60 protein-coding genes and 2 tRNA genes (2 of these 62 only partly in view) are annotated in these 54,111 nt (G+C 67.2%); 45 read left to right on the forward strand and 17 right to left on the reverse strand.

The window, feature by feature from the left end; genetic code table 11:
* From gspF to U1703_RS03585, 19 genes are all read left to right on the forward strand, one after another.
* On the forward strand, positions 1-1,109 hold the 3' portion of the coding sequence (gene gspF / locus U1703_RS03495) for a type II secretion system inner membrane protein GspF (RefSeq protein WP_320452786.1). The gene continues 115 nt to the left of window position 1, outside the view; 1,109 of the gene's 1,224 nt are visible here — the last part of the coding sequence; the start codon falls outside the window, past its left edge; its stop codon occupies positions 1,107-1,109.
* Between the two features lie 12 nt (positions 1,110-1,121).
* On the forward strand, positions 1,122-1,577 hold the full coding sequence (gene gspG / locus U1703_RS03500; protein ID WP_320452633.1) for a type II secretion system major pseudopilin GspG: 456 nt from the start codon (positions 1,122-1,124) through the stop codon (positions 1,575-1,577).
* Between the two features lie 185 nt (positions 1,578-1,762).
* Positions 1,763-2,173 carry a GspH/FimT family pseudopilin gene (locus U1703_RS03505; protein ID WP_443025750.1) on the forward strand — a complete coding sequence of 137 codons (411 nt, stop codon included), beginning with the start codon at positions 1,763-1,765 and terminating at the stop codon, positions 2,171-2,173.
* Positions 2,166-2,582, forward strand: coding sequence for a type II secretion system minor pseudopilin GspI (gspI, locus tag U1703_RS03510; protein ID WP_332784590.1), 417 nt, complete (start codon positions 2,166-2,168; stop codon positions 2,580-2,582). Before U1703_RS03505 ends, gspI begins: the two co-directional genes overlap by 8 nt.
* Positions 2,583-2,680: 98 nt before the next feature.
* A complete protein-coding gene (gene gspJ / locus U1703_RS03515; protein ID WP_332784719.1) occupies positions 2,681-3,343 on the forward strand; it encodes a type II secretion system minor pseudopilin GspJ in 663 nt (220 codons plus the stop codon).
* Positions 3,336-4,325, forward strand: a complete 990-nt coding sequence (gene gspK, locus U1703_RS03520; protein WP_332784591.1) for a type II secretion system minor pseudopilin GspK — start codon at positions 3,336-3,338, stop codon at positions 4,323-4,325. The genes gspJ and gspK overlap by 8 nt, the downstream gene beginning before the upstream one ends.
* On the forward strand, positions 4,325-5,407 hold the full coding sequence (gene gspL, locus U1703_RS03525; RefSeq protein WP_332784592.1) for a type II secretion system protein GspL: 1,083 nt from the start codon (positions 4,325-4,327) through the stop codon (positions 5,405-5,407). Before gspK ends, gspL begins: the two co-directional genes overlap by 1 nt.
* Entirely contained in the window at positions 5,404-5,877 is a 474-nt protein-coding gene (gspM, locus tag U1703_RS03530) for a type II secretion system protein GspM (protein ID WP_332784593.1), read from the forward strand. The genes gspL and gspM overlap by 4 nt, the downstream gene beginning before the upstream one ends.
* An 11-nt stretch (positions 5,878-5,888) precedes the next feature.
* Positions 5,889-6,599, forward strand: a complete 711-nt coding sequence (locus tag U1703_RS03535; protein ID WP_332784594.1) for a type II secretion system protein N — start codon at positions 5,889-5,891, stop codon at positions 6,597-6,599.
* Between the two features lie 48 nt (positions 6,600-6,647).
* Positions 6,648-6,724 (forward strand) — tRNA-His (locus U1703_RS03540).
* A gap of 132 nt (positions 6,725-6,856) precedes the next feature.
* Positions 6,857-7,903: a Glu/Leu/Phe/Val dehydrogenase family protein gene (locus U1703_RS03545; protein ID WP_332784595.1), complete on the forward strand. Its 1,047-nt coding sequence runs from the start codon at positions 6,857-6,859 to the stop codon at positions 7,901-7,903.
* 256 nt (positions 7,904-8,159) lie between these two features.
* Entirely contained in the window at positions 8,160-8,615 is a 456-nt protein-coding gene (locus U1703_RS03550; RefSeq protein WP_332784596.1) for an SUF system Fe-S cluster assembly regulator, read from the forward strand.
* Positions 8,615-10,078 carry a Fe-S cluster assembly protein SufB gene (sufB, locus tag U1703_RS03555; RefSeq protein WP_175312550.1) on the forward strand — a complete coding sequence of 488 codons (1,464 nt, stop codon included), beginning with the start codon at positions 8,615-8,617 and terminating at the stop codon, positions 10,076-10,078. Before U1703_RS03550 ends, sufB begins: the two co-directional genes overlap by 1 nt.
* Positions 10,075-10,398 carry a hypothetical protein gene (locus tag U1703_RS03560; protein WP_332784597.1) on the forward strand — a complete coding sequence of 108 codons (324 nt, stop codon included), beginning with the start codon at positions 10,075-10,077 and terminating at the stop codon, positions 10,396-10,398. The genes sufB and U1703_RS03560 overlap by 4 nt, the downstream gene beginning before the upstream one ends.
* Positions 10,398-11,150 (forward strand): Fe-S cluster assembly ATPase SufC, encoded by a 753-nt coding sequence (gene sufC, locus U1703_RS03565; protein WP_332784720.1) that lies wholly within the window; start codon positions 10,398-10,400, stop codon positions 11,148-11,150. The genes U1703_RS03560 and sufC overlap by 1 nt, the downstream gene beginning before the upstream one ends.
* Entirely contained in the window at positions 11,150-12,226 is a 1,077-nt protein-coding gene (locus U1703_RS03570; protein ID WP_332784721.1) for a SufB/SufD family protein, read from the forward strand. The genes sufC and U1703_RS03570 overlap by 1 nt, the downstream gene beginning before the upstream one ends.
* A gap of 46 nt (positions 12,227-12,272) precedes the next feature.
* The gene (locus tag U1703_RS03575; protein ID WP_332784598.1) at positions 12,273-13,478 is read left to right on the forward strand and encodes an aminotransferase class V-fold PLP-dependent enzyme; all 1,206 of its coding nucleotides are present in this window, start codon (positions 12,273-12,275) and stop codon (positions 13,476-13,478) included.
* Positions 13,475-13,948, forward strand: a complete 474-nt coding sequence (locus tag U1703_RS03580; protein WP_320452621.1) for an SUF system Fe-S cluster assembly protein — start codon at positions 13,475-13,477, stop codon at positions 13,946-13,948. Before U1703_RS03575 ends, U1703_RS03580 begins: the two co-directional genes overlap by 4 nt.
* Positions 13,949-13,950: 2 nt before the next feature.
* Complete coding sequence (locus U1703_RS03585) at positions 13,951-14,304, forward strand: HesB/IscA family protein (protein ID WP_320452620.1); 354 nt, start codon at positions 13,951-13,953, stop codon at positions 14,302-14,304.
* Between the two features lie 261 nt (positions 14,305-14,565).
* Here the strand turns inward: U1703_RS03585 and U1703_RS03590 are convergent, their stop codons facing one another.
* Genes U1703_RS03590 through thpR form a run of 3 tightly spaced genes read right to left on the reverse strand, consistent with a single transcriptional unit; the run spans position 14,566 to position 16,412 of the window.
* The gene (locus U1703_RS03590; RefSeq protein ID WP_332784599.1) at positions 14,566-15,228 is read right to left on the reverse strand and encodes an HAD-IA family hydrolase; all 663 of its coding nucleotides are present in this window, start codon (positions 15,226-15,228) and stop codon (positions 14,566-14,568) included.
* Positions 15,229-15,283: 55 nt separating this feature from the next.
* Complete coding sequence (locus U1703_RS03595; protein ID WP_320452618.1) at positions 15,284-15,820, reverse strand: superoxide dismutase family protein; 537 nt, start codon at positions 15,818-15,820, stop codon at positions 15,284-15,286.
* Between the two features lie 40 nt (positions 15,821-15,860).
* Positions 15,861-16,412, reverse strand: a complete 552-nt coding sequence (thpR, locus tag U1703_RS03600; RefSeq protein ID WP_332784600.1) for an RNA 2',3'-cyclic phosphodiesterase — start codon at positions 16,410-16,412, stop codon at positions 15,861-15,863.
* A gap of 123 nt (positions 16,413-16,535) precedes the next feature.
* Between thpR and U1703_RS03605 the strand changes: the two genes are divergently transcribed.
* From U1703_RS03605 to U1703_RS03620, 4 genes are all read left to right on the forward strand, one after another.
* Positions 16,536-17,282 carry a Bax inhibitor-1/YccA family protein gene (locus tag U1703_RS03605; RefSeq protein ID WP_320452616.1) on the forward strand — a complete coding sequence of 249 codons (747 nt, stop codon included), beginning with the start codon at positions 16,536-16,538 and terminating at the stop codon, positions 17,280-17,282.
* An 84-nt stretch (positions 17,283-17,366) separates the two neighbouring features.
* On the forward strand, positions 17,367-18,146 hold the full coding sequence (locus U1703_RS03610; RefSeq protein WP_332784601.1) for a transglutaminase-like domain-containing protein: 780 nt from the start codon (positions 17,367-17,369) through the stop codon (positions 18,144-18,146).
* An 89-nt stretch (positions 18,147-18,235) separates the two neighbouring features.
* The gene (locus U1703_RS03615) at positions 18,236-18,511 is read left to right on the forward strand and encodes a hypothetical protein (RefSeq protein WP_332784602.1); all 276 of its coding nucleotides are present in this window, start codon (positions 18,236-18,238) and stop codon (positions 18,509-18,511) included.
* A 317-nt stretch (positions 18,512-18,828) separates the two neighbouring features.
* Entirely contained in the window at positions 18,829-19,386 is a 558-nt protein-coding gene (locus tag U1703_RS03620; protein WP_320452613.1) for a hypothetical protein, read from the forward strand.
* A gap of 56 nt (positions 19,387-19,442) precedes the next feature.
* On the opposite strand, the gene U1703_RS03625 is transcribed toward U1703_RS03620, so the two are convergent.
* The 3 genes from U1703_RS03625 to U1703_RS03635 form a co-directional block, all read right to left on the reverse strand.
* On the reverse strand, positions 19,443-20,174 hold the full coding sequence (locus tag U1703_RS03625) for an extensin-like domain-containing protein (protein ID WP_332784603.1): 732 nt from the start codon (positions 20,172-20,174) through the stop codon (positions 19,443-19,445).
* Positions 20,174-20,932 (reverse strand): NUDIX hydrolase, encoded by a 759-nt coding sequence (locus U1703_RS03630; protein ID WP_332784604.1) that lies wholly within the window; start codon positions 20,930-20,932, stop codon positions 20,174-20,176. Before U1703_RS03630 ends, U1703_RS03625 begins: the two co-directional genes overlap by 1 nt.
* A 71-nt stretch (positions 20,933-21,003) precedes the next feature.
* A tRNA-Ala gene (locus U1703_RS03635) sits at positions 21,004-21,079 on the reverse strand.
* 250 nt (positions 21,080-21,329) lie between these two features.
* Here U1703_RS03635 and U1703_RS03640 point away from each other — a divergent pair.
* Positions 21,330-22,655 (forward strand): DUF2171 domain-containing protein, encoded by a 1,326-nt coding sequence (locus U1703_RS03640; RefSeq protein WP_332784605.1) that lies wholly within the window; start codon positions 21,330-21,332, stop codon positions 22,653-22,655.
* A gap of 104 nt (positions 22,656-22,759) precedes the next feature.
* Complete coding sequence (locus U1703_RS03645) at positions 22,760-23,743, forward strand: NADP-dependent oxidoreductase (protein ID WP_332784606.1); 984 nt, start codon at positions 22,760-22,762, stop codon at positions 23,741-23,743.
* A gap of 343 nt (positions 23,744-24,086) precedes the next feature.
* Here the strand turns inward: U1703_RS03645 and ypfJ are convergent, their stop codons facing one another.
* Entirely contained in the window at positions 24,087-25,004 is a 918-nt protein-coding gene (ypfJ, locus tag U1703_RS03650; RefSeq protein WP_332784607.1) for a KPN_02809 family neutral zinc metallopeptidase, read from the reverse strand.
* Positions 25,005-25,132: 128 nt separating this feature from the next.
* Here ypfJ and U1703_RS03655 point away from each other — a divergent pair, with 128 nt between their 5' ends.
* Positions 25,133-25,918 (forward strand): 3-hydroxybutyrate dehydrogenase, encoded by a 786-nt coding sequence (locus tag U1703_RS03655; protein ID WP_320452607.1) that lies wholly within the window; start codon positions 25,133-25,135, stop codon positions 25,916-25,918.
* Positions 25,915-26,535: a DUF4893 domain-containing protein gene (locus U1703_RS03660; protein WP_332784608.1), complete on the forward strand. Its 621-nt coding sequence runs from the start codon at positions 25,915-25,917 to the stop codon at positions 26,533-26,535. The genes U1703_RS03655 and U1703_RS03660 overlap by 4 nt, the downstream gene beginning before the upstream one ends.
* Here the strand turns inward: U1703_RS03660 and U1703_RS03665 are convergent.
* From U1703_RS03665 to aceA, 4 genes are all read right to left on the reverse strand, one after another.
* On the reverse strand, positions 26,487-27,161 hold the full coding sequence (locus U1703_RS03665) for a hypothetical protein (protein WP_332784609.1): 675 nt from the start codon (positions 27,159-27,161) through the stop codon (positions 26,487-26,489). The genes U1703_RS03660 and U1703_RS03665 overlap by 49 nt on opposite strands.
* Positions 27,162-27,172: 11 nt before the next feature.
* The gene (locus U1703_RS03670; protein ID WP_332784610.1) at positions 27,173-28,129 is read right to left on the reverse strand and encodes a cation diffusion facilitator family transporter; all 957 of its coding nucleotides are present in this window, start codon (positions 28,127-28,129) and stop codon (positions 27,173-27,175) included.
* A gap of 200 nt (positions 28,130-28,329) precedes the next feature.
* A complete protein-coding gene (locus U1703_RS03675) occupies positions 28,330-28,488 on the reverse strand; it encodes a hypothetical protein (protein WP_320452603.1) in 159 nt (52 codons plus the stop codon).
* Between the two features lie 45 nt (positions 28,489-28,533).
* Complete coding sequence (gene aceA, locus U1703_RS03680; RefSeq protein ID WP_332784611.1) at positions 28,534-29,931, reverse strand: isocitrate lyase; 1,398 nt, start codon at positions 29,929-29,931, stop codon at positions 28,534-28,536.
* 67 nt (positions 29,932-29,998) lie between these two features.
* Here aceA and U1703_RS03685 point away from each other — a divergent pair, with 67 nt between their 5' ends.
* Positions 29,999-31,393 (forward strand): helix-turn-helix domain-containing protein, encoded by a 1,395-nt coding sequence (locus tag U1703_RS03685; RefSeq protein WP_332784612.1) that lies wholly within the window; start codon positions 29,999-30,001, stop codon positions 31,391-31,393.
* 174 nt (positions 31,394-31,567) lie between these two features.
* Positions 31,568-33,556 (forward strand): putative bifunctional diguanylate cyclase/phosphodiesterase, encoded by a 1,989-nt coding sequence (locus U1703_RS03690; RefSeq protein WP_332784613.1) that lies wholly within the window; start codon positions 31,568-31,570, stop codon positions 33,554-33,556.
* Between the two features lie 22 nt (positions 33,557-33,578).
* Here U1703_RS03690 and U1703_RS03695 read toward each other — a convergent pair whose 3' ends face one another.
* From U1703_RS03695 to U1703_RS03705, 3 genes are all read right to left on the reverse strand, one after another.
* A complete protein-coding gene (locus U1703_RS03695) occupies positions 33,579-33,944 on the reverse strand; it encodes a response regulator (RefSeq protein WP_320452599.1) in 366 nt (121 codons plus the stop codon).
* A gap of 67 nt (positions 33,945-34,011) precedes the next feature.
* Positions 34,012-34,968, reverse strand: coding sequence for an aldo/keto reductase (locus U1703_RS03700; protein WP_332784614.1), 957 nt, complete (start codon positions 34,966-34,968; stop codon positions 34,012-34,014).
* A gap of 6 nt (positions 34,969-34,974) precedes the next feature.
* Positions 34,975-35,181, reverse strand: coding sequence for a hypothetical protein (locus U1703_RS03705; RefSeq protein WP_332784615.1), 207 nt, complete (start codon positions 35,179-35,181; stop codon positions 34,975-34,977).
* 93 nt (positions 35,182-35,274) lie between these two features.
* Between U1703_RS03705 and U1703_RS03710 the strand changes: the two genes are divergently transcribed.
* Positions 35,275-35,751, forward strand: coding sequence for a DUF4126 family protein (locus U1703_RS03710; protein WP_332784616.1), 477 nt, complete (start codon positions 35,275-35,277; stop codon positions 35,749-35,751).
* Positions 35,752-35,760: 9 nt separating this feature from the next.
* Here the strand turns inward: U1703_RS03710 and U1703_RS03715 are convergent, their stop codons facing one another.
* Complete coding sequence (locus U1703_RS03715) at positions 35,761-36,537, reverse strand: hypothetical protein (RefSeq protein WP_332784617.1); 777 nt, start codon at positions 36,535-36,537, stop codon at positions 35,761-35,763.
* A gap of 75 nt (positions 36,538-36,612) precedes the next feature.
* Entirely contained in the window at positions 36,613-37,800 is a 1,188-nt protein-coding gene (locus U1703_RS03720) for a Gfo/Idh/MocA family protein (RefSeq protein ID WP_443025751.1), read from the reverse strand.
* Positions 37,801-37,922: 122 nt separating this feature from the next.
* Between U1703_RS03720 and U1703_RS03725 the strand changes: the two genes are divergently transcribed.
* From U1703_RS03725 to U1703_RS03765, 9 genes are all read left to right on the forward strand, one after another.
* Entirely contained in the window at positions 37,923-38,315 is a 393-nt protein-coding gene (locus U1703_RS03725) for a c-type cytochrome (protein WP_332784619.1), read from the forward strand.
* On the forward strand, positions 38,312-39,370 hold the full coding sequence (locus U1703_RS03730) for a sugar phosphate isomerase/epimerase family protein (RefSeq protein WP_332784620.1): 1,059 nt from the start codon (positions 38,312-38,314) through the stop codon (positions 39,368-39,370). The genes U1703_RS03725 and U1703_RS03730 overlap by 4 nt, the downstream gene beginning before the upstream one ends.
* A 69-nt stretch (positions 39,371-39,439) precedes the next feature.
* Positions 39,440-40,744, forward strand: a complete 1,305-nt coding sequence (locus tag U1703_RS03735) for an MFS transporter (protein ID WP_332784621.1) — start codon at positions 39,440-39,442, stop codon at positions 40,742-40,744.
* A complete protein-coding gene (locus U1703_RS03740; protein ID WP_332784622.1) occupies positions 40,741-41,664 on the forward strand; it encodes a hydroxypyruvate isomerase family protein in 924 nt (307 codons plus the stop codon). Before U1703_RS03735 ends, U1703_RS03740 begins: the two co-directional genes overlap by 4 nt.
* 11 nt (positions 41,665-41,675) lie before the next feature.
* The gene (locus U1703_RS03745; protein WP_332784623.1) at positions 41,676-42,506 is read left to right on the forward strand and encodes a 3-keto-disaccharide hydrolase; all 831 of its coding nucleotides are present in this window, start codon (positions 41,676-41,678) and stop codon (positions 42,504-42,506) included.
* A complete protein-coding gene (locus tag U1703_RS03750) occupies positions 42,503-43,078 on the forward strand; it encodes a gluconate 2-dehydrogenase subunit 3 family protein (RefSeq protein WP_332784624.1) in 576 nt (191 codons plus the stop codon). Before U1703_RS03745 ends, U1703_RS03750 begins: the two co-directional genes overlap by 4 nt.
* Positions 43,075-43,908 (forward strand): sugar phosphate isomerase/epimerase family protein, encoded by an 834-nt coding sequence (locus U1703_RS03755; protein ID WP_332784625.1) that lies wholly within the window; start codon positions 43,075-43,077, stop codon positions 43,906-43,908. The genes U1703_RS03750 and U1703_RS03755 overlap by 4 nt, the downstream gene beginning before the upstream one ends.
* A 30-nt stretch (positions 43,909-43,938) precedes the next feature.
* Positions 43,939-45,621 carry a GMC family oxidoreductase gene (locus U1703_RS03760; protein WP_332784626.1) on the forward strand — a complete coding sequence of 561 codons (1,683 nt, stop codon included), beginning with the start codon at positions 43,939-43,941 and terminating at the stop codon, positions 45,619-45,621.
* Between the two features lie 165 nt (positions 45,622-45,786).
* Positions 45,787-46,809, forward strand: coding sequence for a LacI family DNA-binding transcriptional regulator (locus U1703_RS03765; RefSeq protein WP_332784627.1), 1,023 nt, complete (start codon positions 45,787-45,789; stop codon positions 46,807-46,809).
* A gap of 208 nt (positions 46,810-47,017) precedes the next feature.
* On the opposite strand, the gene U1703_RS03770 is transcribed toward U1703_RS03765, so the two are convergent.
* Positions 47,018-48,037, reverse strand: coding sequence for a class 1 fructose-bisphosphatase (locus tag U1703_RS03770; RefSeq protein WP_332784628.1), 1,020 nt, complete (start codon positions 48,035-48,037; stop codon positions 47,018-47,020).
* 209 nt (positions 48,038-48,246) lie between these two features.
* Between U1703_RS03770 and epsC the strand changes: the two genes are divergently transcribed.
* From epsC to U1703_RS03800, 6 genes are all read left to right on the forward strand, one after another.
* Entirely contained in the window at positions 48,247-49,233 is a 987-nt protein-coding gene (gene epsC, locus U1703_RS03775) for a serine O-acetyltransferase EpsC (protein WP_332784629.1), read from the forward strand.
* Positions 49,230-49,970: a gamma-glutamyl-gamma-aminobutyrate hydrolase family protein gene (locus U1703_RS03780; protein WP_332784630.1), complete on the forward strand. Its 741-nt coding sequence runs from the start codon at positions 49,230-49,232 to the stop codon at positions 49,968-49,970. Before epsC ends, U1703_RS03780 begins: the two co-directional genes overlap by 4 nt.
* Before the next feature lie 99 nt (positions 49,971-50,069).
* Entirely contained in the window at positions 50,070-50,915 is an 846-nt protein-coding gene (locus U1703_RS03785) for a fumarylacetoacetate hydrolase family protein (RefSeq protein WP_332784631.1), read from the forward strand.
* A 408-nt stretch (positions 50,916-51,323) separates the two neighbouring features.
* Positions 51,324-52,637 carry an L-fucose:H+ symporter permease gene (fucP, locus tag U1703_RS03790; protein ID WP_443025758.1) on the forward strand — a complete coding sequence of 438 codons (1,314 nt, stop codon included), beginning with the start codon at positions 51,324-51,326 and terminating at the stop codon, positions 52,635-52,637.
* Positions 52,634-53,365: an SDR family oxidoreductase gene (locus tag U1703_RS03795; protein ID WP_332784633.1), complete on the forward strand. Its 732-nt coding sequence runs from the start codon at positions 52,634-52,636 to the stop codon at positions 53,363-53,365. Before fucP ends, U1703_RS03795 begins: the two co-directional genes overlap by 4 nt.
* Positions 53,362-54,111 carry the 5' portion of an amidohydrolase family protein gene (locus U1703_RS03800; RefSeq protein ID WP_332784634.1) on the forward strand. The gene runs 138 nt beyond the window's last position, so 750 of the gene's 888 nt are visible here — the first part of the coding sequence; the start codon lies at positions 53,362-53,364; the stop codon falls past the right edge of the window. The genes U1703_RS03795 and U1703_RS03800 overlap by 4 nt, the downstream gene beginning before the upstream one ends.

The raw sequence follows: 54,111 nt of genomic DNA on the forward strand, positions 1-54,111 counted from the left end.
TCGTCTCGGTCAAGCCGGGCAGCGGCGATACCGCCGAGCGGCGTCCGCTCTTCGGGCTGAAGCTGGGCCGCGCGCGTATGTCGGTCAAGCAGCTGACCCTGTTCACGCGCCAGCTCGCCACGCTCAACCGCGTCTCGCCGCTGGAGGAGAGCCTTCGCACCATCACCCGCCAGACCGAGCAGGAGCGGGTGCGCGCGATCGTCGCGACGGTGCACCAGGGCGTCACCGAAGGCCGCCGCTTGGCTGATGCGATGGCGCGCGAACCCAAGAGCTTTCCGCCGCTCTATCGCGCGATGGTCGCGGCGGGCGAGAGTTCGGGGACGCTGCCGACCATCCTCGACCGGCTGGCCGCGCTTCTGGAGCGACAGGCCGAGATTCGCGGTAAGATGATTACCGCGCTCGCCTATCCGACGATCCTGGCGGTGGTCGCGCTCGGCGTCGTCGCGGCACTGATGATGTTCGTCGTGCCGCAGGTCGTCGAGCAGTTCGATACGGTGGGCCAGGAACTGCCCTTCCTGACGCGGATGGTCATCGGCGTGTCGGACCTGCTGGTCGGCTGGTGGTGGCTGATGGCGGGGATCGTCGTCATCGGCGGCGTCGGTTTCTGGCGCGCGTTGAAGGTGCCTTCGATCCGCCTGTCCTTCGACACCTGGCTGTTGAAGCTGCCGCTGATCGGCCGGTTGCTGCGCGACCTGCATGCCGCGCGGATGGCGCGCACGCTGGGCACCATGGTGGCCAGCCGCCTGCCTTTGCTGGAGGGGCTGACCCTGACGGCGGGGACGATCCACAATCGCCGGTTGCGGGTGGCGTCCGATGCGATCGTCGACGCGATCCGGGGTGGTGGCAGCCTGTCGGCGGCGATGCGGCGTGCGGGCGTGTTCCCGCCGCTGCTGACCTATCTGGCGGCCAGCGGCGAGGCGGCGGGGCGGCTGGACGAGATGCTGGAGCGCGCCGCCGACTATCTGGAGCGCGAATTCGATCGCTTCACCGCCACCGCGCTGTCGCTGCTCGAGCCTGCGATCATCGTCGTGATGGGCGGCGTGGTCGCCACCATCGTGCTATCCATCCTGCTGCCGATCCTGCAGCTCAACACGCTGGCGGGACAATGAGAGGACATGTTGATGCGTAACCCCACCCCCCGGCGTATCCGCCGCAAGCGCGCCGCGAACGGCTTTACACTCGTCGAGCTGATGGTCGTCGTGGTCATCATCGGCCTGCTCGCGACGATCGTGGCGCTGAACGTCCTGCCCTCGGGCGACACCGCGAAGATCCAGAAGGCCAAGGCCGATATCGCGAATATCGAGACCGGGCTGGAGATGTACAAACTCCAGAACCTGACCTTCCCAACGACGTCGCAGGGGTTGCCGGCGCTGGTGTCGATGCCTGCCGGGCTCGCCGATCCGTCGCGCTATCAAAAGGGCGGGTATCTGAAGAAGCTGCCCGAGGACCCGTGGGGCCGTCCGTACCTCTATGCCGCGCCCGGTCAGCATGGCGAGGCGGACGTCTGGACCTACGGCGCCGACGGCAAGGAAGGCGGCGAGGGCACCAACGCCGATATCGGCAACTGGGATAAGTGAGCCGCTGTGCCCGCCTGGATGCCGGGGACGGCGGCGGGCGGGGCCTGCTTGGGGTGTCTGAGGCTTTCCCATACTCCGTTCAGGCTGAGCGAAGTCGAAACCCGCGCGGAAACGTCACCCCGTGCCCTTCGACTTCGCTCAGTGCGAACGGAGCGGGGGAGCGGGGCTTCACCCTAGTCGAACTGATGATCGTCATCACCGTCATCGGCCTGGCCTCGGCCGTGGCGGTCCTGTCGCTTCCCGACCGGCGTGGGCGGGTGACCGACGAGGCGTTGCGCTTCGCCGCCCGCGTCCGCGCCGCGCATGACGTGGCGGTGGTCGAGGCGTCGCCGGTCAGCATCTGGGTCACGCGCGGCGGCTATGGCTTCGACCGGCGGGCGGACGGCACGTGGAGCCCGATGACGGCCAAGCCCCTGCGCGTCGCCCAGTGGGAAGACGGCACCCAGGCGGTGATCCCCGATGCCAGCGGCCGGGTGCGGATCACCTTCGATGTGACGGGGCTGGCCGACCGCCCGGTCGAACTGCGCCTGACGCGGGAGCGCGCGAGCACGACCGTGCGGATCGGCGCGGACGGCACGGTGCGCGTCGATGGGTGAGGGGTATCTCTATCCTCCCCGGCACGGGGAGGATGGCTTCACCCTGATCGAGATCATGGTGGCGCTGGCGGTGTTCAGCCTTGCCGCGATGGCGCTCGTCCGGCTGGAAAGCGCGACAATCCGGGGTGCCTCGATCCTGGACGAAACCGTCGTTGCGCAGATGGTCGCGCGCAATGTCGCCATTGCCGCCGTGACCGACCCGCAGGCGCCTGCGCTCGGCCGGACGACGGGCGCGGAGGTGAATGGCGGGCGCAGCTGGAAATGGACGCGCATCGTCAGCGGCACGGGTGATGTGCGCGTGGTGCGGATCGACGTGGCGGTGGCGAATGCGGGGGGCAGCATTGTTGGCCGGATGACGATGGTGCGGCCTCCGACACCCGCGCCGCCGGTCGGGGTGGTGGCGTCGTGATCTTCACCTTACACCACCCCGGCGAAGGCCGGGGTCCAGTCGCCGAGCAGTCTGGGGCGCGGGGTGGCGTTTGCCCCGATTCTCGTGGTTCATCGAAACTGGGCCCCGGCCTTCGCCGGGGTGGTCCCCATTTCAACGGCTTCACCCTGGTCGAGGTCATGGTGGCGCTGCTCATCTTCGCGATGCTGGCCGCCGCTGGCGTGGCGATCCTGTCGCTCAGCGTCCGTGCCCAGGCAGTGACCGGGCAGAAGCTCGACGCGATGGCGGCGGTCAGCCGGACGACTGCGATCCTGTCCGCCGATCTGGCACAGGCGATCGACCGGCCGACGCGTGACGAGGGCGGTGTCCTCAGCCCGGCGATGGTCGCCGGGCCCGACGCCATGCGGCTGGTGCGTGGCGGCTGGAGCAATCTGGACGATGCGGCCCGCCCGTCGGTGCAGAAGGTCGCCTATCGCCTGAACGGCGACGTGCTGGAGCGGGTGGCCTGGCCGTTGCTCGACGGGGCGCAACCGATGGAGCCTGCCGCGCTGATGGACCATGTGCGCGAACTGCACCTGCGTTATCGGCTCAACGGCGCGTGGCTGGACCAGTGGCAGGGGCAGCCCGGCATCGCCCTGCCACAGGCGGCCGAGGTCACGATCGTGCGTGACGACGGCATGATCTTCCGCCAGCTGTTCCTGGTCGGCACCGGCTATAGCGTCCCGCCCAACCTGCCCCAGCCGAACCCGACGCCCACCCCGACGCCAACCCCCAATGGCTAGGCCCCTTCCGCCAGCGGGCGAGCGTGGGGCCGCGCTGCTGACCGTCCTGATCCTGGTCGCCGTGATCGCGGTGCTGGCCGCGACCGCGCTGGAGAAGCTGCGCCTGTCGACGCGACTGGGCGGCAATGCGGTCGCGATCGAGCAGGCGCGCGGCTTTGCCTATGCGGCCGAGGCGCTGGCGATCATCCGCATCGGCGACCTGCTGGAACGAAGCCAGGGCAAGGTTTCGCTGCTCGGCGGCTGGAGCGACCGCCCCTTCGCGCTGCCGGTGGGCGATGTCGCGGGCGGGGGTAGTGCGGTGGCGCGGGTGACGGACGGCGGCAACTGCTTCAACCTGAACGGCCTGGCGCAGGACATGCCGGGTCAACCGGGCATGTTGGTCGGCAATGCGGTCGAGGTCGCGCATTTCGCCAAGCTGATGCGGCTGCTCGGCGTGCCCGGCCAGGTCGCGCAACAGGTCGCCACCGCCGCGTCCGACTGGATCGACAGCGATCAGAATCCGCAAGGCGGCGGTGCCGAGGACCCGGTCTATCTGGCGCGCGATCCGCCCTATCGGACCGGCGGCGCGATGATGGCGGACGTCAGCGAGCTGCGCATGGTCAGCGGCGTGACGCCCGAACTCTATGGCCAGCTGCGCCCCTGGCTCTGCACCCTGCCCGAGGCGAAGCCGACGACCGTCAACATCAACACGCTGGCGCCCGAACAGGCGCCGCTGGTGGCGATGGCGCAGGCCGATACGATTTCGCCCGCCGCCATCGCCCAGGCCCTTTTGCGCCGCCCGCCGCAAGGCTATGCGGACGCAGGCGCATTCTGGGGGCAGATACCGGGGGCGAGCGGCGGTGGTGGCGTGGCGTTGACGTCGCGCTGGTTCGCCTTGCGGATCGATGTGACCTTGGGCAGCGTCCGGGTGCAGGAACGTGCGCTGGTCGACGCCACGCGGCAACCGCCGCGGCTGGTGGCCCGGACTTGGGGGGAAGAGTGATGAGTGCGACGAACCTCCTGTTCCTGCCGCCGGGCGAGGGCGGCAATTATCGCTGGCTGCGGATCGAGGACGAACGCGTCGCCGCTGCCGGAGAAGGCCTGCCCCAGGGCGACGGCGCGGTGATCGCGGTCGCGCCCGCCGATGCGGTGTCGCTGCACTGGGCCGAAATCCCCGCGCGTTCGACCGCGCAGGCCGCCGCGGCCGCGCGGCTGCTGGCGGCCGAGGTCAGCGCCGCGCCGATGGACGAACTGCACGTCGCGGTCGGTGAGGACGAGGGCGGCACGCGCGCGATCGGCATCGTCAATCGCGGCGCCATGGCGGGATGGCTCGCGCGGCTGGGGGCGGCGGGGGTCGATCCGGTCGCGGTGGTCCCTGCGCCGCTGCTGCTGCCGCGTCCCGACGAAGGCTATGTGCGCGGACATCTGGCCGGGCAGGGCGTGGTGCGTGGGCGGGCATCGGGCTTTGCCGACGAGCCCGGCTTTACCGAGATCGTGACGGGGGATGCGCCGCTCGCCGATCTGAATGCGGACGGGATCGAGGCGGCACTGGGCGCGGTCGCGGCGAACCCGGCGCTCGACCTGCGGCAGGGCGTGTTCGCCCGGCGGCGCGGCTTTGCGATCGACTGGCGGCTGGTCAGGCGGCTGGCCTGGCTGGGCGTCGCGATCGTCGTCGCCACGCTGGCGATCGATTTCGTGCGCTGGACCAAGTACAGCTTCGCCGCCGATGCGACCGAGGCGCGGATCGAGCAGGTCGCCCGCACCGCCCTGCCGCGTGGCGAAACCCTGGTCGATGCCGATCGCCAGCTGACCGAGCGGCTGTCGGCGATCCGCGGGCCCGGTCAGGGGTTCAGCCGTACGGCGGCGGCGGTCTTCGCCGCGGTTCGTGCGGTTCCCGGCACCGAGCTGACCGCGCTCGATTTCCAGCCGAACGGCGATATCCGGCTGGGCGTCGCGGTGGACCGCGAGGCGCTGGCCACCGACCTGAAGCGCGCGATCGAGGTGGAGGGCTTTACCGTCCAGCCCAGCACTTTCGTCGCGGCCAATGGCCGGATCACGGGAGAATTCACGGTGCGCGCACGATGAAGGCGCTGAAACTCTGGTTCGACGGCCGCAGCCTGCGTGAGAAGCGCCTGTTGCTGGTCATGGGTGCGCTGCTGGTGGTGACGATCATCTGGGGTGGCATATTGCGTCCACTGGACGACGGCCTGTCGAGCGCGCGCGAGCGTCATACGGATGCGGTGATCCGGCTGGGCGAGGCGCAGGCCATTGCCGCCGAACTGGGTCAGCGTCGTCGTCGTCCGCCCGCGCTGGCGGGGACGCTGGCCGATACGGTGCGGCTGTCGGCGGAGCAGGCGGGTTTCACCCTGTCCGCGCTGACCGAGGACGGTCCCGGCCGGGTGCGCGCGCAAATCGCCTCGGCCCGGCCCGCCGCGCTGACGCCGTGGCTTGCCCGCCTGGAGCGCGGCGGGGTGCTGGTCGAACAGGCGACCTTGACCGACAATGGCGATCGCACGGTCGGTGTGGCGCTCCTCCTGCGGACGCGGGTGTCCTGATGCGGTTGCGGATGACCACCCGGCCTTCGGTGCTGTTCGCGGCGATGCTGGTCGTCGCGCTGATCGTCTTCCTGCCGATGCGCCTGGCGCTGGGTATGACGGGACTGGCCGATGAAGGGCTGAGCGCACGCCGGGTCGGCGGCACCATCTGGGGCGGCAGCATGATCGAGGCGCGGTTCGGTGACGTCGCGCTGGGTGACCTGCGCGTCTCGCTGTCACCGCTCGCGCTGCTGGTCGGTCGGGCAAAGCTCGCCTTCGAGGGGGCCGGGGCCGATGGGCGTCCGATTGCGGGGACGGCCTCGATCAGCCGCCATGCGATGGGCATCGACGGCGTCACCGCCACTTTGCCCGCCGCCACGCTGTTCGCGCCGCTGCCGGTCACCACGCTCGCGCTGGAGGATGTGACCGTCAGGTTCCGCGACGGCGTCTGCGAGGAAGCGGGCGGCCGTGTCCGGGCGACCGTGGTGGGCGAGGCGGGTGGCCTGCCGCTGCCCCCGACGATGACGGGGACGGCGCGGTGCGAGGCGGGCGCGCTGCTGTTGCCGATGACGGGGCAGGGGGGCACCGAGGGTGTCAACCTGCGCATCCGGCCCGACGGGGGCTATACCGCCGACCTGGTCCTGACGCCCGGCGATCCGGCGGCCGCGGCGCGGCTGGAGCAGCTGGGTTTCGTGGCCGCGACGGGGGGTGGATACCGACTTTCGGCAGAAGGGCGATTTTGACCGCTTGACGAAAGCGGGTGATCCCGTTTAGGGGCGCAAGCCTTCGCGGCGACCGTAGTTCAATTGGTTAGAGCGCCGGCTTGTGATGCCGGAAGTTGCGGGTTCAAGTCCCGTCGGTCGCCCCATTCTTTTCCGGCCATATCCTGGCCACGGCACCGGCCCTTCTCCTGCCCGTGTCCCCCCTAAATCCTCACCGATTGGGTGGCCGGGTCGTCAGACTCGGTCCGGTTCCGCTTTTGTCGGACCGAAGGACGAGCATGACGAACTGGGGCTTTCCCGATTTCGACGCGCATGAAGGCGTGCACCTGTTCACCGATCCCGCATCGGGCCTGCAGGCGGTCATCGCCGTGCACTCGACGCATCTGGGCCCGGCGGCGGGCGGCGCGCGCTTCTGGAACTACGGCACGCCTGCGCTTGCCATCACCGACGCGCTGCGCCTGTCGCGCGGCATGAGCTACAAGAACGCCATGGCGGGTCTGGCGCTGGGTGGCGGCAAGGGCGTGGTCCTGGCGGCCAAGCCGGGCGACGTCATCACCACCGCGCAGCTGGAAGCGTTCGGCCGCGCGGTCGAATCGCTCGGCGGTCGTTACGTGACGGCCGAAGATGTCGGCATGTCCGAGGAGCGGATGAAGGTCATCGCGACTCAGACCCGCTATGTCTCCGGCCTGCCGGTGGCGAGCGGTGCGGCGGGCGGCGACCCCGGCCCCTACACCGCGCACGGCGTCTATCTGGGCGTGAAGGCGGCGGCCAAGCGCGGGCTGGGCGCGACCGACATGAAGGGCGTGCGCGTCGCCATCCAGGGCGTCGGCTCGGTCGGCGGCGGCCTTGCCAAGCTGCTCGCCAAGGACGGCGCGATCCTGACGATCGCCGACGTCAACCAGGCGCGCGCAGAAGCGATGGCGGCCGAACTGGGCGCAAGCGTCGCCCCGGCCGACGAGATCCTGTTCGCCGATGTCGACCTCGTCAGCCCCAACGCGCTGGGCGCGGTGCTGAACGCCGATTCGATCCAGCGGCTGAAGGCCAAGGTCGTCGCGGGTGGTGCGAACAACCAGCTTGCGACCCGCGAGGACGGCGCGCGCGTGGCGGACGCGGGCATCCTCTACGCCCCCGATTACGTCATCAACGCGGGCGGCATCATCAATGTCGGCTTGGAATATCTGGGCCAGGGCGACGAAGCCGAGGTCATGGCGCGCATCGCCAAGATCCCCGAGCGTCTGGAGCAGGTGTGGCAGCGTTCGGCCGAGACGAACCATCCGGCCTCGGACGTGGCGGACGAAATCGCGCAAGGCCTGATCGGCCGATAAGAGCCCCATGCTGCTGAGGCTCACGCCCCGCCCGTAAACGGGAGGGGATGGGGGAGGGCAAGCCACGGGCGACAGGCTTTGTGAGACTTCATGCCCTCCCCAAACCCCTCCCGCCTGCGGGAGGGACTTAAGAAGATGGGCGTGGGAACAACGTCCTCACTCACACCCATCGAAATTCCCGCGGCGATACCCGGTTGACGAACTGTCCCCTCACGCCCATTTGCCAATCGGATCAAATCCATCCGATTGGGAGTTCATGCGCCTTTCCAGCCTAGCCGATTATGCGGTCGTGATGATGACCGCCGCCGCACGCGAGGGCGTGGGCGGGCGGAGCAATGCGACCCTGCTGGCCGGGCAGACGGGCGTGCCGCTGCCCACCGCGCAGAAGCTGGTCAGCCGTCTGGCGGGCGCAGGCCTGATCGAGAGCACGCGCGGCACCGGCGGCGGCATCCGTTTGGCGCGTGATGCCGATGCGATCAGCCTGGCCGACATTGTCGAGGCGGTGGACGGCCCGATCGCACTGACCGCCTGTGTCGACGGGGCTGCGCACGATTGCAGCCTGGAAATGCAATGCCGCGTTCGTCCGCATTGGCATGTCGTCAATCAGGCGGTACGCGCCGCTTTTTCCGGGGTGACGCTTGCGACGCTCGCCGCCGATCCTGTTGAATCGCAAGTGATGGACGCGTCTGTGCGTCCGGGGGTATTCGCCTGATGGCCACGAAGAATGCAGAGGCGCTCGCCGCCGCCAACAAGAAGTATGAGTGGGGCTTCGCCACTGACATCGAGCAGGACTTTGCGCCCAAGGGGCTGAGCGAGGATACGGTTCGTTATATCTCGGCCAAGAAGGGTGAGCCCGAATGGATGCTCGACTGGCGGCTAAAGGCGTTTCGCCTGTGGCAGACGCTGGAGACGCCGGACTGGGCCAAGCTGAACATCCCGCCGATCGACTATCAGGACGCGTATTACTACGCCGAGCCGAAGCAGAAGAAGACGATCGCGTCGCTGGACGAGCTCGACCCCGAAATCCGCCGGACCTACGAAAAGCTGGGCATCCCGATCGCCGAGCAGGAAGTGCTGGCTGGCGTCGAGGGCGCGCGCAAGGTCGCGGTGGACGCGGTGTTCGACAGCGTCTCGGTCGCGACCACCTTCCGCAAGGAGCTGGAAGCGGCGGGCGTGATCTTCCGTTCGATCTCCGAGGCGATCAAGGAATATCCCGATCTGGTCCGCAAGTGGCTGGGCAAGGTCGTGCCGCAGCGCGACAATTACTTCGCGACGCTCAATTCGGCGGTCTTCTCGGACGGCACCTTCGTCTACATTCCCGAGGGCGTTCGCTGCCCGATGGAGCTGTCGACCTATTTCCGTATCAACGCGGAGAATACCGGCCAGTTCGAGCGCACGCTGATCGTCGCGGACAAGGGGGCTTATGTCTCCTATCTCGAAGGCTGCACCGCGCCGATGCGCGACGAGAACCAGCTGCACGCAGCCGTGGTCGAGCTGGTCGCGCTGGACGATGCCGAGATCAAATATTCGACCGTCCAGAACTGGTATCCGGGCGACGAGAATGGCGTCGGCGGCATCTACAACTTCGTCACCAAGCGGGCGCTCTGTCAGGGCAAGAACAGCAAGGTGTCGTGGACGCAGGTCGAAACCGGCTCGGCGGTGACGTGGAAATACCCGTCATGCGTGCTGGCGGGCGACGGCTCGGTGGGCGAGTTCTACTCGGTGGCGGTGACGAACAATCGCCAGCAAGCCGATACCGGCACCAAGATGATCCACCTCGGCAAGAACACCCGCTCGACCATCGTGTCGAAGGGGATTTCGGCCGGGCGCTCGGACAACACCTATCGCGGCCTCGTCCGCGTGGCGGCGACCGCCGAGAATGTCCGCAACTTCACACAGTGCGACAGCCTGCTGCTGGGCGACCAGTGCGGCGCGCATACCGTGCCCTATATCGAGGTGAAGAACCCCAGCGCGCAGATCGAGCATGAGGCGACGACCAGCAAGATCAGCGAGGACCAGCTGTTCTACGCCATGTCGCGCGGGCTGGATCAGGAAGCGGCGGTTGCGCTGATCGTCAACGGCTTCGCGCGGGAAGTTTTGCAGCAGCTTCCGATGGAGTTTGCTGTCGAGGCGCAGAAGCTTCTGGGGATTTCTCTGGAGGGTTCGGTCGGGTGATCACGTTACTAGCGTTGCAGCTGGCAGTTTTGTTGTCGAACGCGGACGAGGCATCCTTCAAAGACTACCGTATTTGCGTGCTGCAGAAAGTTTCGACCTCAGAGTTGGTTGAACGCGATAGCCAAATTATTGAGGCGGCTAAAAAAGAGTGTGAGGACGACAGGCTCGCTGCTGCCATGGAAATGGCCGCGGATGACTTGGAGCGAGAAGGCGCCAAAAAACCGAAGGTTGACGCCGATGCTCGTAGGAACGTGATGGAAAAGAAACTGACCGCTGATGCGCTGAACGCGCTCGTGGCCCGACGGACGAAAGCGCAATGATGCTGAAAATTGAAAACCTCCACGCCGAGATTGACGGCAAGCCGATCCTCAAGGGCCTGACGCTCGAGGTGAATGCGGGCGAAGTCCATGCGATCATGGGGCCCAACGGCGCGGGCAAGTCGACGCTGGGCTATGTACTCGGCGGGCGTCCGGGTTACGAAGTGACCGAGGGTTCGGTGACGTTCGACGGCGTCGACCTGCTCGAGCTGGAGCCGAACGAGCGCGCCGCCGCCGGGCTGTTCCTTGGCTTCCAGTATCCGGTCGAAATCCCCGGCGTGTCGAACGTCCAGTTCCTGCGCGAGAGCCTGAACGCGCAGCGCGGGCAGCGTGACGAAAAGCCGCTGTCGGGCGGTGAGTTCCTGAAGCTCGCCCGCGCGCAGGCCGATGGGCTGGGGCTGAACCAGGACATGCTGAAGCGCCCCGTCAATGTCGGCTTCTCGGGCGGCGAGAAGAAGCGCAACGAGATGGTCCAGATGGGCATCCTGAACCCCAAGTTCGCGATCCTCGACGAGACGGACTCGGGCCTCGACATCGACGCGCTGCGCATCGTCGGCGACGGCATCAACCGGATCATGCGTGCGCCCGACAAGGCGGTGCTGCTGATCACCCATTATCAGCGGCTGCTCGACTATGTGCAGCCCGACCGGGTGCATGTGCTGGCCGATGGCCGCATCGTGCGTTCGGGCGGCCCCGAACTCGCTCATGAGCTGGAGCGCGAAGGCTATGCGGGCGTCGAGGGAGCCGCGGCGTGATGACCACGCTGGAACTCCCCTCGACCCGCCAGGAGGCGTGGCGCTGGGCCGATATCGACGCGTTGCGGCGGGCGGCGGGAAGCGAGCGGGCGCAGGCGGTGGCGGGGACGGATCGTTTCCTCGACCTGCCCGGCGCGCGGCTGCTGTTCGTGGACGGCGTGCTGGACGAGAGCGCCAGCAGCCTCGGCCCGGTGCAGCTGACCCAGATCGACGCGAGCGATCATCCGCTGGGCCGCCAGGCGCTCGGGCGCGGCTGGTCTTTGCGGCTGGAGCGCGATGCGGTCGCCGATCCGGTGCAGATCGTCCATGTCGCCAGCGGTGCCGCCAACCACCTGCCCGCCGAGATCGTGCTGGCCGAGGATGCGGCGGCGCAGGTCTATGAGACTTATGTCGGGCGCGGTTGGACCAACCGTCTGACGCGGGTGAAGCTGGCGGCGTCGGCGCGGCTGATGCGTGGCGTTCGGCTATTGCAGGACGACGGCTTCGTATCGTTGCGCGAGGAAGCCGAACTGGGCGAGGGGGCGAGCCTGACCGCGACCTTCCTGGCCGCCGGCAGTATGGGTGCGCGGATCGACGGTGGGATCACCCAGACCGGCGACGGCGCCTATGCCGAATTCGGCGGCGCGCTGCTGACCAAGGGCGACCTCAAGCAGGAATGCGCGGTCGGCCTGCGCCATGCCGCGCTGAACGGCCAGAGCCACCAGCTGTGGCGCGCGGTCGCTGCGGACCGCAGCCAGGCGAGCCTTGCCGCGCGCGTCGAAGTGGCGCGTCATGCGCAGAAGACCGATGGCGAACAGTCACTTCGCGGCCTGCTGCTCCAGCGGACGGCGACGGTGAACCTGAAGCCCGAGCTGGAAATCTTCGCCGACGACGTGAAGTGCGCGCATGGCGCGACGGTCGGTGAACTGGATGGCCGCGCGCTGTTCTACATGCAGAGCCGTGGCATCCCCAAGCCCCGCGCACAGGCCCTGCTGACCCGCGCTTTCGTGGCGGATGCGATCGACCGCATCGGCAACGAGGTGGTGCGCGAGGCCTTTGCGGCGGATGCGGATGCATGGCTGGAGGCGGCGCTTTGAGCCTCACCACCCAGATCCTCCCTGCGCGCAGCGTGGGGAGGAATTGATGGCGACGGCATCCCCCCTCGACCGGGTGGCGGACTTCCCCGCGATCCCGCAAGGCTGGGCCTATCTCGACACCGCCGCGACGGCGCAGAAGCCGCAGGCCGTGATCGACGCGATCACGCGCGCCTATGACACCAGCTATGCGACCGTGCATCGCGGCGTCTATCAGCGCTCGGCGGACATGACGGTCGCCTATGAGGCGGCACGCGAGGCGACGGCCCGGTTTATCGGCGCGGGGTCGGCGAACGAGATCGTCTTTACGCGCGGCGCGACCGAGGGGATCAACCTGGTCGCGCAGTGCTGGGCGGCGACGAACCTCAAGGCGGGCGACCGCATCCTGCTGTCGATGCTGGAGCATCACTCCAACATCGTGCCGTGGCAGATGGTCGCCGAGCGGATGGGCGTCGCGATCGACGTGCTGCCGCTGACCGCCGATCACCGCATCGACCTGGACGCGATGGCGCGGATGCTGACGCCTGCGCACAAGCTGGTGTCGCTGGGCCATGTGTCGAACGTGCTAGGTTCGGTGCTCGACGGGCGGCGCGCGGCCGATCTGGCGCATCAGGTCGGCGCGAAGATCCTGCTCGACGGATGCCAGGCGGTGCCGCGCATCGCGGTCGATGTGAAGGCGCTGGATTGCGACTTCTATGTCTTTTCGGGCCACAAGCTCTATGGCCCGACCGGCATCGGCGTGCTGTGGGCGCGGCCCGAATTGCTGGAGGCGATGCCCCCCTATCAGGGCGGCGGGTCGATGATCGACCGGGTCAGCTTCGAAAAGACGACCTATGCCCCACCGCCGGGCCGGTTCGAGGCGGGGACGCCGCATATCGTCGGTGCGTTGGGGCTGCATACCGCTATCGACTATGTGTCGGGCATCGGCCTGGACGCGATCCATGCGCATGAGGCGGCCTTGGTCGCCCAGGCGCGCGAGGGCTTGTCGGCGATCAACTCGGTGCGGTTGCTCGGCCCCGATGATTCGGCGGGAATCGTCAGTTTCGCGGTCGAGGGGGTTCATCCCCATGATATCGGCACCATATTGGACGAGAGCCGGGTGGCGATCCGCGCAGGCCATCACTGCGCCCAGCCGCTGATGGAGGCGCTCGGTCTGCCCGCCACCGCGCGGGCCAGTTTCGGCGTGTATAACGGACCCGATGACGTCGCGGCGCTGGTGGATGGCGTCCGGCGGGTCACGAGGATTTTCGGATGAGCGATTTCAAGGTCGAGCAAGTGGACAGCGTCGCACCGCCCCCCAAGGCGCGCGTACAGGATCTGGTCGAGCCGCCGGTCCAGGACGCACCGGTGGAGCGGCAGCGCGACTATCTGTCGGGTTTCCTCTCGCAAAAGCCGACCGCCGATGATCCGACCCAGCCGGGCGGCGCCTTGTATGACGGCATCATCGATGCGCTGAAGGATATCTTCGACCCTGAAATTCCGGTCAACATCTATGACCTGGGGTTGATCTACGGCGTCGAAGTGACCGAGGGTGGCCATGCGGTCGTCAACATGACGCTGACCACCCCGCACTGCCCGGTCGCCGAGTCGATGCCGGGCGAGGTCGAACTGCGTGTCTCGGCGGTGCCGGGGATCGCGACGGCGGACGTCAACCTCGTCTGGGATCCGCCTTGGGACCCCCAGAAGATGTCGGACGATGCCAAGCTCGAACTGGGGATGCTCTGACCATGGCGACCACCCTGCGTCCGCGCCCCGCCGCGCTGAACCTGACGCCTTCGGCTGAGGCGCGTATCGCCGAGCTGATGGCGCGCGCGCCGGAAGGGGCGATCGGGGTCAAGCTGTCGACCCCGCGTCGCGGATGTTCGGGGCTGGCCTATTCGGTCGATTACGTGACCGAGGCCAAGGCGTTCGACGAGAAGATCGATACGCCGGGCGGGACGCTGTTCGTTGATGGCGGGTCGATCCTGTATCTTATCGGCTCGACGATGAACTGGGTCGAGGACGATTTCACGGCCGGGTTCGTGTTCCAGAACCCCAACGCCAAGGGCGCGTGCGGGTGTGGGGAAAGCTTTACGGTCTGAGGAGTCGGGGGGCCTTCGACTTCGCTCAGGCTGAGCGGGGTTTGGGTATAGCCAACCTCATCCCAAGCCGTTCCCTGGCGAAGGCCGGGGGCCAGATCCTATCGCGTTGAAATTACGGGAAGTCGCGGCGTGGGAGGCAAATGTCTCGCGCCCCTCAGATTGTTGGGCGACTGGACCCCGGCCTTCGCCGGGGTGGCGCTTCGGGTTGGATGGATCAAACTCCGGTACGGACCCGTAGCCCGTATACCCTCGGCGACCGGCTCAAACCCGGTGCTCCAGTTTCAAACTTGCGCCATCCCACTCCACCGCCAGATCGCGATAATCCGCCACTGTCGCATGGGCGGTGTCTATCGGGTGACGATGCGTCTCGGTGATCACCACCACCGTCATCCCCGCCGCCTCTGCCGCCGCGATCCCGGCGGGGGCATCCTCGAACGCCAGACAATTCTGCGGCGCGATGCCCAGCCGTTCGGCACCCAGCAGGAAGCCATCGGGGGCAGGCTTGCTCCGTTCGGCATCTTCCGCCGTGACGAACACGCCCGGTAGCGGCAGGCCCGCCGCCTTCAAACGTACCTCCGCCAGCCGACGCGGCGCGGAGGTCACGATCGCCCAACGATCCGGTGGCAGGGCCGCAAGGAAGGCCGCCGCGCCGCCGATCGGCACCACATCGTCCACGTCCAGCATCTCCGCTTCGGTCAGCGCATGCGCCTCGGCAACGGGATCGATATCGGGCAGGCCCAGCCGCCGGATCGTCTCCACCGACTGAACCCCGTGGATCGTCGGTAGGAAGGCCGCGACGTCCAGGCCGTGACGCTCGGCCCATCTGGCCCAGGTGCGCTCGGCGGAGGCGATCGAGCTGAGGATGGTCCCGTCCATGTCGAACAGGAAGCCGCCAAAGGCGCGGGTCGGCAGGGCGTTGGTCATCGACTCTCCGGAAATAAGAACCCCGCCACCGATAGGGCGGCGGGGCGGGGGAGGCTCAGTTCGCCTGGAACACGCCGCAGGCCAGGCGGCCGCCGCTATTGCCGCTGGGGTCGGTCTTCAGGTCGTCGGCCGCCGCATGGATCACGATCGCCGAGCCGTCCGCGTCCAGCAGGCCCGCCATCGTCGCGCCGGGCAGGACGACGCCCAGCGTGCCGCGCCCGTCATTGCCGACGGTCATGTTGGGCATGTCGCCTTCATGCGGCCCCTGCGGGTTCATGCTGCCATGCTGGCGCTGTGTGGGGTTCCAGTGGCCGCCCGCCGTGGTGAAGTCGGGCGCGTCGCAACGGCCGACGGTGTGGACATGGACGCCGTGCATCCCGGCGGGCACGTTCATCGCGTCGAGCGTGATACGTACGCCGCCCGCGACCTCGGTCGCCATGGCGCGGCCGGCATCTAGGCCCGTGCCGGTCTTCAGCATCGCGGTCGCACTGGCGCCGTTCGGCATGGGGGAGCCCGTCTCCATCTTGTTCTGATCGCAGCCCGCAAGGCCCAGCGCGACGGTGCCGACGATCAGCAGCGTGAGATATTTCATGACGGAAGCTCCCTGTTGGATAACGATGGATCGCGGCATGTTACCCGCCGTTTCCGAGCGGCCAACGCATCACCGGTTCATAGGATGCACCGCCATGCCCCAGATGGCTTTGATAGAGGATGAGGTGCGGCATCGCGAAGGGCTCGCTCGACAATCCGGCATGGACCGCGCGCCAGCCGTCGATCTCGGGCGCGCGCCCGGCCGATCCGGGCAGGCGGGCCAGCGTGACATGCGGCTGATAGGCGCGTGATTCGGGCGGGAGGCCTGCGCGGACACAGGCCTGGTCGACCTTGCGATGCAGATGGGCCAGCGCGTCGTGCGGGCTGACCCCGGCCCATAGCGTGTCGACCCGGCCCCGGCGATCGAAGACGCCCACGCCCGAGATCCGCACGGTCGGCACGGGCGCATGGACCTGGCCCAGCGCGGCGGCGACGTCTTCGGCGACCGGGCGATCCACCTCGCCGATGAAGCGCAGGGTGAGGTGGAGCTGGTCGTCATCCTGCCAGCGGGCCTGGGGAACGCCGTCCATCGCATCGGCGAGCAGGGCGCGAATGGCGGGCGGCGGGCGAAGGGCGACGAACAGGCGAACCATGACAAATCATGTCTATCACATTCCGTCTTCGTCACGGGAACCTCTCCCGCTTGAAAAGCGTCCCCAACAGAGCGATATTTCCAACAACCGGCATATGGCCGGTCAAAGGAGCAATAGTTCACCATGGCAAACTGGTCTGATCCACGGCCGAGCGCCGCGCCGTTCGGAACCACCGCCACCACGGGCTCGACCGCCTATGACGCGGGTCTGCGTTCGTATATGCTGTCCGTCTACAACTACATGACGTCGGGCGTGCTGCTGACGGGTATCGTCGCGCTGCTCTTCGCATGGGGTGGGCGCGAGAGCCTGGCCGCGCAGGTCTTCCTCAACGGCGGCGCGCTGAAGTACGTCATCATGTTCGCGCCGCTGGGATTCGTGTTCGCTCTGAGCATGGGCGTCAGCCGCATGAAGACCTCGACGATGCAGATGCTCTTCTGGGCGTTCGCCGTCGTCATGGGCCTGTCGCTGTCGACCATCTTCCTGGTCTATAGCGGCGGTTCGATCGCAGGGGCCTTCTTCGCGACCGCAGCGGGCTTCGCGGCGCTGAGCCTGTACGGCTACACCACCAAGCGCGACCTGTCGGCCTTCGGCACCTTCCTGATCATCGGTCTGGTCGGCCTGATCGTCGCCAGCGTCATCAACATCTTCCTCCAGTCGGGGACGATGGGCTTGGTCATCAGCTTCATCGGCGTGCTGCTCTTCGCAGGGCTCACCGCCTATGATACGCAGCGTACCAAGTCGATGTATTACGAGGTGCGCGGCACCAGCATGCAGGACCGCGTGGTCATCATGTCGGCGCTGAGCCTGTACCTCGACTTCATCAACATGTTCATGTTCATCCTGCGTCTGACCGGTTCCAGCCGCGACTGATCGGGAAAAACGAGGTAGGACCTCGAAGGGCTCGGCGGACCGTCCGCCGGGCCCTTTTTCTTGGGTAAAAAAGGGGACGTGGCCATGCGCCTGTCGATCGATGTGACGCTCGACTATGTCCTGACGGACCCGGCCGATATCCTCCTCCAGATCGAGGCGGCGGCCACGCCCGACCAGCGGCTGGAACAACAGTCTCTGACCATCTGGTCCGACCACGGCGTCACGGCGGTGGCGGGCGAGGAAGGGATCGGCCAGCGATGCTGGGTCCGCGCCGATCATGGGCTGCTGGCGAAATACCAGGCGATCGTCGCGATCGAGCGGCCGGTGGTACGGCTGGAAACGCTGGCGGCGACGCCGGCGCGGGGGCTCGGCGGGGCGTTGATCCCCTATCTGCTACCCAGCCGATATTGCGAATCGGACCGGCTCGAGGGTTTCGTGCGCCAGCGGTTCGGCGGCCTGTCGGGCGGGGCGATGGCGGCGGCGCTGGCCGACTGGGTCGCCACGCGGCTGATCTACCAGGCGGGCAGTTCCACTGGAGTGACCACCGCGCTCGACACCTTCGGCTCGCGGCGTGGCGTCTGCCGCGATTATACGCATTTGCTGGTCGCGCTGGCGCGGGCGGCGGAGATACCGGCACGCTGCGTCTCGGCCTATGCGCCCGGCGTCACTCCGCCCGACTTCCATGCGGTGGCCGAACTCTGGCTGGAGGGCGGCTGGCACCTGGTCGATGCCACCGGCATGGCGCAGGCAGACGAGATCGCCACGGTCTGCGTCGGCCGGGACGCGACCGACATCGCCTTCATGACCGTGTTCGGCGAGGCGCAGCTTTGCGAGCAGCGGGTGGAGGTGACCCGGATCGATTGATGCGCCGGTCCGGCCCTCGCGGCGGATGGGGGCAGGAACGGTGCGCGTCATGGCTCGTTGTTCCTATCCACTGATGATGGGGAAGTGACATGAACGACAGCATCGACGATCGCGCGCTGGACAGCGTTTCCGTCGCGCCCGGCGGCGAACAGGCCGAACACGGCAACCGCCCGCAGCCGCCCGAACAGCATGCCGGGCAGGACCCGGAGATTGCCGAGAAGCTGGATCGGAACCCCGAGGACGTCGACGCGCAGCTGGACGAAAGCCTGGACGAGTCGATGGACGCCAGCGATCCGCCCTCGACCACCCAGCCCGGCCGGGATGGCCCGGCAGAGTCGTCGGGCTATAGCGAAAATGATCGCTAAGGATTGACGCGACGTGGGATCGAGGGTCGCTATCGGCCTTCGGTCCCCACGATCGTGAGAGCTTTGCCGCTGGCAACGCCGTTCGTGACCAGCGCTGACACGGGGGATGGGTTGCCCCGTTGCGCCATCGCAACAAACGTCGCGATTGTGTCGTGATACCTTTGATCTTCGCAAAATCCTTACCGCGATAACCGTTCGTCGCAATCTATGTTGCGGCGCGGCGGATTTCGTGTTCGTCTGTCTTTGCCGTTCAGCGTTGCGTTAACCAAAATGGCGCATGATGATCGGGTTGGTAAGATTGGGCGGGGTGAACGCAGATGGGATCGAGGAGCAAACCGGCCGAAGGTACGATGACATTGGCCGAAATGAAGGAATTTGCCGGGTTCGCGGCGGCGACGCAGCGTTATATCCGCCGCTCGCTGGATATCGGCCTGGACCGCGAGGATGCGATGGCACGCTGGTCGCGTGACGTCGTCGAGGCGGCGAGCATCCGGGCGCAGGCGCGCCTCTATCGCAACCTGCCGGAAATCCGGCACCTGATCCCGGTCGATAGCGGCCTGGAATCGCTGGAGCCCTTCATGGCGCCGTTCGTCACGATCGCGGCGTTCGATCTGGGGCAGGGGCGGCTGACCAGCTTCTCGGCCTTTCGCTTCCTCTATGAGCGCCTGATCGGGGCCGAGGTCCGACCGTGGCTGCCCTCGGTCTTCTGCGCAGCGGCGGCGCTGCCGCATCTGCACCCGGAGTTGCGGCGCAAGCTGCTCCAGTCGATCAGCGAGGCGGCGGCGACCGCCGCAGGCTGGTCGAGCCGTCAGCCCGCCTTCTTCCCGCATTGGGTGGAAAAGGTCGACACGAACGGCACGTCGCTGGCCAACTGAGGAAGTGCGATGGCGGGTCGGGGGGCTCCGCCGTCGCGTCCCCGGGACCGCCTATGTCACCGGCACGCCCGCCAGCCCATCGAGCCGCGATAGGCCTGGTCGAGGTGGAAATGGTCGGCGTGCGCCGCATTATAGTCGGGCGACAGGGTCGTCGCGAATAGCTGACAGGCCTGGTCGCGCACCCGGCGCAGGAACTGGCCCGACGCACCTTGATCCTTCCAGTCGCGCAGCACGCTGATCCGTCGCCCGTCCGCCAGGCGGAAGCCCGCAATGTCGACGGCGTTGGCGCGGGCATGTTCGCTCCAGTCGCTGCTGCTGCGCCCGCTGATCCGGCGGCAATTATAGCTGCCCAGATGGTCGATCGCGACGACCTTGCTGCCCAGCAAGGCGCGGGCGGCGGGCTGCACCGCATCCCATTCCCATAGCGCCAGCGAGGCCGCGACCGGACAGGACACGCCCAGCGTCGCCGGGCGATAGCCGATCGCCCGCGCCCCGCCCGAGGTGAAGCGCACTGCATCGTCATAGCCGCATTGCGCCCCGTCCGTGCGGGCGGGGAGTGCGGTATAGCGGATGCCCGCCCGGTCGAGCAGCGCTAGGCATTGCGTCCGGTCCTGGGTCAGCGCAGTCAGCTTGCGCCCGGTGAACATGCCCACCGGCTGGCCCAGGTCTAGCGGCGCCCAGGGTACGTCCTGTGGATGGCGTCGCAACCAGCCCCATAGCAGCAGCGCCAGCATCGCCGCCACCGCGACCACCACCAACAGGGTCGTCCACCGCCGGAGCGCGCGCATCAGCCGCGCTTTGCGCGCGCGACGGGTTCGGCGGTGATGGGATAACCCAGATCGTCGGGGATGCAGATCGATGCCACGCCGTTACGCTCCGCCTGAAAGGGGATGATCCGTCGGATCGGCCAGGCCCGTGCATCGGCGGCCGCCGAGACGAAATCGCGGTATAGCGCCAATCGTTCCAGCGTCCGGCGGGTGGGAAAGATGATATGGATCGCGCCGCTATCCGCCTGGGCCAGTGCGGCGCGTGCGGTCGTCCAGATCGCCCCCACCGTCTCGGCCCCGTCGATCGCGGGGGTCGAGGCGTTTCGGGGCATCCTCGCCAGATAGAAACGCGCATCGAACCGCCGCACCGGCACATGTTCGGGACACCAGCGCGCATAGGGGATCAGGTCGTCGGGGGCGATCGCCAGGCCGTGGTCGGCTAGCGCCTGGGCAAAAGCCTGTCCCGCCGTCATTGCGGTACGCAGGCTGGCCAGAGCCACGGGATTGGGCGAGGGGGCGATCCCTACGGCAAGCCCGACCTCCTCGATCGTCTCGCGGATCGCGGCGACGCGCGCGGCCCAGTCATCGCGATCCCGTGCCTCGTCGGGTACGAGCAGATGGTCGCCGGGATCGACGCGCCCGCCCGGAAAGACCATGGCGCCGCCCAGAAAGGCCAGCGTCGCGCCGCGTTCGACCATCAGGATTTCGGGCAGCGCATCGGGGGCGGGCCCTTCGCGCATCAGGATCAGGGTGGCGGCGGGAATGGGATCGGGTGTCATCGACGGCTCAACGCATCAGCTCCGTCGCGGGAACCGGGCGTCCGTATCGGCGATGTCAGGGGGAAGCGGGGTGGTGGAGCTGAGGGGAATCGAACCCCTGACCTCTGCAGTGCGATTGCAGCGCTCTCCCATCTGAGCTACAGCCCCGCCCCGTGACCCGGCCATGGCCGGGAGCGACGCCATTAGCCCGAGCGCGGGGGCGACGCAACACCGCTTTGCCGCCGATCGCCAAAAAATTTCGGCTGTCGTTCGCCCCCTGCCGATGCTCCGTCCGTCGCGCCTGATGCGCTGGTAACGGAACAATGTCTTGATCTTCCTCATTGAAACACCCGGATGGTACGACCCGCCAGTCGAGCGGTGTCGGCCCCCGCAGGACCGAATTTCAGGAGGGTTTAGGATGGCTTACGACCGCTATTCCCGCGACGCCAATCGTGGCGACCGCGACTTCGATTATGGCCGGGACTACGGCTCCGGGCGGGATTACACCTATTCCAGCGCGCGCAAATATGACGCGGCCGGTGCGTTCGACAATGAGCGCAACGACGACGATCGCGACCAGGACAGCCGCCGCGGTTATGGTGCGCGTGACTATGGCCAGCAGGGCTATGGCCGCCAGGGCTACGACGCGCAGGGTTATGGCCGCGACAACGACTATCGCTCGTCGCGTCAGGATTTCGGCGGCCGTTCCAACGAGGGTCGCTATGGCGAGGGCCGCTCGGGTGCATATGGCGCCTATCGCGGCAGCGAGGGCGGCTATGGTCGTGACCAGGACCGCGACGCCTATCGGGGCGGTGAACGCAACTATGGCCGCAACGCGAGCTATGGCGATTCGTCGCGTGGCTATGGCTATACCGGCGACCGCTTCGGCCGCGACGACCGCCAGGATCGTGGCGATTATGGTCGTCAGCAGCAGGGCCGTGACTATGGTCGCCAGCAGGGCGGCGATTATGGTCGCCAGCCGCAGGGCTACGACTATGACGATCGCGGCTTCTTCGCCCGTGCCGGGGACGAGGTCCGCTCGTGGTTCGGTGACGAGGAGGCGGAGCGCCGTCGCGAGGCCGATGCGCGCTTCGACGAGCGTCACTATGCCCAGCAGGATCACGACTATAACCACTGGCGCACCGGCCAGATCGCCGCGCTCGACCGCGATTACGACGAGTATCGCAGCGAGAATCGCACCAAGTTCCAGAACGAGTTTTCGACCTGGCGCACCGAGCGCGAAGGCCAGCGCGGCCTTCTGCCCAAGGTCAAGGAGCATCAGGAAGTCGTCGGTTCGGACGGCAGCCATGTCGGCACCGTCGACAAGGTTCGCGGCGACCGCATCCTGCTGACCAAGAACGACAAGGATGCGGGTGGCCAGCACCACTCGATCCCGTCGCGCTGGCTGAAGTCCGTCGAGGACAAGGTCATGCTGACCAAGACCGCCGAGGAGGCCAAGGCCCAGTGGCGCGACGAGGAAAATGCGCGCGCCATGTTCGGCGATCGCACTAATGAGAACGACCGTTACGGCCAGGCCAATCGTTACGGCCAGACCGGCACGAGCGGTCAATCGAGCGGTTACGGCCAGAGTGCGACCGGTACGACCAGCTCGGCACAGAATAACAGCGCGACGGGCAGCACGTCGACCACCGGCACGACGACCGGCACGGGCTCGATGACCGGTACGACCACCGGCACTGGCACCACGTCGAGCAGCACCTCGGACACCAGCCGGGGTTATTGATAAAGAAAAACGTCACGATCGAGTGACTTTTCTTGAAGGGCTCGGGTGGACTTCACCCGGGCCCTTTCCCATGTCTGCGGCTGTTGAATGATAAGGATATTGTGATGAAGGCTTGGACCCTGGCGGCACGCCCGAACGGCACCCCTGTGGCCGGTGATTTCGCCCTGATCGATCAGGCGCTACCCGCGCTTGGCGAGGGCGAGGTGCGGATCGCCAATCGCTGGCTGTCGGTCGACCCCTATATGCGCGGACGGATGAACGACACGAAGAGCTATGTCCCGCCCTTCAAGCTCGGTGAGCCGATGCAGGGCGGTGCGATCGGCGAAGTGGTCGAAAGCCGTGCCGACGCCATCGCCGTCGGCACCCTGGTCAGCCACATGGCCGGCTGGCGCGACGAGGCGATCCTGCCCGCCGCCCATGTCCAGCCGCTGCCTGATCTTGGTGTCGATCCGCAGGCCTATCTGGGTCAGTTCGGTATGCCGGGCATGACCGCCTATTACGGCCTGCTCCATGTGGCGCAAGCCAAGCCCGGCGACACGGTGTTCGTCTCGGCGGCGGCGGGTGCGGTCGGTTCGACCGTGGTGCAGATCGCGAAGGCCAAGGGGATGACGGTCATCGGTTCGGCCGGCGGCGCGGACAAGACCGCCTGGGTTCGCGAACTGGGCGCCGATAAGGTCATCGACTATAAGTCGGGGACATCGGTCGTCGATGCGCTGGACGAGGCGGCGCCGGATGGCATCGACGTCTATTTCGACAATGTCGGCGGCGATCACCTCGACGCGGCACTGGCCCATGCCAAGCCCAATGCCCGCTTTGCGATCTGCGGCATGATCGACGTGTACAATGATGCCAAGCCGACCAGCCTGAAATATCTGGCGCGCCTGATCGGCAATCGTGTGCGGATCCAGGGCTTCATCGTCAGCGACTTCAAGGATCAGGCGGGTTTCTATCGCGACATGGCCGAGATGCTGGAGCAGGGCCGGTTGAAGCGCGAGGAAACCGTGTTCGAAGGGCTGGACCGCACGCCCGAAGCGTTCCTGGCGCTGTTCACCGGCGGTAACAAGGGCAAGATGCTGGTGAAGTTGTAAGGGGCGGGGGGCTTTTCGACTGTCGTCCCTCCTGTGCGATGGCGTTCGGAGGGTAACGTGTCTCGAGCGACATTGCCCGCGGCGGACCCTCCCCCCGACCCCCTCCCGCCTGCGGGAGGGGGAGCGCGCGGGGCGCGGCGGGGGACTGCCAAATATCGAGTCAGGAACCCTCTCAAGCTCCCCTCCCGCAGGCGGGAGGGGTTGGGGGAGGGGCGTTCGTCGAGCGACGTCGCCTGTGGCTGGCCCTCCCCCCGGCCCCCTCCCGCTTGCGGGAGGGGGAGGGCGCTTGGCGGGGTGGTTGGTCAAATGGCAAGGCGGGCCAAGCCGAATACGTCTCCGATCCTTAAATTGCCCCCGAAAACGTATCGCACTGCGCGGGATCGCCCGTTTCCATACCGCGCCGCAGCCAGCGCATCCGCTGTTCCGACGAGCCGTGGGTGAAGCTGTCGGGCACGACCCGACCGGTGGATTCACGTTGCAGCGTATCGTCGCCGATCGCGCGGGCGGCGGTCATGCCTTCCTCGACATCGCCGGGCTCCAGCCGATCACGGTTCTTGGCCGCCCATACGCCCGCATAGCAGTCCGCCTGCAACTCCAGCCGCACCGACAGGGCATTGCCCTGCGCTTCGCCCGCCGCCTGCTGCGCGCGACGAACCTGGTCGGAGGTGCCGAGCAGCGTCTGGATGTGATGGCCGAATTCATGCGCGATCACGTAATTGCGCGCGAAGTCGCCCTTCGCGCCGAACTTGTTGGCCAGTTCGTCAAAGAAGCGGGTGTCGAGATAGATACGGCGATCCGAAGGACAGTAGAACGGCCCTGCTGCTGACGGAGCCGTCCCGCAACCCGACGTTACGCTATCCGCACCCGGCCGGAAGAAACGCAGGCCGGGGGCCGAGAAACGCTGCCCATTGTCGGCGAAAATCTTTTCCCAGGTATTTTCCGCATTGCTGAACGCCTGGCAGGCTTCGCGGCGTTCGGGGGAGGCTTCGCAGGTCTGGCGGGCGCCTTCCGAACCCGACGATCCCGCCCTCTGGGTCACGGGGGCATTGCCGCTGCCGCCACCGGTCAGCAGGCTCAAGGGGTTCATGCCGACGACCGCCAGGATGATCAGTACGACCACAATGCCGCCGCATCCGAACCGGCTGCCGATCAATGGCAACAGCCCGAATAGCAGGCCGCCGCCGCCGCCGCCAAAGCCGCCGCCACCTCCGCTCTGCGCCTCGCCCACGTCGATATCGTTGTCATAATCGTCGAGCCGCATGGCACCGTCACCCCTTTGTCGTCTTGTTCCCTTATCGGGCCCTTCGGCCATGAAACCCGCGAAGGGCAACAGCGGTTGCACGGGCGTGCATCTGTCCGCATGGTGCGGGCCTATCACGGGAGAATGGCATGTTCCTGAAGGGCAAGACCGCAGTGATCTCGGGCTCCACGTCCGGCATCGGCCTGGCCTATGCCAAGGCGCTGGCGGCCGAAGGGGCGGCGGTGGTCCTTAACGGCTTCGGCGATGCGGACGCGATCGAGCGGGATCGCGCCGCGCTGGAACGGGTGAGCGGCGCGCAGGCGCTGTACGACCCCGCCGACATGACCCGGCCCGAACAGATCGCCGCGATGATCGAGCGGGCAGCGGCGGAAACCGGATCGGTCGACATCGTCATCAACAATGCGGGTATCCAGCATGTCGCGCCGATCGCCGAATTCCCGGTCGAGAAGTGGGACGCGATCATCGCGATCAACTTGTCCTCGGCCTGGCACATGATGCGCGCGGCGATCCCGCACATGCGGGCGAAGGGCTGGGGGCGGATCATCACCACCGCATCGGCGCATAGCCTGGTCGCCAGCCCGAACAAGTCCGCCTATGTCGCGGCCAAGCACGGGGTCGTCGGCATCACCAAGACGGTGGCGCTGGAGGTGGCGACCGACGGCATCACCGCCAACTGCATCTCGCCGGGCTATGTCTGGACGCCTTTGGTGGAGAACCAGATCCCCGACACGATGAAGGCGCGCGGCCTGACCCGCGAGCAAGTGATCGACGATGTGCTGCTCAAGGCGCAGCCGACCAAGGAGTTCGTGACCATCGAACAGGTCGCCGCGCTCGCCCTGTTCCTGTGCCGCGACGAGGCGAAGGCGATCACGGGGGCCAATTTGTCGGTCGATGGCGGCTGGACCGCCCAGTGACCGCAACATGGACGCGGTCGATCCTGGGGATCGCGATCGCGCTGGCGGCGGTCGGCACGGCGGAGGCGAACCGCGCCGAGGAGGCGACCGACTGGCGGCTGGCGGCGACCGAGGATGACCGCGTTCGCCTGCGCAACTGGCGCACCGCCTGGGTCAAGGGAATTGCCCAGGCAAAAGCGGGCGGCGCGGCGGCGGAGGTTGCCGCATTGGGGTTGCTGGCGGACCCGGACTATTCGATCGCGGATCCCAAACTGCCCGATGGCGACTATCGGTGCCGCACGATCAAGATGGGGACGCAAGGGCGCGCGGTCCTGACCTATGTCGCGTATCCCTATTTCCGCTGCCGGGTGTCGGCGGATGGTGCCAGTCTGACCAAGCTCGACGGGTCGCAGCGGCTGACCGGGCGCATCTATCCCGACACCGACGCGCGCAGCGTCTTTCTGGGCACGATGGTCCTGGGCGACGAAGAACGGTCCTATGCCTATGGCCGTGACCGGGCCCGCGACATGGCGGGGGTGGTCGAGCGGATCGACGCCAATCGCTGGCGGATCGCCTTCCCGTTCCCCGCTTACGAGTCGGTGGTCGACGTGCTGGAACTGGTGCCGGTCGCCCCCTGAACGCTCACGCCATTGGCGTTGGCCGGTGCCGGTGGCACCGTGGCGGAGGCTGCGGGCGCGGCCGGGAGCGGCGGCAGCGAGGCGAGATAGGCCTTGCCGTTCTGCCCGACGATCGTCACCCGGTCGGCATTGGCCTGCGCCACCGCCTTCAGATAGGAGCGCGGCTTCTTCATCAGATCGGGGTGGTCGAGGCCGACCAGACCCAGCCGCCGTGCCGCTTCCTGCACGAAATGGACGCAGTTGCGCTGGTTGAGATTGTAATGCGAATCGCCGGTCTTCTCGTCCCAGGCGGCGACGAGCGCCAGGATGTCGGCATATTGCGCATCGGTCATGACATAGGAAAATTGCGCGTCACTGGTCGAGATGTAGAAGGGCTTGGAGATGTCCAGTCGTCCCTTGACCGTGCCCATCAGCAGCGCGGGCGAGATCGACTTGGCGGTGAAGCCGTAATTGGCATCCACCGGCGCGCCGTTCGCGTCGACCGTCCCGCGCAGCGAGAAGAAGGTATGCGGAAAGCTGTTGCCCAGTTCGTGGCTCCAGAAGGTGATTGTCACCGCCGCCTGGGCAGGCAGGGCCCAGGCGCACATCAGGAAAAGAGCCGTGGCGGCGCGCATCAACATCGTCATGAGGGGCCTCATCATGCAGGTCCGGCTGCCACCCTGGCGGCGTTTTCCTTCTTTTCGGGGCGGATATAGATGGACGACAGGCTGGGCACCGCCATGCGCAGATCGTCCTCCAATATCTCGATCATCGTTTCTGCCTCACCCATGGGCAGGCTGTCGACAAAATCCGCGCTGATCGCCGCAAAGATGCTGTCGGGCGCGGTGTGGATCGTGCGGACATGGTTGACGTGACTGATCCAGGGGCGCGCGGCGACGATGTCGCGGATCGTCTCGACCACCTCCGGGTCGGCGCGCTCGCCGATCAGCAGGCCCTTGGATTCGCGGGCGAGCAGGATCGCGACAAGGCCCAGCACCAGGCCGATCAGGATCGAGGCAAGACCGTCGATCCGCGCATCTCCGGTCTCGTGCGACAGCCACACACCGAGTGCGGCGATCACCAGCCCGGCAAGTGCGGCCGAGTCTTCGAACAGCACGATGAACCCCGGCGGGTCCTTGGAATCGTGGATCGCGCGCCACCATCCGCTCTTGCCCTTGGTCCGCGCGAATTCGCGCACCGCAATGGTCCAGCTCGCCCCCTCCAGCGCAAAGGCGATGGCAAGCACGATATAGTTGACGGTGGGATCGCGCAGCGGCTCTGGCGACTTGATGTGGCGCCAGCCCTCGTAGATCGAGATGCCCGAGCCCAGCGCGAAGATCAGGATGGCGACCACGAACGCCCAGAAATACAGCTCGCGGCCATAACCGAACGGGTGGATCGCATCGGGCCCCCGCTTGGCGCGGCCCTGGCCATAGAGCAGTAGGATCTGGTTGCCGCTGTCGACGACGGAGTGCACGCCCTCGGTCAGCATCGAGGAGGATCCGGTGATCCCGGCCGCCACGAACTTGGCGACGCCGATCGCCAGATTGGCTGCCAGCGCGCCGTACAATACGATATTCTCGCGGATGCGCGCGGTCAGGCCGGTGTTGGGCATGGCCGATACAGCGTGTGATCGGGGTGGTTGTTCCGTTGGTTCAACAAAGCGCGGCGGTGGGGGCCTGGTGCTGCCTTGCGTTGAGCCGGGGGATACCGGGTCAAGTTTCGGGTGCGCATTTCGCCTTCGCTCGGCGCGAACGGGGGGCTCGGTGCTGCCCTCCGTCCGGCCTGAGCGAAGTCGAAGGCTGTGCGCGCGCCTCAGGAGGCGATCCGCCCCAGGCGGTGGTACAGGTGCGCGAACTTGATCGAGCGCGGGTCGTCGGCGACGCGCTTGACGTGCTCGGCAATAGCCTCCTTCATCAGGGCGAAGTCTTCGGTGGAGAAGACGGCGCGGCTGCGGCGCGGTTCGGTCGGCATGGCATTTTCTCCTTAGGGTGCGTGGGACAAGGGGGGTGGAAGCCGTCAGGCGGCCTGGACGAACTGGGCGGCCTCGGTGGATTCGGCCAGCGCGGTGGTCGAGCTGTCGCCGCCCGCCGCGATTTGCGCGATCAGGTCGAAATAGCCGGTTCCCACCTCTCGCTGGTGACGCGTCGCGGTATAGCCATGCGCCTCGGCGGCGAACTCGGCCTGCTGCAGCTCGGAATAGGCGGCCATGCCACGATCCCGGTATCCGCGCGCCAGCTCGAACATGCCGTAGTTCAGCTGGTGGAAGCCCGCGAGCGTGACGAACTGGAACTTGTATCCCATCGCCCCGATCTCGCGCTGGAACCGGGCGATGTCGTCGCGGTCCAGATTGGCTTCCCAGTTGAAGCTGGGCGAACAGTTATAGGCCAGCATCTTGCCCGGATGCTCGCGGCGGATCGCCTCGGCAAAGCGCCGCGCATCGTCCAGATTGGGCTTCGACGTCTCCCACCACAACAGGTCGGCATGGGGCGCGAAGGCCAGCCCGCGCCTGATGCAATGGTCGACGCCCGACCCCGGTTTCAGGCGGAAGAACCCCTCCGCCGTCCGCTCGCCGGTCAGGAACTCGCGGTCGCGCTCGTCCACGTCGGACGTGATCAGCCGGGCGCTTTCCGCGTCGGTGCGCGCGCAGATGACGGTCGGCACGCCCGCCACATCCGCCGCCAGCCGGGCCGCATCCAGGTTGCGGATATGCGCGGCGGTGGGGATCAGCACCTTGCCGCCCAGATGGCCGCACTTCTTCTCCGACGCCAGCTGGTCCTCGAAATGCACACCCGCCGCGCCCGCCGCGATATAGGCCTTCATGATCTCGTGACAGTTGAGCGGGCCGCCGAAGCCGGCCTCGGCATCGGCGATGACCGGCGCGAACCAGTCACGGGTCGCGCCACCCTCGGCATGTTCGATCTGGTCGGCGCGGGCCAGCGTCGCATTGATCCGCCGCGCCAGTTCGGGGCCGGCATTGGCGGGGTAGAGCGACTGGTCCGGATACATCTGCCCGGCGGTGTTGGCATCGGCCGCGACCTGCCAGCCCGACAGGTAGATCGCCTTCAGCCCGGCACGCACCATCTGCATCGCCTGATTGCCCGACAGCGCGCCCAGCGCATGGACATAATCCTCGGACTTCAGCAGCTCCCACAATTTCAACGCGCCGCGCCGAGCGAGTGTATGCTCGACCGCGATCGACCCGCGCAGGCGTGCGACGTCGGCGGGGGTGTAGGGACGGGCGATGCCGTCGAACCGTCCGGCGGGGGCGGGGATCAGATCCTGGAAGCTGGGCATCGCATCGTCCTTTACAAATGGTCGCTTGTTGACGCCGATCTTGCGCTGCATCGGCCGGTTGGCGAAGGGCGCATGGCGATCCGCTCGCGTCGCACGGTCGGAATTATGGGGGTGTAGCAAGTCGGGCTGTAAAGAATTGACAAGGCTTGTGCCCAAGCGCAGCTTTGCGTGGGAGGGGATGCGGGCCATGAACGCGACCAAGCTGATTGCCGGACATGCGGTGCGACGGGTGCGTCGTCAGAATGCATTGTCGCAGGCCGCGATGGCCGAGATGCTCGACATCTCACCTAGCTATCTGAACCTGGTCGAACGCAACCAGCGCCCGGTATCCGCCGCCTTGCTGGTGCGGCTGGTCGAGACATTCGACTTCGACCCGCGCACGCTGACCGCTGCGGCGCCGGGGGGAGGGGCTGCGGCGATGCGGCGGCGGCTGGCCGATCCGATGTTCGCCGATCTGGAGATCGACCGCAGCGAGCTGGAGGAATGGCTGGCGGCGGCACCGGGCGGGGCAGAGGCATTCGCACGCGTCTTCGACCGGCTTGGCGGGGCGGCGGGCGGCGCGGCCGACATGACGCCGACACCCGATCCGACCGTCCTCGTCCGTCGCGAGATCGAGCGGTGGCGTAACCATTTTCCCGATCTCGATGCCGCCGCAGAGACCTTGGCCGACGAGTTGCGGCTGAACGCGGGCGACCTGTATGCGGCGCTCGCCGAACGGCTGCGAGTGCGCCATGCGCTCGCCATCCGGGTGCTGCCGGTCGATATCATGCCCGACCGGCTGACCCGGCTGGATCTTCATGCCCGGCAGTTGCAGCTGTCCGAAATGCTGGAGGCGCCGGGTCGTGTCTTCGCGCTGGCGGTGCAGGTGGCGCAGTCGGAGGCGCGGGCCGAGATCGAGGCGCTGGCGCGCGGCGCGGCCTTTGGCGACCGGATCGCCGAGCGGCTGTTCCGCCGTTACCTGGCACAGTATTTCGCCGCCGCGCTGGTCATGCCCTATGCCCGTTTCCTGCGCGCGTGCGAGGCGACGGGCTATGACCTGGCGGTGCTGCGCCGCCGGTTCGGCGTGTCGCACGAGCAGCTGGCGCACCGCTTGACCACGCTGAACCGCGTCGGTGCGCGCGGGCTGCCCTTTTTCATGCTGCGGATCGACCGGGCGGGGCAGGTGTCGAAGCGGCTGATCGGGGCCAGCGATCCCGGCCTGGCCGAGGCGGAGGGTATCTGCCCGCTATGGGACGCGCTCGGCGTCTTCGACCGGGCAGGCGATCCACCGCCGCAACGTGTGGCGATGCCGGACGGTACGCCGTTCGTGACCATCGCCCGCCGGGTCGACCATGCGGGGCGATCGTCATCGGGCGTGACCGCGCGGTTCGTGATCGTGCTGGGATTGGCGGGCGATCTGGCAAGCCAACTGGTGGCGTTGCAAGGACTGGATCCGGCCGCCCGCGCGATACCGATCGGACCGGGATGTCGCCGCTGCCCACGCCCCGATTGCCCGCAACGCGCCGTGGCTGCGGCGGGACGTGCCCTGATCGTCAACGAACGGGAACGGGCCGTCGCGTCCTTGGCCTGCGCGGCCGACTGACGCTCCCCATTCTCGCGTCCTTCGGTGCGGCCGGGCGATATGGCGCTGTCAGGGCAGGAGAAATCTTTTTTACTAACCTTCATTAAATTTAAGGGGGCCATCGGTCATCTCACTGCCGCGATGAATTGGCTGTTTTCCCGTTTCCGTTCATTGGAAGTCCGCTTTGCGGTCGCTTTGTCGATCGTATTGTTCACCTCGACGGCGCTGACCCTGGCGGGGGTGTCGCTCGACAGGCGGCTGATCGCCACGGTCGAGACGATCGAACGGATCACCAGCACGCTGGGCCGTTTCGCCGAAGCCGACACCCGGCTGCGCGATCTGCGGAGGCAGGTCCTGGCGCTTGACGGACGGACCGCCAACCGATCGGCGGCGGAATGGGCGACGATCGCACGATCGGTCGATGTGCAGCGTCGTCCGGATGCGAAGGGGCCCGTTGCCCAGACGGTTTATGGACAGCGTGCGGAAGCGGAGGTTCGTGCCGCCGAACAGCGGTTCGTCCGCGTCACCCATGCCCTGCTGGTTGCAGGAAAAGCCGACCCCAGCGCATTTCATGACGGCCTGCCGCAATTTCAAAACGCGCTGCGATCCCTGGAATATTGGCGCGACGCGGTTCGCCAGGCGCTACGGCAAGAGTTGAAGGCCCCGATACGGGAAGCCGAGATCGTATCGCAGCGCACGATGGTAGAGACCATTGTTGCTGCGGTGATGATGGTCGCCCTGGTCGGCGGTCTGATCCTGTGGCTGCGCTGGCGGATCGTCGGGCCGCTGATGACGATCGTCCTGGCGGTGCGCGGCATGAATGGCGGACGGGCGCTGCCCGCCTTGCCCTATGCCCGGCGCAGCGACGAACTGGGCGAGTTGACCCGCGCGCTCCAGACCTTGGCGCAGGAGCGGGAAACACGCGAACGGGCACAGCGACAGGTCGAGTATCTGGCGCATCACGACTCACTGACCGGGCTGGCCAACCGCCTGGTCTTTGCCGAGCGACTGGATCAGGCACTTCGCGCGGGACAACGGATCGCGCTGCTGGCGATCGATCTGGACGGGTTCAAGAGCGTCAACGACACGCTGGGCCATGGCGCGGGCGACATGATGCTGCAGCGAACGGGCACGATCCTGCGCACCGCGGCGGGGGAGGAGGACGTCGTTGCGCGCATCGGCGGCGACGAATTCGCGATCATCCATTATCTGGCTCCCGACCAACACGATGCCTGCATGGTGCTGAGCCGGATTTTCGATACCGTGGCGCAGGACCATGCCGCCCCCACCATCCGCATGAGCATCGGCGTCGCCCTGTCGCAATGCCATGGCAGCGAGAGCGACGAACTACAGGCCTGTGCCGACATCGCGCTGTACCGCGCCAAGGCCGATGGCCGTCACCGAGCGCGCCATTACGACACGGCGATGGACGAGGACCGGCGCCAGCGCCACTGGCTGGCGCATGAGTTGGGCGAGGCCGCGAGCCGGGGCGAGATGAGCCTGGCGTTCCAGCCCATTGCCGATTGTGCGTCGCGCCGGATCATCGGCCAGGAAGCACTGGCTCGCTGGACGCATCCGGTGCTGGGGCCGATCAGCCCCGATACCTTCATCGCACTGGCCGAGGAGCACGGGCTGATCGCCGATATCGGCCAATATCTGCTGGTCGAGGCGCTGACCACGGCGCGCCACTGGCCGATGGACTGGAAGCTGGCGATCAACCTGTCCCCGGTGCAGCTGCGCGAGCCGCAACTGGGCGAGCAGATGCTGGCGACGATCCTGGCGCATGGCATGGACCCCGTTCGCGTCGAGGTGGAGGTGACCGAGGGTGTGCTGATCGAACAGCGCGAGACCGCCACCGCCAATCTGCGCACGCTGCGTGCGGCGGGCGTGCAGATCGTGATGGACGATTTCGGCACCGGCTATTCCTCGCTCAGCAGCCTTCAGCAATTCCCGTTCGACAAGATCAAGATCGATCGCAGCTTCATCAGCGCGATGGATGCACACGGCCCTGCATTGTCGATCGTCCGCGCGTCACTGGGCCTGGGGCGCAGCCTGAACATCCCGATCGTCGCCGAGGGGGTCGAAACCGAAGCGCAGTTGACGACCCTGCGAAGCCTGGGCTGCGATCAGGTCCAGGGGTATCTGATCGGGCGTCCCGGTGTGTTCCGCAACCAGGTGGCCTGACCCGGCTTCACACCGGTGTCGCTCAGACGACCTCTTCCGAAATCATCCGGATGATGCCCGACCCCGTATAGGGCTTGGGCACGAAGCGAACGCCCACGGGCAGGGCGTCGGGCACATAGTTCGCGTCGCCGGACGTGACGATGATCGCGACATGCGGATGGGATTCGCGCAACCGCGTGGCAAGAGCCGCGCCGTCGAGCGTGCCCGGCATCGTCACATCGGTGAACACCGCGCGAATTTCGGGGTGTCTGTCCAGCGCGACCAGCGCTTCATCGGCACTGGTCGCCTGGATCACCCGGTACCCCGCATCCTCGAAAGCGAACTGAACGTGCAACAGCAGCAAAGGCTGGTCATCGACCACCAGAATGGTCGGAGGCTTGATTGTCATAGGCCTCGTTCAATTCCTGAGAAAATCTGTCCGTTCCAAGACTTAACATACTTGAAGTTTGTTCGCCTCAAGTCAAGCTCTCGGTCAGCCGGGCCAATTGGGCTTCGGTCAGGGCGAGGCGCATGGCAGGCGTCAGCTCCAACAGCTGCTTCACGCTGGTCGCGCTGGCGATCGGCGCGGTCACGCCGGGTTGCGCCATGAGCCAGGCGAGCGCGACCTGCGCCGGGGTCGCGTCGGTTTCTTCGGCCACGGCGTCCAGCGCCTCCAGCACCGCCGCACCCTTGCCGTGCAACAGCTCGCTCATCTTTGTGCCCCGCACGCTTTGCGACAGGTCCGCGTCGCTGCGATATTTGCCGGTCAGGAACCCGGCGGCTAGGCCGTAATAGGGGACCACGCCGATATTCTCGGTGACGCAGTAATCCTGCAACTCGCCCTCGAACTTCTGGCGGCTGACCAGATTATATTCGGGCTGAAGCACGTGGTAGCGCGGCAGGCCCGCATCGCGCGCGGCTTCGTTTGCCGATTTCAGGCGTGCCGCATGATAGTTGGATGCGCCGATCACCCGGACCTTGCCCGCCTGGACCAGCTTGGCAAAGGCCTCCATCACCGCCTCCTGCGGCTGGTCCTCGTCATCCTGATGCGCGAAATACAGGTCGATCCGGTCGGTGCCCAACCGCTTGAGCGAGGCTTCGGCCGCGGCGGCGATCCGGGCGGGGGCCAGTTTCTCGCCGCCCTCACCGGGCAGCATCCCGACCTTCGTCGCGATCAGCACTTGGTCGCGCTTGCCGCTGGCCTTCAGCCATTCGCCGATCATCGCCTCGGACTCGCCGCCCTGATGGCCATCGACCCAGGCGGAATAGACGTCGGCGGTGTCGATCAGCACGCCGCCCTGATCGACGAATGCGTCGAGCACCGCAAAGCTCGCCGCGCGGTCGGCGGTCCAGCCGAAGACATTGCCGCCCAGTACCAGCGGGGCGATCATCAGGTCGGTCGAACCCAGGCGGCGAAGCGGCATGTCGGTCATGGGGCGTCAGCTTTCGTTATCAGTGGGATTTTCCGCCCCAACGTCCGAAGGTGCCAAGGCGTTCAGATCGACTGCATTGGCATCCAGCATCGCGGCGGCCTCGTTCAACTGGTCGTTTTCGGCGGCGCTCAATCCCTTGGGCTGGTCCTGAGCGGAACAGGCGGTGAGCGACAGCAGGGCGGCGGCGGTGAGGATGCGGATCATGGTCGCCATCATGGCAAAAGCCGGGGCGGCAGGGAAAGGGGGAACCCGCAGGCCGGGACGAGGCGTTAAGGCGATCGGATTTTCAGACACGAGGTCAATGCCATGCCCGCCCTCTCCCTTACCCCGTTGCTCGCGCCGTTCAAAATGGGTCTGGTCGGCGGACAGCGCGCCATGACGCCACTGGCCGCCGTGTCGATCGCCGCCGCGCGGGGGCAGTTGCCGGTCGGCAAGGGCGTGCTGCGCTATCTGGCCAACCCGATCGTCGCGACGGGGACGCTGGCGCTGGCAATCGGCGAGATGGCGGGCGACAAGCAGAAGACGGCCCCCGATCGGATCGTTCCCATCGGGCTGGCGGCACGCTTCACGACCTCGGCGATCGCGGGCGCGGCGCTGGCCGGTCCGAAGCATCGCTGGCTGGGGGCGGCGATCGGCGGCGTGACGGCGGTGGTAGCCTCCTATCCCGGCTGGCGCGGGCGGATGGCGGCGCTGGGCCGCTATGGCCAGACCAAGACGGGCTTTGCCGAGGACGCCGCCGTGCTGGCGAGCGCGGTGGGTATCGTCCGGGGGCGGCGGGGGTAAGCCGCGCCTTCAGGCGCCCGGCGTGGTGGGGAACAGCCTTGCCCACCAGCGTCGCCCAAGGCGATGCCACAGCAGCGCCAGTCCCAGAAGCAGCAGCAGAGGCGGCCCTAGATAGGCGACGAGGCTCAGCAGCGTGGTGATCGTCCAGGTGAAGGACGCATAAGCGACGTTCGCGGCCTCCGCCAGCCGGGCTTGCAAGCCTACGCCGCTACCGGCCGCATAGTTGAAGCTGATCGGCGTCGTGAGCGCGCTCGCCCGCATGGTGGCAACGGTGTTCAGGCTGTCGCGACGCTGACGATCCAGTTCGGCACGCCGGGCTAGCAATTCGCTCCGCTCAGTCGGTGACAATCCCGGAAGGGCAAGCCGCCTGTCGAGCGTGGCACGGTCCGCGGCCGTATCATCCACAGAGGCGTCCGCGCCCTGAATGGCGGGCGCGGTGTCGGTACCGAGGATTTCAGCGCCGGTCAGCGCACCGCCGCTTGCCTCGACCCGCTTGACGCCATCGCGGCCGAAGGTGCGGGCCAGCGATGATACGACCGCCATGTCGAGATTGGCAGACGCGTTGCCGGCGCTATCGACATGATAGGCCATGCCGGTGATCCGGCATTGCGGTCCCAGTCTTTCGCACGCTTGCGCCTGGGCTTCCTGCATGTCGGCGATCTGCTGCGACGGCAGGCGCAGTTCGTAGCGATAGGAAAAGGCAAGGCTGCTGGCATTGCTGACAGTATCGCCGGCCGCCCCGTTATCCGGTGCCTTGCTGCAACCCGCAAGCGCCACCAGCGTCATTCCGACGCACAACCACCGCATGACCATATTCCCGCTAGATCATGTCGAAAGCGTATCGAACTGGTAGGAATAGCGTCAAGCGCGTTCGTGGCTCCCGTCCAGAACCGGGAACACCGTCCACTTGTCCTGCGACCGCGCGCTTTCCAGTACTGCCTCGACGAACGCCATCGTGCGGAGGCCCGGCTCCAGACCCGGAAACCAGGTCGCCTCGCCAAGCTCGCCGCCCCCGGCCGGACCACCGTCGCGCAAATTGCCCGCCACCGCGCGGTAGAGGTTGCCGAACGCCTCGATATAGCCCTCCGGATGGCCCGAGGGGGTGCGCAGGCGGGGCAGGGTGGTGGGGCTCAGGCCCGGACCGCCCGCGCGGACGATCTCGGCCGGGCGGTCGAGCCAGCGCAGGGTGAGCGTATTGGGCTCCATCTGCGACCATTCGAGGCCACCCTTCTGCCCATGGATGCGGAGGCGCAGGCCGTTCTCCTCCCCCGCCGCCACCTGGGTCGCGCGCAGTGTGCCGCGCGCGCCCCCGGCGAAGCGCAGCAGGACGTTGACGTCGTCGTCGAGCATCCGCCCCGGCACATGGGTGGTCACGTCCGCCGACAGCGCCTCGACCGGCAGCCCGGCCACATGCTCGGCAAGCTGGAAGGCGTGGGTGCCGATATCGCCGAGCGCGCCGCCAAGCCCCGCGCGTGCCGGGTCGGTGCGCCATTCGGCCTGCTTGTTGCCCTCGCGGTCGAGCGGGCTGCTCAGCCAGCCCTGGACATATTCGACATGGACCAGCCGGATCGCCCCGAAGTCGCCGCGTGCGATGCGCGCGCGCGCCTCCTCGATCATCGGATAGCCACTATAGGTGAAGGCCAGCGCATAAAGCTGGCCCGACGCCCGTGCCGCCTCGGCTATGGCCTGCGCCTCGGCCAGGTTCATCGCCATCGGCTTTTCGCTGAATACTGGGAAACCGGCATTCAGCGCGGCGATCGCCATCGGCGCATGGAGATGATTGGGGGTGACGATCGCGACGGCATCGACCCGCTCGCCCTCGGGCCGCGTGCGCTCGTCGGCCAGCAACGCGTCGATCGTGTCATGGACGCGGGCGGGGTCGAGGCCGAGCGAGTCGCCGCTGCGCCGGTTGCGCTCGGGATCGCTGCTGAACGTGCCCGCGACCAGGTCCCAGTCCCCGTCGAGCGCCGCCGCCATCCGGTGCACGCCGCCGATGAACGCGCCCTCGCCGCCGCCCGCCATCGCCCATTTCAGCCTGCGCATCGCCATCATCCTCTCCCGTCATCCGTGCCGCTTCAAACGCGACATTCGGTGCTTGCATGGCATTGGTTTAACGGTAAACTTCCGATCGAACCAGCGAGTCTGGATAAGAAAATTTCAGGAGAGTGAGGATGAGGCAGCTGATCGTGCTGGCCGCCGGGGTGCCTGCCCTGGCCGCCATCCTGCTGGCCGTGCAGGCCCCGTCGGTCGCGCAGAGCGCACCGGCGGCGGGGGCGCAGGCCTTTGCCGCGTGCCGGGCCTGCCACACGTTGAACAAGGGCGGGCGCAACGGTGTCGGCCCCAATCTGAACGGCGTGTTCGGACGCCCGGCAGGCTCGGTCGCGGGCTTCAACTATTCGCCCGCGATGAAGGCCTCCGGGCTGAAATGGGACGACAAGACGCTGAACGAGTTCATCGCGGCGCCGATGAAGAAGGTGCCGGGCACCCGGATGCCGATCGGCGTCGCCGACCCCGCCAAGCGCGCCGCGCTGATTGCGTACCTCAAGGCCGAGACGGCGAAATGACCGCTACTGGCGCCATGCGTGGGCCGGGCATCTTCCTGGCGCAGTTCATGAGCGACACGGCACCGTTCGACACGCTCGACTCGGCGGCGCGTTGGATGGCGGAGGCGGGTTATGAAGGCGTGCAGATCCCGACCTGGGATGCACGCTGCATCGACCTGAAAGCGGCCGCCGAAAGCCAGGATTATTGCGACGACCTAGCTGGGCGCTGTGCCGAGGCGGGGGTGGCGATCACCGAACTGTCCACCCATTTGCAGGGCCAGCTGGTCGCGGTGCACCCGGCCTATGACGCGGCGTTCGACGGCTTCGCGCCCGAGGCGGTGCGGGGCAAGCCCGCCGAGCGCCAGCAATGGGCGGTCCAGCAGCTCCGTTACGCCGCCAAGGCCAGTCGGCGACTGGGGCTGAAGGCGCATGCGACCTTTTCCGGCGCGCTGCTCTGGCCCTTCGTCTATCCCTGGCCGCAGCGGCCCGCCGGGCTGGTGGCGGAGGGCTTTGCCGAACTGGGCAAGCGCTGGCGGCCGATCTTGGATGCGTTCGAGGAGGAAGGGGTCGACCTCTGCTATGAACTGCATCCCGGCGAGGATCTGCACGACGGCACGACCTTCGAACGGTTCCTGGACGCGGTGGGCGGGCATGGTCGCGCCAACATCCTCTACGATCCCAGCCATTTCGTGTTGCAGGCGATGGATTACCTGCAATTCATCGATTTCTACCACGACCGCATCCGCATGTTCCACGTCAAGGATGCCGAGTTCAACCCGACCGGGCGTGCGGGCGTCTATGGCAGCTATAGCGACTGGGTGGACCGGCCGGGACGCTTCCGGTCGCTGGGCGACGGACAGGTCGATTTCGGCGGGATTTTCTCCAAGCTCGCCCAATATGGTTACGCCGGTTGGGCGGTGCTGGAATGGGAATGCTGCCTGAAACATCCGGAGGACGGCGCGCGTGAGGGGGCACCTTTCATCGCGGCGCACATGATCCGCCGGGCCGAGCGCGCCTTTGACGATTTTGCCGGTGGGGGTGATCCCGATGCCAATCGGCGCTGGCTGGGAATTTAACGATTGCAATGGCTTGACCATCCGCCCCGGAAGGTAAAGTCTGACAAAAAATATAAGCAGGAGAGGGGCATGGAGGCGATACCGGACAATCGGTCGCGACTGTTCTGGCTGAGCGTGCTGGCGCTGTTCACGGCGGCGGCGAGCGCGGCCTTGCGCGCGGCGGTGGCGAGCAGCCTGAAGGCGCAGTGGATCGATCCCATCGCGCCGGTCCAGGCGGGCGAACTGATCGGCTCGGCACTGGGCTCGGCGTTTCTGGGCTTTGCCGCGACCTTGTTCGTGGCGAGCGCGCTGCTCGACCGGATCGGCGCGCGGCAGATGCTGATCGGCTGCGGCGTGTGTTTCCTCGTTGGCACGACGGCGATCATCGGCGCGGGACAGGTGGCCAGCGGCATGGCAGTCTATCACATCGTCTGGGGCGGGATGCTGCTCAGCGGGATCGGCTGGGGCCTGGCGGAAGCGTCGATCAACCCGCTGACCGCGCGGCTTTACCCGGAGGAAACGACGCACCGGTTGAACGTGCTCCACGCCTGGTATCCCGGCGGGCTGATCGTCGGCGGGCTGGCGGGCGTGCTGCTGGCCGAAGTCCTGTCGTGGCAGGCGATCATGGCGCTGGTCCTCATCCCCGCGCTCGGCGTGCTGGTGATGGCGGCGACCACGCATTTCCCGCCGGTTCCGCGCGAAGTGCGCGACGTCGGCTTCGGCGGCATGATCGCGGAGGTGTTCAGGCGGCCGAGCTTCTTTGTCTGGTTCGGTGCGATGTTCCTGACCGCCGCGTCCGAACTGGCACCGGGCCAGTGGCTCGACGTGGCGCTGAGCAGCCGGGTCGGCATGCGCGGCATATTGCTGCTGGTCTATGTCAGCGCGCTGATGTTCGTTTTCCGCCACTTTGCCGGGCGGATCGCGGGGCGGCTGTCCAATCCGGGGCTGCTCTGGGTGTCGAGCCTGATGGCGGGCATCGGCCTGTTCCTGTTGTCGCGCGCGCAGTCGCCGGTCGCGGCGATCCTGGCCTCGACCGTCTGGGGCCTGGGCGTCTGCGCGATGTGGCCAACCATGCTGGCCTCGGTCGCGGAGCGGTATCCGCGCGGCGGCGCGTGGGCGCTGGGGCTGGTCGGCTCGGCGGGGGCGCTGGCCAGCTTCTTCGTCCTGCCGCAACTGGGCGCAATGTTCGATGCGGCCAAGGTCGAGCTGGCCGGTGGGCCGGAGGCGTTCAAGCGGCTGACCGGCGAAGCGCTGCGTCAGGTCGAGGATGCGGCGGCGTCGCAGTCCTTTGCGCGATTGGCGATCGTGCCGGTCATCCTGCTGTTCGTATTCGGCGGCATCTGGCTGGCCGAGCGGCGGCGTCCGCGCAAGGCGACGCTGGGCGCGGCGGCATGACCGTATCGCGCCGTACCGTCATGGGTGGTCTGGCCGCCGCGGTTCCGACCGCCGCCGCGCTGGCGGGGCGGAAAGTGGGCCCAGCCTCCAACACCGCGCGCTTCACGTTGGGCTTCGCGCCGCATCTGGGCAGCTTCGCCAGCCGGGGTGCGAGTTCGGTCGAACAGATCGCCTTCGCCGCCGACCAGGGTTTCTGGGCCTGGGAAGACAATGAATATGCCCTGCGCCCGGTCGCCGAGCAGGAGGCGATCGCCCGGGCGCTGCGCCAGCGGAACATGACGATGGGGGTCTTCGTCGCCTCCATGCCCAAATGGGCGGACTCGCGGCCCTTGCTCGGCGGCGATGACGAGGCCGAGCGCAGCGCGTTCCTGGCCGATGTGCGAAACGCGGTCGAGGTGGCCAAGCGCGCCAATGCCAAATGCGCCACCGTCGTCACCGGCTTCTTGGACAGGAAGCTTCATCCCGCGATCCAGCAGGGCCGCGTCATCGACGTCATGCGCCGGGCGGGCGATATCGTCGCGCCGCATGGCCTGACGCTGGTGATGGAGCCGTTGAACACACGGACCAATCATCCGGGCGTCTTCATGCAGTCGATCGCGGAGGGCTATGCCGTGGCGCGCGGGGTGAACAGCCCCGGCGTGAAGGTGCTGGCCGACCTCTATCACGAACAGATCCAGGCCGGGAACCTGATCCCCACGCTCAAGCTGTGCTGGGGGGAGATCGGCTATATCCAGTTCGGCGACAATCCGGGCCGCAACGAACCGGGCAGCGGCGAGGTCAATTACGCCAATGTCTGCCGCTACCTGAAGGAGCGCGCCTACACCGGCGTGATCGGCATGGAACATGGCAATTCGATCAAGGGCAGGGCGGGCGAAGACAGGCTGATCGCGGCCTATCGCGCGATCGATCCGACAGCATGAGGAGGGGAGCGATGCGGATGCTACCGTTGATCGCCGTGATATTGGCGAGTGGTGCCTTGGCCCAGGACAAGCCGGGCCAGGTCAAGCCGGGCATGGGGTTCCGCGACACGCCGATGCTGCCCGGCGGCAAATGGCATGTCCATGATCCCGACCGGCCCGCGCCCGAGGTGGTGACACCCGCCGCGGTAGCGGGCGGCGCGCCGTCCGATGCGGTGGTGCTGTTCGACGGGCGCTCGATGGATGGCTGGACGCCCAGCGGCAAGCCCTGGGTCCTGAAGGACGGCGTGCTGACCGTGCCGCCGCGCGACGGCAAGGCGGAGAGCGTGCTGGTCAGCAAGGAGAGCTTCGGCGACGTGCAACTGCACCTCGAATTCCGCTCGCCCAACCCGCCGCAAAAGTCGTCGCAGGATCGGGGCAATAGCGGCATCTGGTTCATGCAACGCTACGAGGTGCAGATCCTCGACGGCTATGACAACCCGACCTATGCCGATGGCCAGGTCGGCGCGGTCTATGCCTGGAAGCCGCCGTTGGTGAACGCGGCGCGCAAGCCCGGTGCGTGGCAGAGTTACGACATCATCTTCGAGCGGCCACGCTTCGCCGCCGACGGCAAGCTGCTGCGTCCCGCTTATGTCACCGCCCTGCTGAACGGCGTCGTCGTCCAGAACCATCAGGCGGTGCTGGGCACGACCGTCTGGCGCCAGGTCGAGAAATACCAGGCGCATGGCGACGCCGCGCCGATCCAGCTTCAGGATCACGATTCACCCGTTTCGTTCCGCAACATCTGGGTCCGCCGCCTGCCGCCCGAGGCGATCGCGCAGGACCTGCCGGAGGATGCCCGATGATAGACCGTAGACATGCGCTGGCGGGGATCACCGCCATGTTCGGCTCCGCGCTGTTCGCGCCCATCGCCCGTGCAGCGGGGGCGGTGGAGCAGGCGCGAGGGGGCATTCCCATCATCTCCGAAGGCCCGCCCAGCGACGCCGTCTTCACCCCGACCCAGCGCGCGACGATGGTCGCATTGTCCGAGCGGGTGATTCCGACCACCGACACGCCTGGCGCGATCGCGGCCAAGGTGCCCGAGTTCATCGAGAAGATGCTGGCCGACTGGGCCGGGCCCGACGACAGATTGCCGATCATCGCCGGGCTGAACGCGATCGAGGCGCGCAGCCAGAGCGTCAACCGCATCCCCGCCGCCAAGGCGAGCGCGGCGCAGCAGGACACGCTGCTGACCGAGGCGATGGAAGGCGTGCTGCCCGAGGGCCGCGCCTTTTTCGAGCCGTTCCGGCAGCTGGTCATCACCGGCTATTACACGTCGGAGATCGGCATCACGCAGGAGCGCGAATATCTGCCGGTGCCCGGCGAATATAACGGCGCCTTTCCCTATTCTCAGGTCAACAAGGTATATTCGGCATGATCGACCGTCGTTCGCTGATGGGCGCAGGGCTGGGCCTGGGTGCCGCCGCGCTGTTGCCGGGCACCGCGCAGGCCGCTCAACTGGGGCGGATCGGGCTTCAGCTCTATACGATCCGCGAGCTGTTCGCGGCCGATCCGGTCAAGACGCTCGAGGCGGTGGCGAGGATCGGGTATCGCGAAGTCGAATATGGCGGGGGCGGCTATGACGCGATGGACCATGCCATGCTCCGCCGCACGCAGGACCGGCTGGGGCTGAAGGCGCCGTCGGTGCATATCGGTTATGACGCGTTGCTGGGCAATTTCGACAAGTCGGTGGCGATGGCCAAGACGCTGGGTGCCGATACGGTCGTCCTGCCCTATATGACTGACGAGCACCGGACCGAGGCGGGGTGGAATGCCGCGCTGCCCAACTTCAATCGCTTCGCCGAGGGGTTGAAGAAGGCCGGGCTGGGCTTTGCCTATCACAATCATGATTTCGAGTTCACCAACCGGCCCGGTGGCATCAGCCTGTACGACCGGATGCTGAAGGCGACCGACCCGGCGCTCGTGAAGCTGGAGATCGACCTCTACTGGGCGATCCATGCGGGGCAGGATGCGGCCGCGCTGATCCGGCGTCATGCCGGGCGCATCTATGCCTATCACGTCAAGGATGCGCGTGCCGATGGCAGCATGACGGCGGTGGGCGCGGGCACGATCGACTTCGCCGCGCTGTTCAAGCTCAACCGCATGGCGGGCGTAAAGCATTTCTATGTCGAGAACGACCAGGCGCCCGCGCCCTATCTGCCCGACATCACGACCAGCTACCGGACGCTCAGTACCTTGCGTTTCTGACACGATAACAAGATTTTAGGGAGGATAGCCATGGCGGCGACGAACCGTTTCGACGCGATCGTGATCGGGTCGGGCATCAGCGGCGGTTTCGCCGCCAAGGAACTGACCGAAAAGGGCTTGCGCGTCCTGATGCTCGACCGGGGCGTCATGGTCGAACATGGCGAGGGCTATCCTTATGACGGCAAGCCCGCCTTTGAGGTACCCGCGCGCAACATCATGCCCAAGCCGCTGGTGGAGAGCGATTATTTCATCGCCAGGCACGGCTATGTCGCGCCCAGCAACCAGAAATTCTACAATGACGACCGGCTGAACCCCTATGCCTATGACGAGGGCAGCAAATTCTATTGGATCCGCCCCGGCGCGGTCGGCGGCAAGTCGCTGATCTGGGGACGCTGGTCGTTCCGCTGGAGTCCCGACGATTTCGAGGCGAACAAGCGCGAGGGCGTCGCCGCCGACTGGCCGATCCGGTACGACGACGTCGCGCCGTGGTATTCCTATGTCGAGAAATATATCGGCGTGTCGGGCTCGCGCGAGAACCTGCCCTATCTGCCCGACAGCGAGTTTCAGCCGCCGATGCCGATGAACGTCGCGGAAAAATGGCTGAAGGAACGGCTGGAGGGCCAGTTTCCCGGCCGCAAGCTGATCCACACCCGCCTGTCCAACATGACCGAGGACAAGCCCGACCAGAACCGCACCAAGTGCCAGTTCCGCAACCAGTGCGGCAATGGCTGCTCGTTCGGCGCCTATTTCTCGACCCAGGCGGTGACCCTGCCCGCCGCGCGCGCGACCGGGCGGCTGACGCTCCAGTCGGATGCGGTGGTGACGGGGATCGACTATGATCCTGCCCGGAAGAAGGTCACCGGCGTCCGCTATGTCGATACCAAGACGGGGCAGGCGCAGACGGTCAATGCGAACCTGGTCTTCGTCTGCGCCTCGGCCATGGCGTCGGTGCAGATCCTCATGAACTCGCGCGCCGCCGGATCGGAGCGCAGCCATTTCGACAGCAGCGGGACGCTGGGTCGCTATGTCATGGACCATATCTTCCGCGTCGGCGTGTCGGGCGAGATCCCCGGCATGGACGACCTGATCGAATATGGCCGTCGTCCGGGCGGCGTCTATGTCCCGCGCTTCCGCAACCTGAAGGGTGACGAGGGGCTGGGGTTCCGGCGCGGCTATGGCTATCAGGGTTCGGCCTATCGCAACGCGGCCAAGCCGGTCGGCTTCGGCGCTGAGATGAAGCATGGTATGCGCCGCTATGGCCCGTGGCAGTTCAGCATGGGCGCGTTCGGCGAATGCCTGCCCTATGAGGATAATCGCGTGTCGCTTCACAGCAGCAAGGTCGACCGGTTCGGGGTGCCGCTGATGAAATTCGACGTCACTTTCCGCGACAACGAGTTGAAGATGATGGCCGACGCCCGGCGCGAGGGCGAGGCGATGCTGCGCGCGGCGGGCCTGAAGAACGTGACCAGCGGCGAGTCCGAGCATGTGCCGGGCGACGCGATCCACGAAATGGGCGGCGCGCGGATGGGCGCGGACCCGCGCAATTCGGTGCTCAACAAGTGGAGCCAGGCGCATGACGCCTCGAACCTCTATGTCACCGACGGCGCGCAGATGGCGTCGGTGTCGTGCGTGAACCCCTCGCTGACCTTCATGGCGCTGACCGCCCGCGCGGCGGACCATGCGGTCAAGGGGCTGAAGGCGGGGGCGGTTTGAATCGGGACGTGACTTTCATTCCTCCCCTGCAAGGGGAGGTGCCGGGCCGCAGGCCTGACGGAGGGGTGTCCCGGTCGGAGAGGTGGATATTCCTCGCCAACGGGGACACCCCTCCACCATGCTGGCGCATGGTCGCCCTCCCCTTGCAGGGGAGGAAGGGGTTGAATGTCGGCTACTAAACGCCCCGAAGGCGTCACCATCCGCGCGGTCGGCGAGCGTGCGGGTGTGTCGGCGATGACCGTGTCCAACGTCATCAACGGCGCGGGCAAGGTCGGCCCCGCGACGCGCGCCGCCGTGCTCGCCGCGATCGAGGAACTGGGATACCGGCCGAATATCGCCGCCCGCCGCCTGGCCAAGGCGGGGGCGACCACGCTGGGGCTAGTCTATAGCAGCCGGGGGACGCCGTTCATCGATTCGATCCTGCTCGGCGCGCTGCGGGCGACCAATGCGCGCGGGTTGCAGTTCATCGCGCAAGGCGAGGAGGAACTGACCCGCCAGGCCGCCGAGGCGGCGGTGCGTTCCCTGGTGCAGAGCGGCGCGGCGGGGGTGCTGCTGGTGCCGCCCTTTGCCGAGTTGCTGAGCGGATCGGGGCTGTTCGCCGAACTCGGCGTGGCGGCGGCGGCGATCGCGACGGGGCAGCGCATGGCCGATATCTCGACCGTGCGGATCGACAACCGTGCGGCGATGGCGGCGGTGACGGCGCATGTCGCGGGGCGGGGGCATCGGCGGATCGGCTTTCTGGCGGGGCCCGATACGTTCTCGGTCGCGGCGGAGCGGCTGGCGGGGTTTCGCGACGGGCTGGCGGCGAGCGGGGTCGCTTATGATTCGGCGCTGGTCGTGCGGTGTGGCTTCGATCCGGAGTCAGGTGCGCAGGCGGGGCGAGCGTTGCTGACGCTACCGAAACGGCCGAGCGCGATTCTGTGCAGCAGTGACGACATGGCAGCGGGCCTGATCGGCGCGGCGCATCGCATGGGGCTGCGCCTGCCCGATGACTTGGCGGTGACCGGGTTCGACGACACCGCCATCGCCGCGCGTCTCTGGCCGCCGCTGACCGTCGTTCGCCAGCCGGTGGGTGACATGGCCTTTCGCGCGGTGGAGCAGGTACTGGCCTCGCTCCGCTCGCAGGCGGTGGAGGATCGGGTGCTCGATTTCGAACTGGTCGCGCGGGAGTCGGTGGGGCCGGGGTAGGGGCGTGGCCTTCAACTTCGCTCAGGCTGAACGGGGATAATGCGGCAACCCTGACTTCACGACAACCGGCACCCCGGCGAAGACGGGGCCCCGTTGCGGTGAACCGGCGGGGACGGGATGCACCGGCCTGCCCCGACTCGCCCGGCGCGCCACAGGCTTGTTGGAGCCTGGGCCCCGGCCTTCGCCGGGGTGGTCACGAAGGGCGGGATTACCCCGTGCGTCCATATTCCGCGATCAGCGTCACTTCCTCCGGGTCGCCCAGGACGACGCCGACGCGCTGGTGCAGGCCGACCGCCTCGACATCCATGATCGGGATAGCGCCATCGATCGACGCGCCGCCCGCCTGTTCGATCAGGAAGCTCATCGGATTGGCCTCGTACAACAGGCGCAGCTTGGCCTTGCCGCCCGCCCGGTCGTCGGCGGGATAGAGGAATACGCCGCCGCGCTTCAGGATGCGGTGGATGTCGGCCACCATCGAGGCGGTCCAGCGCATGTTGTAGTCGACGCCGCACGGCCCCTCGGTGCCCAGGATGCGTTCCTCGATATAGCGGGCGATGCCGGGCGACCATTGGCGGCGGCGTGCCATGTTGATCGCGAATTCCTTCGTGCCGGTCGGGATCCGCATCGGTCCGTCGGTCAGCCGCCAAGACCCGATCTCGCGGTCCAGCGTGAACTCGTACACGCCGGTGCCGACGGTCAGGACCAGCAGCGTCTGCGGGCCATAGATGGCATAGCCCGCCGCCACCTGCGCCCGGCCGGTCTGGAGGAAGTCCTCCTCGGTCACCTCGCGGCCCGCGCAATCCTCGGGCGCGCGCAGGACCGAGAAGATGGTGCCGACCGACAAGTCGACATCCACGTTGCTCGACCCGTCAATCGGATCGAACAGCAGCAGATATTCGCCGCGCGGGAAGCGGTTGGGGATACGGTGGATCGTCTCCATCTCCTCCGACGCCATCGCGGCCAGGTGTCCGCCCCATTCATTGGCGTCGAGCAGCAGGTCGTTGGCGATCACGTCCAGCTTCTTCTGGACCTCGCCCTGCACATTCTCGCTGCCCAGCGAACCCAGTACGTCGCCCAGCGCGCCCTTCGAGATCGCCTGGTTCACCGCCTTGCACGCGCGCGCCACCGTTTCGATCAGCAGGCGGAGTTCGGCGGGACAGGTCTCTTCGGAGCGGCGCTGCTCCTCGATCAGGAAACGGGTCAGCGTCGTCTGGCGCGGGGTCGTCATCGTCGCATATGCTCCGGGAAGGGCATGGGGCTGGTCGGCCCGCCGGGCTCCCTCCCGCCGGACCGCGCCGTATCGGCGGCGCGGACCATGGACCGGCCGTTCCGCGTGCGCAATCCGCGGTTCAGCAAAGGTCGTGCTTTATTGGGGTGTAGCATTTCTGTTATATCCTATGGCCGCGATAGGATATGATGCAGGTCGGAGGATCGCCCATGTCGACCAAGCCGTTCAGTGTTGCCGCCGCCTATGACCAGGGTTCGGACCGGGAGTCCGCGACCGGTATCGACGGGATCGTGTCGGGCCTGCGCGCCGCGCGGCAAGGCTGGCGGGCGCGGCAGGACGGCACCCGCGATGTCGAGCGTTTTCCCGCCCGTGCCGGGGTCGAGGATGTCGTCGCGCTGGTCGCCGCCGCGCTCTATCCGCGCCGCCTGGGCCATTTTCGCGGGAACGTGGCCGAGGAAGACCGGTTCGTGGCCGCCAAGCTGCTCGCCGCGCTGACCGCGCTGGAGCGTGAGATCGGGGCCGAGCTCGCCTATTGGCAGAAGGATGCGGGCGAGGCGTTTCCGCCCGAACAGGCCGCGCTGATCGCCCGGCTGTTCGGCGCGACCCTGCCCAACATACGCGCGCTGATCGACACCGATGTCGAGGCGGCGTTCCTGGCCGATCCCGCCGCGCGCAGCGTGGACGAGATCCTGCTCTGCTATCCCGGCGCCATCGCCAGCCTGCACCACCGGATCGCGCATGAGTTGAATGGCCTGGGCGCGCCGATCGTGGCGCGCATGATCTCCGAACTCGCCAATGAGCGAACCGGGATCGACATTCATCCGGGGGCGACCATCGGGCGGCATTTCTTCGTCGACCACGGCACCGGCGTCGTGGTCGGCGAGACCGCGATCATCGGTGAGCGGGTCCGCGTCTATCAGCATGTGACGCTGGGTGCGCGTTCGGCGCTGGGCACCGCGCCGCGTTCGCCCCGCGACCGCTTCGCCCGCCATCCGGTCGTCGAGGACGACGTCATCATTTATGCTGGCGCGACCATATTGGGTCGTGTCACCATCGGCGCGCGCTCGGTGATCGGGGGCAATGTCTGGCTGCTGACCGATGTCGCGCCCGACAGCGTACTCGTGCAGCCGGAGGCGCGGGCCTTGCAGCGCGCGGAGGGGCGGGCGCTGCGCCAGGAGCTGGAGGGGACGGCATGACGGAGAAGCGCAAGCCCATCATCGGCCTGATGTGCGGCAACGAGGTGGCGAACCGCCCGATCCAGGCGGTCGCGACCCGTTTCATCGATCCGCTGGTCACGCTGTGCGGCGCAAGCGTGGTGATCGTGCCGGCCATTCCCGAAGCGGTCGACACGGTGATGATGGCCGACATGCTTGACGGCCTGTTGCTGACCGGCGGCCGCTCGCACGTTGCGCCCGCCCAATATGGCGACTGCGCGGAACTCGCGGCATCGGCCTGCGATCCGCAGCGCGATTCGGTCGCGCTGGCGCTGGCCGGGCGGATGATCGACCGGGGCAAGACCGTGTTCGGCATTTGCCGGGGGATGCAGGAGATCAATGTGCTGTTCGGCGGCTCGCTGACCTGCCTGGGCGGCCTGCCGCGCCATCATCGCGGCAGTTGGGACGCCGATTACGAATCGCTGTTCGCGCACCAGCACACGGTCGACCTGATGCCCGGCGGCGTGCTGGCCCGGAATAGCGCGCATCGCCGGGTGCGGGTCAATTCGGTGCACCAGCAGGGGGTCGACCGGCTGGGCTATGGCCTGGTGGTCGAGGCACGCGATGCCGAGGACGGACTGATCGAGGCATTCCGGGCGCCCGGCTGCGACGCGGACGTGCTGGCGGTGCAGTGGCATCCCGAATGGGACATTGCGACATGCGGCGTCGCGCAAGGCTTTTTCGCCGCCATGGGCGAGTCGATTCGCGCGCACGCCTGACCGGCATTTGCGAGCGGACTATCATATTGGCGAGTGACAGCGCCGGGCCCGGCTGGATAAGAGAAGGGGGAACACACCCCTTGCATGGAGTCCGGGTCGATGAAGCTGCTGCGTTATGGCGAATTGGGGCAGGAGCGTGCCGGGCTGCTCGATACGGATGGCCGTATCCGGGCCTTGCCCGAGGTGCTGGGTGATCTGGCGGGCGAACGGCTGACAACGCGAGGGCTGGCCGAGATCGCCGCGCTCGATCCGGCCACGCTGCCGCTGGTCGAGGGTGATCCGCGGCTGGGCTCGTGCATCGCGCGACCGGGCAAGTTCGTCTGTATCGGCCTGAACTACCGCGACCATGCCGCCGAGAGCAATCTGCCCATCCCGGCCGAACCCGTCATCTTCGGCAAATGGTCGAGCGCGATCGTCGGCCCCAATGACGATGTCGAAATTCCGCGTGGGTCCGAAAAGACCGATTGGGAAGTCGAGCTGGGCGTGGTGATCGGCACCCGCGCGCGCTACGTCGCGGAGAGCGAGGCGCTGGCGCATGTCGCGGGTTACTGCGTCGTGCACGATGTCAGCGAGCGCGCCTATCAGCTGGAGCGCGGCGGCACCTGGGACAAGGGCAAGGGCTGCGACACCTTCGGCCCGACCGGCCCCTGGCTCGTCACCGCCGACGAGGTGGGCGATCCGCAGGCGCTTCGCCTGTGGCTGGAGGTCGACGGCCATCGCTATCAGGACGGCAACACCTCGGACATGATCTTCACCGTCGCGCAGATCGTGTCGTATGTCAGCCAGTTCTGCACGCTGGAGCCCGGCGATATCATCAGCACCGGCACGCCAAAGGGCGTCGGCATGGGCCAGACGCCGCCGACCTATTTGCGCGCCGGTCAGACGGTACGGCTGGGCATCGACGGCCTGGGCGAGCAGAGTCAGCGGTTCGTCGCGGCGGGTTGATCGAGCACATCTCTATTTCATTCCTCCCCTGAGGGATTGCTCTGCGAAAGCTGGCACGTTCCCGAAAACATGGACCACCCCGGCCTCCGCCGGGGTGGGAAGGACGGAGTGTTTTAGAGGGATGCTGGCGGAGCGGGGTGAAAGGGGCCGTCACTGGTTTGTCCTTCCTTGCCAAGCGGGACACCCCTCCGTCAGGCCTTCGGCCTGCCACCTCCCCCTGTAAGGGGAGGAATGGGAGAGGCCGATCGAACCGTGCGATAAACGCATGCGGCCCGGTCTTGATACCTCTTGCCTTCATCGGCTCCATGTCCGTACAATCTCGCTCATAAAAGCAAGATTTCATGGAGAAGGAGCCGTCATGGCGCCAATCGGAGCCGGACCGTATCGCGGAGGCCATGCCTGATGCCGATGCCCGTCCATCTGTCGCCCGTGTCTGCGGACCATTCCCGTTCCGACGCCGCGTCCGGCACCGTCGCGCGCGGTTTCCTGCCCGCCATGGTCATCACGGTCAGCCTGTTCTTCCTGTGGGGCATGGCCAACAACCTGAACGACATCCTGATCGCGCAGTTTCGCAAGGCCTTCACGCTCAGCGATTTCGGGACCAGCTTCGTCCAGCAGGTCTTCTATCTCGGTTATTTCCTGCTCGCGGTGCCCGCCTCGATGGTCATGCGCCGGTTCGGGTACAAGGCGGCGATCGTGCTGGGGCTGGTGCTGTACGGCACCGGCGCGTTGCTCTTCTATCCGGCGGCGGCGGCCAGCATGTACCAGCTGTTCCTGCTCGGCCTGTTCGTGATCGCGGCCGGGCTGGCGTTCCTGGAGACCTCGGCCAATCCGTTGATGGGCGAGCTGGGCGATCCGGCGGGGGCGACGCGGCGGTTGAACTGGGCGCAGGCGGCCAATCCGCTGGGTGCGATCACCGGCATCCTGATCGGGCGCAACTTCATCCTGTCGGGCATCGAACATGACGAGCGTGCGCTCGCCACGATGGATGCCGCCGCCCGCACCGCCTTCTACAAGGCCGAGGTGCAGGCGATCGCGCCGCCCTATGTCGCGATCGCGATCGTCGTGCTGCTGTTCGCGCTGGCCGCGGCTTTGGTGCGCTTCCCCAGCGGTACGCCCTACCGGGCGAGCGATGGCCCGTCCTCCGGCGGTCGTTTTGTCGATGTGTTTCGCCGCAAGCGCCTGCTCGGCGCGGTCGTCGCACAATTCTTCTATGTCGGCGCGCAGGTGGGGGTGTGGAGCTATACCATCCGTTATGCGCAGGCGAATGCGGGCCTGAACGAACGCAGCGGTGCGGATGCGCTGTTCGTGTCGCTGGTCCTGTTCGCTGCCGGGCGGTTCCTGGGCAGCGCGCTGATGGGGCGCGCCGCGCCGGTCCGGCTGCTGGCCTTGTTCGCCGGGCTGTCGATCGTGCTGACCGCCGTGGCGGCGGTGCTGGGCGGCTGGCCGGGATTGGTCGCGCTGGTCGCCGCCAGCTTCTTCATGTCGATCCAGTTCCCGACGATCTTCGCGCTCGGCATAGAGGGGCTGGGGCCGCTGCGCCGTGCCGGGGCCTCGCTGATCGTGATGGCGATCATCGGCGGGGCGGGGCTGACCGCGCTGATGGGCCTGGTGTCCGATCGTGCGGGGATCACCGTCGCGATGCTGGTCCCGACACTCAGTTTCGCGGTCGTCGCCGCTTTCGCCCTGTTCCTGGGGCGCCATCAGGAGAATCATGCATGAACCGTCTGCAGGGTAAGCGGGCGATCGTGACCGGCGCGGGCCAGGGCATCGGCCGTGCCGCCGCCGAGCTGTTCGCAGCCGAAGGGGCCGTGGTGATCGCTATCGATCGCAATGCCGATGCGCTGGCGACGCTGGCGGGGTGCGAGACGCAGGTGCTCGACCTGCTCGATCCGGCGGCGATCGCGGCGTTCGGCGAGCGGACCGGTGCCGTGGACGTGTTGTTCAACTGCGCGGGCTATGTCGATGCGGGCGACCTGCTGGCGACCCAGGATGCGGGCTATCGCCTGTCGTTCGACCTGAACGTCCATGCGATCACCCATATGCTTCAGGCGTTCCTGCCCGCGATGATCGCGCAAGGCGGCGGATCGGTCGTCAACATGGCGTCGGTCGCGGGCGCGATGATCGGCGTGCCCAACCGTTATGCCTACTGCGCGTCCAAGGGGGCCGTCGCCGGGATCACCCGCTCGGTCGCGCTGGATTTCGTCGGCAAGGGCATACGCTGCAACGCGATCTGCCCCGGCACCGTGCAGTCGCCCAGCCTGGACGAGCGACTGGCCGCGACCGGCGATGCGGATGCCGCCCGTGCCGCCTTCGTCGCGCGCCAGCCCATGGGCCGGCTGGGCCGGGCGGAGGAGATTGCCGCGCTCGCCCTTTACCTCGCTTCGGACGAGAGCGCCTATACGACCGGGCAGATGCACGCCATCGACGGCGGATGGACGATGGCGTGAACGCTGCGCGGCCGCCCTTCGTCGATGCCCATTTCCACCTGTGGGACCACGGCGTGCTGCGCTACCCCTGGCTGGACGCGGCGGAGAATGCGCCGATCGCGCCGTCCTATCGCATCGCCGATTACCAGGCGGAGCTGCATGCGTGGAACCTGGTCGGCGCGGTCCATGTCGATGCGGGTGCCGATCCTGCCCATGGGGCGGACGAGACGGTCTGGCTGAACCGGGTCGCCCATGACAATGGGCTGCCCAGCGGCATCGTTGCGCGGGTTGCGCTGGATCATCCCGCGATCGAGCCGCTGCTCGCGTGGCAGGCGGGGCATCCGCATGTGAAGGGCATCCGCCACCTGATCAACTGGCATCCGACCGATATGGCGCGCCGGGCCTGTCCCCATGACCCGACACGCGATCCGCGTTGGCGGGCGGGGTATGCGATGCTGGGCCGCCATGGCCTGAGCTTCGACTTTCACGGTTTTCCGCCGCAACTGGCGGGGCTGGCCGAAGTGGCGTGGCAGCATCCCGAGGTTCCGGTGATCCTGAACCATCTGGCCCTTCCCATTCTGGCGGACGGTCTGGAGGAATGGCGCGCCGGGATCATCGCCCTTGCCGCCATGCCGCACGCCGCGATCAAGCTGTCGGGCGCCGGTTTCATCGGCCCGCGTTTCGACCCCGCCGCCTTCGCCGACATCGTGGCCGAGGTGATCGACCGGTTCGGCACCGATCGCGTGATGGTCGCGACCAATTTCCCG

Origin of the sequence: Sphingomonas flavida (assembly GCF_036663655.1) — a bacterium.
Taxonomy (GTDB): Bacteria; Pseudomonadota; Alphaproteobacteria; order Sphingomonadales; family Sphingomonadaceae; genus Sphingomonas.

Excerpts from the sequence above, each read along its gene's own strand:
- ypfJ (WP_332784607.1), bottom strand. The coding sequence starts at position 25,004 with ATGCGGCTCGACGATTATGACAACGATATCGACGTGGGCGAGGCGCAG.
- U1703_RS03630 (WP_332784604.1), bottom strand. The coding sequence starts at position 20,932 with ATGACACCCGATCCCATTCCCGCCGCCACCCTGATCCTGATGCGCGAA.
- U1703_RS03705 (WP_332784615.1), bottom strand. The coding sequence starts at position 35,181 with ATGGCGACCATGATCCGCATCCTCACCGCCGCCGCCCTGCTGTCGCTC.
- U1703_RS03595 (WP_320452618.1), bottom strand. The coding sequence starts at position 15,820 with ATGAAATATCTCACGCTGCTGATCGTCGGCACCGTCGCGCTGGGCCTT.
- gspI (WP_332784590.1), top strand. The coding sequence starts at position 2,166 with ATGGGTGAGGGGTATCTCTATCCTCCCCGGCACGGGGAGGATGGCTTC.
- thpR (WP_332784600.1), bottom strand. The coding sequence starts at position 16,412 with ATGGTTCGCCTGTTCGTCGCCCTTCGCCCGCCGCCCGCCATTCGCGCC.
- gspM (WP_332784593.1), top strand. The coding sequence starts at position 5,404 with ATGAAGGCGCTGAAACTCTGGTTCGACGGCCGCAGCCTGCGTGAGAAG.
- U1703_RS03505 (WP_443025750.1), top strand. The coding sequence starts at position 1,763 with ATGATCGTCATCACCGTCATCGGCCTGGCCTCGGCCGTGGCGGTCCTG.
- epsC (WP_332784629.1), top strand. The coding sequence starts at position 48,247 with ATGTCGACCAAGCCGTTCAGTGTTGCCGCCGCCTATGACCAGGGTTCG.
- U1703_RS03585 (WP_320452620.1), top strand. The coding sequence starts at position 13,951 with ATGGCGACCACCCTGCGTCCGCGCCCCGCCGCGCTGAACCTGACGCCT.
- sufB (WP_175312550.1), top strand. The coding sequence starts at position 8,615 with ATGGCCACGAAGAATGCAGAGGCGCTCGCCGCCGCCAACAAGAAGTAT.
- U1703_RS03755 (WP_332784625.1), top strand. The coding sequence starts at position 43,075 with ATGATCGACCGTCGTTCGCTGATGGGCGCAGGGCTGGGCCTGGGTGCC.
- gspL (WP_332784592.1), top strand. The coding sequence starts at position 4,325 with ATGAGTGCGACGAACCTCCTGTTCCTGCCGCCGGGCGAGGGCGGCAAT.
- fucP (WP_443025758.1), top strand. The coding sequence starts at position 51,324 with ATGCCCGTCCATCTGTCGCCCGTGTCTGCGGACCATTCCCGTTCCGAC.
- U1703_RS03730 (WP_332784620.1), top strand. The coding sequence starts at position 38,312 with ATGACCGCTACTGGCGCCATGCGTGGGCCGGGCATCTTCCTGGCGCAG.
- U1703_RS03590 (WP_332784599.1), bottom strand. The coding sequence starts at position 15,228 with ATGACCAACGCCCTGCCGACCCGCGCCTTTGGCGGCTTCCTGTTCGAC.
- U1703_RS03665 (WP_332784609.1), bottom strand. The coding sequence starts at position 27,161 with ATGACGATGTTGATGCGCGCCGCCACGGCTCTTTTCCTGATGTGCGCC.
- U1703_RS03735 (WP_332784621.1), top strand. The coding sequence starts at position 39,440 with ATGGAGGCGATACCGGACAATCGGTCGCGACTGTTCTGGCTGAGCGTG.
- U1703_RS03750 (WP_332784624.1), top strand. The coding sequence starts at position 42,503 with ATGATAGACCGTAGACATGCGCTGGCGGGGATCACCGCCATGTTCGGC.
- U1703_RS03780 (WP_332784630.1), top strand. The coding sequence starts at position 49,230 with ATGACGGAGAAGCGCAAGCCCATCATCGGCCTGATGTGCGGCAACGAG.
- U1703_RS03715 (WP_332784617.1), bottom strand. The coding sequence starts at position 36,537 with ATGACGCTGGTGGCGCTTGCGGGTTGCAGCAAGGCACCGGATAACGGG.
- U1703_RS03545 (WP_332784595.1), top strand. The coding sequence starts at position 6,857 with ATGACGAACTGGGGCTTTCCCGATTTCGACGCGCATGAAGGCGTGCAC.
- U1703_RS03550 (WP_332784596.1), top strand. The coding sequence starts at position 8,160 with ATGCGCCTTTCCAGCCTAGCCGATTATGCGGTCGTGATGATGACCGCC.
- U1703_RS03605 (WP_320452616.1), top strand. The coding sequence starts at position 16,536 with ATGGCAAACTGGTCTGATCCACGGCCGAGCGCCGCGCCGTTCGGAACC.
- U1703_RS03655 (WP_320452607.1), top strand. The coding sequence starts at position 25,133 with ATGTTCCTGAAGGGCAAGACCGCAGTGATCTCGGGCTCCACGTCCGGC.
- U1703_RS03570 (WP_332784721.1), top strand. The coding sequence starts at position 11,150 with ATGACCACGCTGGAACTCCCCTCGACCCGCCAGGAGGCGTGGCGCTGG.
- U1703_RS03700 (WP_332784614.1), bottom strand. The coding sequence starts at position 34,968 with ATGACCGACATGCCGCTTCGCCGCCTGGGTTCGACCGACCTGATGATC.
- U1703_RS03620 (WP_320452613.1), top strand. The coding sequence starts at position 18,829 with ATGGGATCGAGGAGCAAACCGGCCGAAGGTACGATGACATTGGCCGAA.
- U1703_RS03785 (WP_332784631.1), top strand. The coding sequence starts at position 50,070 with ATGAAGCTGCTGCGTTATGGCGAATTGGGGCAGGAGCGTGCCGGGCTG.
- U1703_RS03740 (WP_332784622.1), top strand. The coding sequence starts at position 40,741 with ATGACCGTATCGCGCCGTACCGTCATGGGTGGTCTGGCCGCCGCGGTT.
- U1703_RS03645 (WP_332784606.1), top strand. The coding sequence starts at position 22,760 with ATGAAGGCTTGGACCCTGGCGGCACGCCCGAACGGCACCCCTGTGGCC.
- U1703_RS03725 (WP_332784619.1), top strand. The coding sequence starts at position 37,923 with ATGAGGCAGCTGATCGTGCTGGCCGCCGGGGTGCCTGCCCTGGCCGCC.
- U1703_RS03535 (WP_332784594.1), top strand. The coding sequence starts at position 5,889 with ATGACCACCCGGCCTTCGGTGCTGTTCGCGGCGATGCTGGTCGTCGCG.
- U1703_RS03575 (WP_332784598.1), top strand. The coding sequence starts at position 12,273 with ATGGCGACGGCATCCCCCCTCGACCGGGTGGCGGACTTCCCCGCGATC.
- U1703_RS03765 (WP_332784627.1), top strand. The coding sequence starts at position 45,787 with ATGTCGGCTACTAAACGCCCCGAAGGCGTCACCATCCGCGCGGTCGGC.
- U1703_RS03745 (WP_332784623.1), top strand. The coding sequence starts at position 41,676 with ATGCGGATGCTACCGTTGATCGCCGTGATATTGGCGAGTGGTGCCTTG.
- U1703_RS03615 (WP_332784602.1), top strand. The coding sequence starts at position 18,236 with ATGAACGACAGCATCGACGATCGCGCGCTGGACAGCGTTTCCGTCGCG.
- U1703_RS03580 (WP_320452621.1), top strand. The coding sequence starts at position 13,475 with ATGAGCGATTTCAAGGTCGAGCAAGTGGACAGCGTCGCACCGCCCCCC.
- U1703_RS03795 (WP_332784633.1), top strand. The coding sequence starts at position 52,634 with ATGAACCGTCTGCAGGGTAAGCGGGCGATCGTGACCGGCGCGGGCCAG.
- sufC (WP_332784720.1), top strand. The coding sequence starts at position 10,398 with ATGCTGAAAATTGAAAACCTCCACGCCGAGATTGACGGCAAGCCGATC.
- U1703_RS03675 (WP_320452603.1), bottom strand. The coding sequence starts at position 28,488 with ATGCCGACCGAACCGCGCCGCAGCCGCGCCGTCTTCTCCACCGAAGAC.
- U1703_RS03625 (WP_332784603.1), bottom strand. The coding sequence starts at position 20,174 with ATGCGCGCGCTCCGGCGGTGGACGACCCTGTTGGTGGTGGTCGCGGTG.
- U1703_RS03640 (WP_332784605.1), top strand. The coding sequence starts at position 21,330 with ATGGCTTACGACCGCTATTCCCGCGACGCCAATCGTGGCGACCGCGAC.
- U1703_RS03685 (WP_332784612.1), top strand. The coding sequence starts at position 29,999 with ATGAACGCGACCAAGCTGATTGCCGGACATGCGGTGCGACGGGTGCGT.
- U1703_RS03760 (WP_332784626.1), top strand. The coding sequence starts at position 43,939 with ATGGCGGCGACGAACCGTTTCGACGCGATCGTGATCGGGTCGGGCATC.
- U1703_RS03610 (WP_332784601.1), top strand. The coding sequence starts at position 17,367 with ATGCGCCTGTCGATCGATGTGACGCTCGACTATGTCCTGACGGACCCG.
- U1703_RS03720 (WP_443025751.1), bottom strand. The coding sequence starts at position 37,800 with ATGGCGATGCGCAGGCTGAAATGGGCGATGGCGGGCGGCGGCGAGGGC.
- U1703_RS03695 (WP_320452599.1), bottom strand. The coding sequence starts at position 33,944 with ATGACAATCAAGCCTCCGACCATTCTGGTGGTCGATGACCAGCCTTTG.
- U1703_RS03670 (WP_332784610.1), bottom strand. The coding sequence starts at position 28,129 with ATGCCCAACACCGGCCTGACCGCGCGCATCCGCGAGAATATCGTATTG.
- gspG (WP_320452633.1), top strand. The coding sequence starts at position 1,122 with ATGCGTAACCCCACCCCCCGGCGTATCCGCCGCAAGCGCGCCGCGAAC.
- gspK (WP_332784591.1), top strand. The coding sequence starts at position 3,336 with ATGGCTAGGCCCCTTCCGCCAGCGGGCGAGCGTGGGGCCGCGCTGCTG.
- U1703_RS03710 (WP_332784616.1), top strand. The coding sequence starts at position 35,275 with ATGCCCGCCCTCTCCCTTACCCCGTTGCTCGCGCCGTTCAAAATGGGT.
- U1703_RS03770 (WP_332784628.1), bottom strand. The coding sequence starts at position 48,037 with ATGACGACCCCGCGCCAGACGACGCTGACCCGTTTCCTGATCGAGGAG.